The sequence below is a fragment of the Ornithinibacter aureus genome (assembly GCF_009858245.1).
GTDB classification, from domain to species: domain Bacteria; phylum Actinomycetota; class Actinomycetes; order Actinomycetales; family Dermatophilaceae; genus Fodinibacter; species Fodinibacter aureus.
This window is the reverse complement of sequence record NZ_VMSB01000001.1, coordinates 3,302,601-3,359,372: the sequence shown is the minus strand read 5'-3', so window position 1 is coordinate 3,359,372 and position 56,772 is coordinate 3,302,601. Positions and strand designations below refer to the sequence as shown.

Sequence of the window (56,772 nt, the reverse complement as noted above, 5' to 3'; positions counted from 1 at the left end):
TCGACTCGGCGGCCCCGGTCTGCAGGTTCGAGCTCGGCGCCATCTCGAGCGGGATGCGCATGTCGCGCACGTAGGCGGCCAACCGACCGAGAACGGGGATGCCGTCCGCCCCCGTCTCGATGTCGTCGACGATCCGCACGCCGTGCCCGAGCCGATCTGCGCCACACCACTGGATGGCCTCCCAGATCGAGGGCAGCCCGAAGGCCTCACCCGCGTGGATCGTGAAGTGGGCGTTCTCGCGACGCAGGTACTCGAAGGCGTCGAGGTGGCGGGTGGGAGGGAACCCGGCCTCGGCACCGGCGATGTCGAAACCCCCGACGCCCTGATCGCGGTAGCGCACGGCCAGCTCGGCGATCTCGCGGCTGCGGGCGGCGTGGCGCATCGCCGTGAGCAGCGTGACGACCCGGATCGGCGTGCCGGCCGCGGCCGCCTCCTGCTGCCCCTGCGCGAACCCCTCGAGCACCGCCTCGACGACGTGCTCGAGCGAGAGCCCGCCGGCCAGGTGCTGCTCGGGAGCGAACCGCGACTCCGCGTAGACGACACCGTCAGCGGCGAGGTCGAGCGCGCACTCGCGGGCGACCCGCACGAGCTGCTCACGCGTCTGCATCACCGCCACGGTGTGCGAGAACGTCTCGAGGTAGCGCACCAGGGAGCCCGAGTCCGCGGAGTCCAGGAACCATTGCCCCAGCTCGACGGCATCCGTCGTGGGCAACCCGTCGTAACCGCTCTCCGCGGCCAGGTCGACGATGGTCTGCGGCCGCAGCCCGCCGTCGAGGTGGTCGTGCAGCAGCGCCTTCGGGGCGCGGGCGACGATGGAGGGAGTCAGGGCAACCGCGGAGGACATCAAGCGATCCTGTCGATGACGATGGGCGGGCGCTCGACCGAGGTGCCGGCCGGCGCGATGGTGATGCCGCCGTCGAGGGCGGCGACGGCACGCTCGAAGCGCTCGGGAGTGTCGGTGTGCAGCGTGAGCAGCGCGTCACCCTCGCGGACCTCGTCGCCGGGCTTGGCGTGGATCTCGATGCCGGCGCCGGCCTGCACCGGGTCCTCCTTGCGGGCCCGGCCCGCGCCGAGGCGCCACGCGGCGACACCCACGGCGTACGCGTCGAGACCGGACAGCACGCCGGATGCCGTGGCCCGCACCTCCTGCGTCTCCCTGGCCGTCGGCAGCGGGGCGTCCGGGTCACCGCCCTGCGCGGAGATCATCGCCTTCCAGGCGTCCATCGCGCGACCGTCCTTCAGCGCTGCGGCGACGTCCTGACCACCGCGACCCGCGGCATCCAACATCTCCTCCGCCAGGCGCACGGTGAGCTCGACGACGTCGGCGGGCCCGCCACCGGCGAGCACCTCGACCGACTCGCGGACCTCGAGCGCGTTGCCCGCCGTGAGGCCCAGGGGGACCGACATGTCGGTGAGGAGGGCGACGGTGTTCACGCCGGCATCCGTGCCGAGGTCGACCATCGTGCGGGCGAGCTCAGTGGCGTCCTCGCGGTTCTTCATGAAGGCGCCGCTGCCGACCTTGACGTCGAGCACCAGGGCACCCGTGCCCTCGGCGATCTTCTTGCTCATGATCGAGCTCGCGATGAGCGGGATGGCCTCGACGGTGCCAGTGACGTCACGCAGCGCGTACAGCTTCTTGTCGGCGGGAGCCAGGCCCGACCCGGCGGCGCAGATGACCGCACCGACGTCCTCGAGCTGGCGCATCATCGCCTCGTTGGACAGGGCGGCCTGCCATCCAGCGACCGACTCGAGCTTGTCGAGCGTGCCACCGGTGTGGCCGAGGCCGCGCCCCGACAGCTGCGGCACGGCGACGCCGAACACGGCGACCAGTGGTGCCAGCGGCAGGGTGATCTTGTCGCCGACCCCGCCCGTGGAGTGCTTGTCGGCGGTGGGTCGCGACAGGGCGGAGAAGTCCATCCGCTCACCGCTGGCGATCATCGCCGCGGTCCAGGTCGCGATCTCACGTCGGGTCATGCCGTTGAGCAGGACGGCCATGGCGAGGGAGCTCATCTGCTCGTCGGCCACGACGCCGCGCGTGTACGCGTCGATGACCCAACGGATCTGGTCGTCGGACAGCTCGTGGCGGTCCCGCTTGGTGGTGATGACGTCGACGGCATCGAAGGATTCGGTCATCGGGCCATCATGTCAGGGCCGGGCACCCTTCTTCAGGTGCTCGGGGCCGAATGCCTGGGGCAGGACCTGCTCCATCGGCAGCACGCCGAGCGGGGTCATGAGCAGGGTCTGCGGGGTGCCGTTCTCCCAGAGCAGCTGGCGGCAGCGGCCGCACGGCATCAGGGCCTGGCCAGCGCCGTCGACGCAGTAGACCGCGGTCAGCAGGCCGCCGCCGGTGGCGTGCAGCTGCGACACCATGCCGCACTCGGCGCACAGGGTCACCCCGTAGCCGGCGTTCTCGACGTTGCACCCGGAGACCATCCGGCCGTCCTCGACGAAGCCTGCGACCCCGACGCGGTACTGGCTGTAGGGGGCGTAGGCCAGGGTCGTCATCCGCACGGCCTCGGCGTGCAGGGCGTCCCAGTCGACGTCGGCGGTGCTCATGTGGTCTCCAGCGGGTCGAGGGCGCGACGGTTCGCGTCGGTGTGCCAGACGATCGCCACCGATGCCAGGAGGCGGGCGCCGAGCGCGATGGCGTCCTCGTCGACGACGAGGTCACCCTGGTGCAGGTCGAACGTGGGCCCCCCGTGGGTGCGGGTGCCCAGGCGAGCCATCGCGCCGGGTGCCTGCGCGAGGTACCAGGAGAAGTCCTCGCCACCGAGCGACTGGGTCGTGGAGACGGGGACCATGGCGCCGGCGAGGGCAGCGAGGCGGAACGACTGGATGCCGTCGCTGGTGTTGACGACGGGCGGCACCCCCTTGACCCGCTCCACCTTGGCCTGCACCCCGTAAGGAGCGACGACCCCGTGGACGATCTCCTCGAGCAGCGGGCCGACGGTGAGCCAGGCGTGCGCGTCGAGCATGCGCAGCGTGCCGGTGCACTCACCCGTCGACGGGATGACGTTGGGGGCGCGGCCGGCGGTGATCGTGCCCCACACCAGGGCGGCCCCGGCGCGGGGGTCCAGCCGGCGGGAGAGCGCGGCGGGCACGTCGGTGACGACCTTGGCGAGCGCGTAGGTGAGGTCCTCGGTCAGTTGCGGGCGGGAGGTGTGTCCGCCGCGGCCGTGGAGGGAGACCGCCACCTGGTCGCAGGCCGCGGTGATCGGCCCCTCGCGAAGGCCCACCTGTCCGACGTCGAGGCTGGGGTCGCAGTGCACCGCGAAGACCGCGTCGACCCCGTCGAGGGCCCCGGCGAGGATGGCGTCGTGGGCACCGCCGGGGATCATCTCCTCGGCCGCCTGGAAGATGCCACGAACAGCGACACCACGCTCGGTGAGCGCCGACTCGTTGGCGGCCAGTGCCAGCAGAGCCCCGATGAGCGCCGTGACGTGCACGTCGTGCCCGCAGGCGTGGCACACACCGGGCGTGGTGGAGGCGAAGTCGAGGCCGGTGCGCTCGCGAACCGGCAAGGCGTCCATGTCCGCGCGCAGCGCGACCCGGTGCACGGCATCCGAAGGCCCGACGTCGGCGAGCAGACCGGTTCCGGGCAGCAGGCGAACGCGCACCCCGGCGGCGGTGAGGTGGTCGGCCACGGACTGCGTCGTGCGCGTCTCCTCGCGCGACAACTCGGGGTGGGCGTGCAGGTCACGCCGGATGTCGATGAGTGCGGGTGCGAGTGCGGAGATGCGCTCGCCGAGCGCGGCGAGGAGGGCATCGTCGTTCATAGGAAGCCGAGTGTATCCACGTCCGACGAGGGCGGGCGTAGCGTAGGGGGGCATGGCGACGTCCGACGTCGATGTCATCCGCACGACCGGCCTGCGAAAGGCGTTCGGCCGCACGCGGGCCCTCGACGGACTCGACCTCACCGTCGCCAACGGTGAGGTGCACGGCTTCCTCGGGCCGAACGGGTCGGGCAAGTCCACGGCGATCCGTGTCCTGCTCGGGTTGCTGCGCTCCGACGGCGGCACGGCATCCGTCCTCGGCCGGGACCCCTGGCGCGACGCGACCGAGCTGCACCGCTCCATCGCCTACGTTCCCGGGGACGTCGTGCTGTGGCCGACCCTCAGTGGCGGGGAGGTCATCGACCTGCTCGCAAGGCTGCGCGGCGGCATAGACGACGCCCGTCGCCGCCGTCTCGTCGGGCGCTTCGAGCTCGACGAGACGAAGAAGGGGCGCGCCTACTCCAAGGGCAACCGGCAGAAGGTGGCGCTCGTCGCGGCGCTGGCCAGCGATGCCCCGTTGCTCATCCTCGACGAGCCGACATCGGGTCTGGACCCCCTCATGGAGGAGGTCTTCCAGGCAGAGCTCTCGGACCTTCGGGCGCGGGGCCGCACCGTGCTGCTGTCGAGCCACATCCTCAGCGAGGTGGAGCGGGCCTGCGACCGGGTCAGCATCGTGCGCTCGGGCAGGATCGTCGACAGTGGCAGCCTCGCCGACCTGCGTCACCTGACCCGTACGCGGGTGCACGCCGTGCTGCGCGACGCGGTGACGCCGGCCGAGGTCGCGGGGTGGGCCGGCATCCACGACGTCGACCTCGAGAGCAGCGCGTCGGGCGACGACGCCGGCGTCGAGCTGCGCTGCTCGGTGGACTCCGCCCACCTCGGTGACCTCGTGGAGCACCTCGGTCGCCGAGGGGTGCTGACCCTGACCTGCCAGCCGCCGACGCTCGAGGAGCTCTTCCTCGCGCGCTATCGAGAACCGTCGCCATGACCACCCGGCTGGCCGGCGCACCCGAGCTGTTCCGACTCGCGTGGCGGCGCGACCGCATCCTCGTGCCGGCGAGCGTGCTCGGGCTCGTCGCCCTGTCGGTCGGCTCGGCGCAGGCGACGCTGGCCCTCTACCCCGACGACGAGGCAGCGGCGACCGGATTCGCCGGAATCCTCACGAATCCTTCGGTGATCGCGATGTACGGACCGCTGGCGTCGCAGACCGCCGACGCCCTGGCCGTGTTCAAGACGGTCATGATGGGGGCCTTCCTCACGGCCGTGCTCGGCTTCGTCGTCGTGCGGCGACACACCCGCACCGAGGAGGACGAAGGGCGGCACGAGCTCGTGGGTTCCGGTGTCGTCGGCCGCTGGTCGCCGCTCGCTGCAGCCGCGGCCCTGGCCGTCATCGCCGTCGTGGCGGCGAGCGCCCTGTCTGCGGCTGGTCTGGCCGCACTCGGCATGGACGGTGCCGGGAGCACCGCCTTCGCCGTCGCGTGGCTCTCGGCAGGCTTGGCGACCGTGGGGGTCACCGCCGTGGCGGTGCAGCTGGCGTCGACATCGCGCGGCGCGGCCGGCCTGGGGTTCGGATTCCTCGCTGCGGCGTACGCGTTGCGCGCCGTCGCTGACTCGGCGGATGCCGGGACGCTCCTGCACGCTCTCGGTTGGCTGTCGCCCTTGGGCTGGGCGGGGCGCGTGGAGGCCTACGGGGCAAACCGCCAGTGGGTGCTGCTGCTCGGCCTCGGCGCCCTGGCGCTCGGTGTCGGGGTGGGCCTGGCGGTGCTGGACCGGCGCGACCTCGGTGCCGGGCTGATCCCGGCACGCAGCGGCCCGTCAAAGGCCGGTGCGCTGCTGGCCTCTCCGCTGGGGCTCGTCACCCGACTCGCCCGAGGGACCATCATCGGCTGGAGCATCGGCATCACCCTGGGAGCCGTGGCCATCGGGTCACTGCTCGGCTCGGTCGCGGATCTGGCCGATGACGAGGTCATCCAGGAGTTCCTGCGCCAGCTCGGCGGTTCGGCGGGCACCATCGAGGACATCTTCGTCGCGACGGAGGTGCGGTTCGTCGCCGTCGCGGTCGCGGCAGCCGGCGTGGCCCTGCTGCTGCGCCTGGTGGGGGCCGAACGCGGCGGGCTCGGTGAGGTCGTGCTCACCACCCCGGTCAGTCGCACGCGCTGGTATGCCGCTCACGTGGCGGTCTCGCTCGTACTGGTCACCGCGTTGATGGCCCTGTTCGGGCTCGTCCTCGGCGTCGTTGGCTCGGCGGTGACCCCGCTCGCTCCGTCGGTGGGGGCGGCAGTGGGAGCAGCGCTGTCGACGGTTCCGGCGATCTGGGTGGTCGTGGGAGTGGCGGCGCTTTTGTGCGGGGCCCTCCCCCGGGTCGCGCCGCTCGCGTGGGGGGTGCTGCTCGTGGCATTTGTCGTGGGCGAACTGGGCACGACGATGAACCTGCCGTCGTGGGTGATCGACGCGTCCCCATTCGCGCACCTGTCACAGCTGCCGGGTGGCGAGTTCGAGCCCGTTCCAGCGGTGTGGCTCACGCTGATCGCGGCGGCGCTGATCGCCGCCGGATGGGCGGCCTACCGCCGCCGCGACGCGGTGTGAGGTGACTTGCCCGGGCTCGACACCACTGATCACGTGATGCGGTGGGCCGTCAGCCACTGCGTGATCTGCCTGACGTCACGGTGGCCGGCGGCTGCCTCGAGCACCATCGCTTCGGCGTCGTCAACCGTGTACGTCAGGTCAACGTCGTTCAGCAGGCAGAAGACGCGCGTCGCCGACCACGCGAGGCGCTTGTTTCCGTCGACCAGTGCATGGTTGCGCACCAATGAGTGGAGCAGCGCGGCCGCCTTGTCCTCGAAGGTCGGGTACGCGTCCTCGCCGAAGACGCTCATCCGGGGGCGCGCCACGGCTGCAGCCAGCAACCCGGGGTCGCGCACGGCCACCTCGTCCATCACCCCCGACGCGATCTCCAGGACGTCCTCGAGGGAGAGGAAGTCGACCTCGTCGCGGCTCACCTGCTGAGGCGCTCGAGCAGTTCGCGATCCTCGGTACGCACCCGATCGATCGCGTTGAGCAGTCGCTGGGGTCGGTCCGTGACGTACTGGCTGATCGCGGTTCGCGCGACCTCCTGCATCGAGCGGCCTTCCTGCTCCGCCTTGGCGCGCAGGGCATCGCTCTCGGCGTCGGTCAATCTGAGATTCATGGCCATGCCAGAACGGTACCATCGCGGTACCGAAATCGGTGGTGGGCGCGGCATTGGTTGTGGCCCGCCGTCAGGTGAGGTCGGTTCGGCCCTGCGCCTTGAGCGCGTCGACGACGGCCTTGACGTCCTGCGCCCGCGAGCGGGTGGTGACGAGCACGGCATCCGGGGTGTCGATGACGACGACGTCCTCGAGCCCCACCACGGCCACGCGGCGGCCACCGGCTGCTGCGACGACCCCGGAGGCCTCGATCGTCGTCACGTCGTCGACCGAGCCGAGCACCCGCAGGCCGGGCTCCCCCTCGACGGGAGGCAGCAGTTCGGCCAGGCTGGCGAAGTCGCCCACGTCGTCCCAGGAGAACGGGGCCGGGACGACGACGACGTGACCGGCATCCGCGGCCGGCTCGGCGACCGCGTGGTCGATGGCGATCCTCGTCAGCGCCGGCCACAGCTCGTCGAGGCGCTCGGGCGAGGCCGCGATGGCGCGCACCCCAGCGGCCAGCTCGGGATGCCACTGCGCCAACAGGTCGAGCAGCGTCGCGGCCTTGACCACGAACATCCCTGCGTTCCAGCGGAACTCTCCGGAGGCGACGTACTGCGCCGCCCGCACGGCATCCGGCTTCTCGACGAACTCGACGGCCCGAAGCGCGGTGGCGAACCCCGCCAGCGCCTCCCCCGCCCGGATGTAGCCGAAGCCCGTGGCTGGTGACGTCGGCTCGATGCCGATCGTGACGAGGTGACCCTCGCGTGCCACCTCGGCGGCCTCCCGGATCACGCTCTCGAAGGCGGTGGTGTCGGGGATGACGTGGTCGGCCGCGAACGAGCCGATCACGGCCTGCGGGTCCTGGCGCTCGATCACGGCAGCGGCCAGACCGATCGCCGCCATCGAGTCGCGTGGTGACGGCTCGGCGAGCACCTGGTCGCCGGCCAGGGCGGGAAGCTGCGCCCGCACGGCATCCGCATGGGGCGCACCGGTCACGACCACCACCCGGTCGCCGGTCAGCGGCTCGAGCCGCTCAACCGTCGCCTGGAGCAGCGTGCGCCCGCTCCCGGTGAGGTCGAGGAGGAACTTGGGGTGCGCGGCGCGACTGAGCGGCCACAGGCGCGTGCCGGCACCACCTGCGGGCACGACGGCCCAGAAGCCGGGGATGGTGGACATGGGATGCGAGGTTACGCGGCGCGCGCTCAGCCGCGCAGCGGGAAGCTGTCGACGACCCGCCAGACCTCGTCGTCGTCGTGGTGGTAGAGCTCGACCGAGGTGACCGGGAAGCGGCAGCGGAAGTCAGCCAGCTCGTCGAAGGCCCGATCGAGTGCCTCCTCGCCCAGGTGGTGGGCGATCGTCACGTGGGGGTGGTACGGGAAGTCGAGCAGGCGCTCGATCGGCCCGGAGCGCACGGCGAGCTCGAGCGCCTCGCACTCACCGATCCCCCGAGAGACCTGCACGAACACCACGGGCGAGACGGGGCGGAAGGTCCCCGTGCCCGAGAGCACCATCTCGAACGGCGCCACCGACTCGGTGATCGCGCTCAGGTGCTTCAGGAAGGACGGCATCTGCGGAGGGTGGATCGCGGTCGGGGGAAGGAGAGTGACGTGCGGCGGGATGGCAGAGGCCATCGTGTCGCCGACGGCCTCACGGGCGGACTGGAGAGTCGTCGCCCACGGCTCGGGGATGGTGACGGCAACGCCATGGTTCGGCATGGGGCTGGACCCTACTCCGCTGCGACGGCTGCCGAGGACCCGGCCAGGGCGACGGCCGCCCCGGCAGGGTGCAGCAGCCCCACGGCATCCCGGATGCGCGACATCGTCGCGTCGGCGACGACGGCAGCCCGCTCCGCACCGCTGGCGAGGATGCGGTCAAGCTCGGCAGGGTCGTCGAGCAGCTCGGTCATCCGCGTGCGGAACGGGGTCACGGCCTCGACGACGACGTCGGCAACGGCCTTCTTCAGGTCGCCGTAGCCGCGCCCGGCGAACTCGTCCTCGAGCGCCGGGATCGACGTGCCCGACAGCACCGAGTGGATGACGAGCAGGTTCGACACCCCGGGCTTGGTCTCGGGGTCGTAGCGCACGACGGCCTCGGTGTCGGTGACGGCCGAACGGATCTTCTTGGCCAGCCGGCTCGGGTCGTCCATGAGCTCGAGCATGCCCTTGTCGCTCGACGCGGACTTGCTCATCTTCGACGTCGGCTCCTGGAGGTCCATGATCTTGGCCGACTCCTTGAGGATGTACGCCTCGGGCACGGTGAGCACGTCGCCGAACCGGGCGTTCATCCGCTCGGCGAGGTCGCGGGTGATCTCCAGGTGCTGGCGCTGGTCCTCACCGACGGGGACGAACGCCGCGTCGTACATGAGGATGTCCGCGGCCATGAGCACCGGGTAGGTGAACAGCCCGACGTTGGCGTTGTGCCCCTTGGCCGTCTTGTCCTTGAACTGCGTCATGCGGTTCATCTCGCCCATGGCCGTCTGGCAGGCGAGCACCCACGCCAGCTCGGGGTGCGGGCCCACGTGGCTCTGGCAGAACACGGCCGAGGTCTGCGGGTCGACACCGCCGGCGATGAACTGGGCAGCTGTGACCCGCGTGCGGCGGCGCAGCACGTCGGGGTCGGTCGGCACCGTGAGCGCGTGGAGGTCGGCCACGAAGAAGTAGGCGTCGAAGTCCTGCTGCAGCCCGACCCAGTTCACCAGGGCACCGAGGTAGTTGCCGAGGTGCAGGGATTCGCTCGTCGGCTGCATCCCGGAGAGGATGCGCGGGCGTGCGGAAGCGGGCGAAGCAGGAGTAGACATAGGCTCATTGTGTCAGGGGCAGCGCCCCTAGACTCACGCGCATGACGCCAGCTAGCGGCATCCACCTCGAGGTGTTCGGCCGACCCCCGAAGGGTGTCTGGTCGGCCCCCGGCCGGGTCAACCTCATCGGCGAGCACACCGACTACAACGACGGGCTCGTGCTGCCGATGGCCCTGCCACAGCGCACGTATGCCGCATGCTCGCCGCGCGCCGACCGCCTCCTGCGCGTGCACTCGGCCCAGGCCGGCGCCACCGTCGAGGTCGATCTGGCGAGCGTCGGGCCGGGCAGCCCGGCGGGGTGGACGGCCTACGTCGCCGGCGTGCTCTGGGCGCTGGCGCAGGACGGTCACGACGTGCGCGGCCTGGACGTCACCGTCGACAGCGAGGTACCGGTCGGCGCCGGCCTGTCGAGCTCGGCGGCACTGGAGTGCGCGGTGGGGGCGGCGGCCAGCGACCTGTTCGGGCTGGGCCTGCTCGCCGACGACGCCTCGCGCGCCCGCCTCGCCGCGGCCTGCGTGCGCGCCGAGAACGACGTCGCCGGTGCCCCGACCGGCGGCATGGACCAGTCGGCATCCCTGCTCTGCCGCGCCGACCACGCCCTGCTGCTCGACTGCCGCACCGGCGCCACCGAGCACGTCCCGTTCGTCCTCGGCGGCGGGGAGGGGTCGGATGCCGTGGCCGGGCACGTCCTGCTCGTCACCGACACCCGCGCCGAGCACTCGCTCAACGACGGCCAGTACGCGCAGCGCGTCGCCTCGTGCGATGCCGCGTCGGCTGCCCTCGGGGTGAGCTCGCTGCGTGACGTCGACCCGCGGGGCCTCGAGGCGTCACTTGCCGCGTTGCCCGACGACGTCCTGCGCCGGCGGGCCCGGCACGTCGTCACCGAGATCGCTCGGGTGCAGGCCACGGTGGCCGCCCTGCGCGAGGGTGACCTGGCCGAAGTGGGGCGCCTGTTCGACGAGTCGCACACCTCCCTGCGCGACGACTACGAGGTCAGCTGCGCCGAGCTCGACGTCTCGGTCGAGGCGGCCCGCTCGGCGGGTGCCCTCGGGGCGCGGATGACCGGTGGCGGTTTCGGGGGCTCGAGCATCGCGCTCCTGCCCGCGGATGCCGTCGACACCGCCGTCGCTGCGATCGCGCAGGCGTTCGCCGAGCGCGGGTGGCACGCCCCGGCATCCTTCGCCGTGACCGCGGGCGACTCAGCCCACCGCGACGCCTGACCTGTGATCACTCCCGAACGTGGGTGAAGATCGCCGCCCGGACGACGATCTTCACCCACATTCCGCGAAAGGGGGGGTCAGGGACACGGGGTCAGGGCAGGTCGTACTGAACGCTGACCGGCGCGTGGTCGCTCCAGCGTTCGGCATATGACGGTGCCCGGCCGACCTCGGCACGAACGGCCCGCTGCGCGAGCGGCGCCGAGGCCAGGTGGTAGTCGATCCGCCAGCCGGAGTCGTTGTCGAAGGCCTGACCCCGCCACGACCACCACGTGTACGGCCCCGGCCCCGGCCCGTGCAGCCGCCGGTGGACATCAACCACCCCGAGCCCGTCGAACCACGTGTCGAACACCGCCCGCTCCTCGGGCAGGAAGCCGGCCTTGCCCCGGTTGCCCTTCCAGTTCTTCAGGTCATCGGCGGTGTGCGCGACGTTGAGGTCGCCGGTCACCACGGCGTGCCGGCCATCGTCCGTCCACTCCCTCAGCCGCTGGGTCATCGCTGACAGGAAGCGCATCTTCTCGTCCTGCCGCGGCGTGCCCGCTTCACCGGTGTGGACGTAGGCCGACGCCACCGTCACCACCGACTCCCCGACCACGACATCCGCCTCGACCCACCGGCCGGCGCCGTCGAACTCGCCACCCGGCATCCCCACCGATTCGCGCACGGCGACGGGCTCGGTGCGACTGAGCACCGCGACGCCGGCCCGCCCCTTGGCCCCGCTCACGCTGTGCGCGACGTGCCAGCCCTCGAACACCGAACCGGCCAGGGCTGCGCGCAGTTCGGCGTCCGAGGCGCGCACCTCCTGCAGGGTCAGGACGTCGGGGGCGGCGGCTTCGAGCCAGGCCAGGCCACCCCGGCGGACGGCGGCACGGATGCCGTTGACGTTGGCGGAGACGAGGAGCACGGGGACATCGTGGCAAGCGCCCTCAGCGACGGCGGAACCGGGGCAGGCGCACACCCCGCCGATCCGGTAGAATTTGTCTTGACGTCAAGATAACCGGCACCAGCGAGGAGCAACGAGGCACCCATGGCAACGATCTTCTACACCCTCACCGACGAGGCCCCGATGCTGGCCACGTACTCGTTCCTGCCGGTGGTGCAGGCCTTCGCCTCGACCGCAGGTGTCGACGTCGAGACGCGCGACATCTCGCTGGCCGGTCGCATCCTGGCCCTCTTCCCTGAGCACCTGACCGAGGAGCAGCGCGTCGGCGACGCCCTCACCGAGCTCGGTGAGCTCGCGACCACCCCCGAGGCCAACATCATCAAGCTGCCGAACATCTCGGCGTCGATGCCCCAGCTCAAGGCCGCCATCGCCGAGCTGCAGTCCCAGGGCTTCGCCCTGCCCGACTACCCGGACGACCCCCAGAGCGACGAGGAGCGCGACATCCGCGTGCGCTACGACAAGGTCAAGGGCAGCGCCGTCAACCCCGTTCTGCGCGAGGGCAACTCCGACCGGCGCGCACCCGCCGCGGTGAAGAACTACGCCCGCAGCCACCCCCACTCGATGGGCGCCTGGAGCACCGACAGCAAGACCAACGTCGCCACCATGGGCGTCGACGACTTCCGCTCCAACGAGCAGTCGGTGGTGCTCGCCGGCAACGACCGGCTGACCATCCGCCACGTCGCCACCGACGGCACGAGCACCGTGCTCAAGGACGCCCTCGGGGTCCTTGAGGGTGAGGTCGTCGACGCCACCGTCATGCGCGTGGCCGCTCTCGGCGCCTTCCTGCGCGAGCAGGTCGCCCGCGCCAAGGCGCAGGACGTGCTGTTCTCCGTGCACCTCAAGGCCACGATGATGAAGGTCAGCGACCCGATCATCTTCGGCCACGTCGTGCGTGCCTTCCTCCCCGAGGTCTTCGAGCGCTTCGGCGCCGACCTCGACGCGGCCGGCCTGTCCCCCAACAACGGCCTCGGCGGCATCCTCGACGGCCTGGCCGCCCTCCCCAACGGCGACGAGATCAGGGCCGCCATCGAGCAGGGCCTGGCCGACGGCCCGCGCCTGGCGATGGTGAACTCCGACAAGGGCATCACCAACCTGCACGTGCCGAGCGACGTCATCGTCGACGCCTCGATGCCGGCGATGATCCGCACCTCCGGCCACATGTGGGGCCCCGACGGCGCTGAGGCCGACACCCTCGCCGTCATCCCCGACAGTTCCTACGCCGGCGTCTACCAGACCGTCATCGACGACTGCCGCGTCAACGGCGCCTTCGACCCGACCACGATGGGCTCGGTGCCCAACGTCGGCCTCATGGCCCAGAAGGCCGAGGAGTACGGCAGCCACGACAAGACCTTCGAGATCTCGGATGCCGGTCGCGTCGAGGTCGTCGACGGCAGCGGCACGGTGCTCATGTCGCACGACGTCGCACCGGGCGACATCTGGCGCGCCTGCCAGACCAAGGACGCCCCGATCCGCGACTGGGTCAAGCTCGCCGTCACCCGCGCTCGTGCCTCGGCCACCCCGGCCATCTTCTGGCTCGACCCGACCCGCGCCCACGACCGCAACCTCATCGCCAAGGTCGAGACCTACCTGGCCGACCACGACACCGACGGTCTCGACATCAGGATCATGTCCCCGATCGAGGCCACCGCGCTGTCCATCGAGCGCATCCGCCGCGGTGAGGACACCATCTCGGTCACCGGCAACGTGCTGCGCGACTACAACACCGACCTCTTCCCGATCCTCGAGCTGGGCACGAGCGCCAAGATGCTCTCGGTCGTCCCGCTGATGAACGGCGGCGGCCTGTTCGAGACCGGCGCCGGCGGCTCGGCCCCCAAGCACGTGCAGCAGCTGACGGCCGAGAACTACCTGCGCTGGGACAGCCTCGGTGAGTTCCTCGCACTGGCCGAGAGCTTCCGCCACGAGGCGACCGGTGGCAATGCCCGCGCCGGAGTGCTCGGTGAGTCCCTCGACCGCGCCACCGAGCGCCTGCTCAACGAGGACAAGTCACCCGCCCGCCGGGTCGGTCAGATCGACAACCGCGGCAGCCACTTCTGGCTGGCCCGCTACTGGGCGCAGGAGCTCGCCGAGCAGACGCAGGACGCCGAGCTCGCCGCCCGGTTCGCCGACGTCAGCGCGCAACTGATCGCCAACGCCGACGCCATCGACGCAGAGCTCATCGCCGTCCAGGGCTCACCCGCCGACATCGGCGGTTACTACCGGCCCGACGCCGACAAGGCCTCAGCCGTGATGCGCCCCTCGGCGACGTTCAACGGCATCCTCGCCTCGCTCGCCTGACCGACGCGCGACCAAAACGGTCCGCGGATGCCGTGCCACGGCATCCGCGGACCGTTTCGTCGTTCTCGGGTCAGATCTCGCGGGAGACCCGCGGGTGGTCGGTGGCGGAGTGGTGGTGGTCGTGCTCGTCGGCGTCCGCCTCCACCTTCGTGACGTGGATCGTGCCGTGCGGGTGCTCGGCCGGGCCGTACACGGAGTACAGGCGCAGCGGCTCGTCGCCGGTGTTGACCACGTTGTGCCAGGAGCCCGCCGGGACGAGCACGACGTCGTCGTCGGCGACGTCCCGGGTGAAGGACAGGTCCTCGCGCGTGAGGCCCATGACGACCTGCCCGCGGCCGCCCTCGACCCGGATGAACTGGTCGATGTCGTGGTGGACCTCGAGGCCGATCTCCTCCTCGGGCTGTAGGCACATCACGGTGAGCTGGAGGTGCTTGCCCGTCCAGAGCGTGGAGCGGAAGGCGTTGTTGCCGAGCGTCGCGGCCTCGATGTCGGTGACGAACGGGTGGGGGCCGTGGTCGGTCATGGGTGCTCTCCTGGGTCGGTGCGGTCGGGCCGAGAGGCCCACCCCAAACATATCGAGGTGGGGTCCCGCCCGCTCATCATCCGGCGAGTCGCCGGTGGCCCTGCGACGCAGGTGGGAAGATCGTCGCCATGACTTCACCCAGCATGGTTCAGCGCCTCGGCGCGGAGTTCCTCGGAACGTTCTGGCTCGTCTTCGGCGGCTGCGGCTCGGCCATCTTCGCGGCCCTGTTCCTCGTCCCGAACGTCGTGGCCGGTCAGTCGGTCCAGGCCGGCATCGGGTTCCTCGGGGTGGCCCTGGCCTTCGGTCTGACGGTGGTCACGATGGCCTACGCCGTCGGTCACGTGTCCGGCGCGCACTTCAACCCCGCGGTGACGATCGGTGTCGCCGTGGCCAAGCGCTTCGAGTGGAAGGACGTGCCGGCCTACGTCGTCACCCAGGTCGCCGGCGGCCTCCTCGCCGGCCTGGCGCTGTGGGCCATCGCCCGTGACAAGCCCGGCTTCTCGGTGACCGGGGGGATGGCCGCCAACGGCTACGGCGAGAACTCCCCCGGTGGGTACGGCTTGGTCGCCGTGTTCTGCGCGGAGGCGCTGCTCACCGCGTTCTTCCTCTACGTCATCCTCGGGGCGACCGACTCCCGCGCCCCGTCGGGCTTCGCCCCGCTGGCCATCGGTCTGGCACTGACGCTCATCCACCTCATCTCCATCCCGATCTCCAACACCTCGGTCAACCCGGCCCGATCGACCGGCGTCGCCTTCTTCAACGGGGCGGGCGCACCCGGGCAGCTGTGGGTGTTCTGGTTGGCGCCGATCATCGGTGCGGCCATCGCCGGCGCGACGTTCCACCTCGTCACCGGGGTCGACCGTCGTGACCGCGACATCTCCGGCGAGATCGACGCCGACGACGTCACGGTCGCTGAGGGCGTGGACCCCAACGCGGCCCGCTGACCCCTCGCTCGGACCTTGTCGTAGCGTCCGGGATCGTGGCGGTTCGGACCGCCAGGATGCCGGACGCTACTGCGTCGTCGGACTCGAAGTGTGGCGACGCAGGTCGAGTCCTCAGGAAACGAGGTCGATGGCCTTGGCCGCAAAGTCCTCGACCAGCCCACGCGCCTTGACGAGGTCGGCCAACACCTCTTCTGCAGTCACCTCCGGGTTGTCCATGGAGGCGTACTCCGCCTGGTTCCGCCGCATCCTCATCCGATTGAACGGCTTGAACAGGTGACCGAGAGGCGGCTCGAACTGTGCCTCCATGGCGTCCTGGAGTACTACGTGGCCCCCAGTCGCTGTCGCTCGAAGGCCTTGTGCCTCAAGGACGGCCGCCAGCGCCTTTCGAGCGCGCTCTCCCTCGAAGCCGTGACGCGCTGCAACCGTCTCAAGCCGACGAGTTCGTCGATGATGTCCTGCCCCTTCGCCCAGGTCATAGCTCACGACCCAGCGTCAACGCGACGAGCGGGCTCGCCTTCACCTGCACAAGGAAGGGGTCCTTGGGGTTGTGGACCTCCCACACCTCGCGAGACACCCTGCGAATACTCACGGGGCGACCAAGTCGCCGCCTGGCCCGTTCGGCAGCATCGAAAAGATCATCTGAATCTGGAGCGCCCACGATGAGGACGTCGACGTCGTGGGGTTCCGGACCTTCGGCGCCTTGCCTTCTCGCCGCCCACGATCCGTAGATGAAAGCTTGCTCCACCCCGTGCACATCGCTTAGCTCGTCCTCGAGCACCGGGACGGGGCCGTAGGTGCGCAGGACGAGCTCGCGCAATGGCGCGAAGAGGGAGGTGTCAGAGTTGGCGCTGACCTGACGAGTACGGCCCACGCGCTCTTCGGTCACCATGCCCGCGGCGACCATGCGATCAAGCTCGCGCGTCACCGTAGGGACCGAAACCGACGTTGCGGAGGCCAGTGCGGTCACGGTCCAACGCTGGCCCGGGTCGAGGTAGAGACGGGCGAGCACGTCTCCTGTGGCATCCGAACGGAGGATGGGCAGGAGTGCCGACGGTCTTACTTTCATGAAAGCAAGTATATTCACAGTTTATAGAAAGTGTCACTGTCGCTGTGCACCGCGATTCCCGGCATCCGGAATGCCAGCGGCCCGCTCGGCGGCGTAGTGGCGGAAGAGCAGGTAGGCCGCGACCGCACACAGGACGTGCCAGGCGCCGTGCTGCTGGAGCAGGGTGTCGGGGTTGCACCACGCGTGGTCACGCTGGCCGGTGGTCCAGATCACGAAGGCCAGGGTGAGCGTGGCCAGCGACGCGAGACCGAACCAGACGTCCTGGCGGGGTGAGCGACGCCGGATGAGGGCCACCTCGAGCCCCACGGCCACCCAGAGCTGCGCGGCGAAGGCAGCATTGCCGAGGTGGCCGAGCACGGCGACGCTGCCGCCTCGCAGGTGCACGGCCATTCCCAGGACGACGGCGACGACGAACACGGCGGCCATGAGACCCGGGCCACGGTGCAGGAACCGCATCAGGGCGTAGGCCAGGGCGAAACCACTGACGAGGAACATGCTGAGCAGGTCGAGGTGGCCCCCGAGGTCGCTCTGGGTCGCGTGCATGGCCATGCTGCCCGGGCCGAGGAGCACGACGAGGACGGCATAGGCCGTGGCCAGACCCGGGTGGGCACCCAGCGTGAGGCCGAGCCGCACGCGGTCCGCGGCATACCAGGCCACGGCGAGCCCGGCGATCACGAAGGCCAGGTTGCTACACGTGTTGGCGGGTTGACGGATCCAACCCGGGCGGGCCGCTTCGCAGAAACCGTCACCGCGGCCGACGTCGGGGCCCAGCCATCCGAACCGCGCGGCGGCCAGGACGAGGGAGAGCGAGATCACCGCGGTGAGGCCCGCGACGAGGAGCGGCCGGAGGTCGCGCGCGCCGGGTCGACGACGGCCGCTGCCGCCCGTCCGGCGCGGGTCGGTGGCGACCACCGGTCGTGGATCGCGCCCGCCCGGCGCTTGGCTCGTCACGTGGGCCACCCCACCACACGCCCGCGTGTGGCACCAGAGCCGCACGCTGATAGCGTCGAGAACGACAACTTTCCCGCGTACGAAGGGGTACCACCGTGAGCACCACGCCCGTCAAGGTGGCCGTCACCGGCGCTGCCGGCCAGATCGGCTACAGCCTGCTGTTCCGCATCGCCAGTGGCTCGCTGTTCGGCCCCGACACTCCGGTCGAACTGCGCCTGCTCGAGATCACGCCCGCGCTCAAGGCCCTCGAGGGCGTCGTCATGGAGCTCGACGACTGCGCGTTCCCGACGCTGGCCGGCGTGCAGATCGGTGACGACGCGCGCACCGTGTTCGACGGGGTCAACCACGCCCTGCTCGTCGGCGCCCGCCCCCGCGGACCGGGCATGGAGCGCGGCGACCTGCTCGAGGCGAACGGCGGCATCTTCGCTCCCCAGGGCAAGGCACTCAACGACGTCGCCGCCGACGACATCCGCATCACGGTGACCGGCAACCCCGCGAACACCAACGCGCTCATCGCGATGAGCAACGCCCCCGACATCCCGACCGAGCGCTTCTCTGCGCTGACCCGGCTCGACCACAACCGGGCCATCTCGCAGCTCTCGGCCAAGCTCGGCGTGCCGGTCACCGAGATCAAGAAGATGACGATCTGGGGCAACCACTCGGCGACCCAGTACCCCGACCTGTTCAACGCCGAGGTCGGTGGCCGCAACGCCGCCGAGGCCGTGGGCGACCAGGACTGGCTGGCCAACACCTTCATCCCGACCGTCGCCAAGCGCGGCGCCGCCATCATCGAGGCCCGTGGGGCGTCGTCAGCGGCATCCGCCGCCTCGGCCACCGTCGACCACGCCCGCACCTGGGCGCAGGGCACCGCCGAGGGCGACTGGGTCTCCATGGCCGTGCGCTCGGACGGCTCCTACGGCGTGCAGGAGGGCATCATCTCCTCCTTCCCCGTGACGGTGACCGACGGCCAGTGGTCCATCGTGCAGGGACTGGAGATCAACGAGTTCTCGCGGACCCGCATCGACGCGACCGTGGCCGAGCTCGTCGAGGAGCGCGACGCGGTCAAGGCCCTCGGCCTGATCTGATCGATCTGAGGCCCCGGCCACCCGGCTGATCCAGCCTCACCGGCAGCGGTCTGCCGAAAGGTATGGCCCCATAGCTGCTTGCGGCGCTCAAGGGATTCCTTGAGCGCCGCAAGTAGTTCTGCAGATGTTCTTCTGGTCCGGGGCTGCGAGGACTTCAGGTCAGGGGGACATCGCGAGGAAGAGGAACGCCGCGAAGAGCGTCAGGTGCACACTGGCCTGAAGTCGGGTGGCCCTGCCCTGAACGACCGTCAGCACCGCCGTGACCACCGTGATGGCCAGCAGCACCATCTGCGTCGGCCCGAGCCCCAGGTGCAGGGGCGTCGTGATCCAGATCGACGCCACGGCCAGTGTCGGGATGGTCAGGCCGATCGAGGCCATCGCCGACCCCATCGCCAGGTTCAGCGAGGTCTGCAACCGGTCGCGGCGCGCTGCGTTCACGGCGGCCAACGTCTCGGGCAGCAGCACGAGCAGGGCGATGACGACACCGACGAACGACACGGGCAGCCCGGCGGCGATCACCCCGTCCTCGATGGCCGGCGACTCGATCTTCGCCAGCCCGACGACGGCCACGAGGGAGACCAGCAGGAACCCGAGCGAGGTGTAGGCCTCGCGCTCGGTCGGCGGGTCGGCGTGGTCGTCCTCGGTGAGGGTGACGCCCTTGCGCGAGACGGGTAGGAAGAAGTCGCGGTGGCGCACCGTCTGGGTGACGACGAAGGCAAGGTACAGCGCGAGCGAGGCGACCGCGGCGAAGGCCAGCTGGGTCGGGGTGAACTCGGGGCCGGGGGCGCTCTCGGTGACCGTCGGCAGCACGAGGCAGACGGTGGCCAAGGTGGCCACGGTCGCCAGCGCCCCACCGGTGCCCTCGGCGTTGAAGCGCACCGTGCCGAACCGGCGCGACCCGAGCAACAGCGACAGACCGAGGATGCCGTTCACGGTGATCATGACCGCGGCGAAGACCGTGTCCCGCGCCAGCGTGGCCGCCTTGTCCCCACCGGAGAGCATGAGGGTGACGATGAGGGCCACCTCGATGACGGTCACCGCGACGGCGAGCACGAGTGAACCGAAAGGCTCCCCGACCCGGTGGGCGACCACCTCGGCGTGGTGCACCGCCGCGAGCACGCTCCCGGCGAGCAAGAAGGCGATGAGGACGACGACGACCAGGTTGATCGACCGGCCCCACGACGCGGCCAGCGCCGCGAGACCGACGACCGGCATGACCTGCCAGACCCGGTTCATCACCGGGCTGGCGGCTACCGCCATCAGGAACCGCCCGCCAGTGCCTGCTCGGCGGCGAGGACGACGTTGGACAGCAGCATGGCCCGGGTCATCGGCCCGACACCTCCGGGGTTGGGGCTGACGAACCCGGCGACCTCCCACACGCTCGGGTGCACGTCACCGGCGACGATCGACTTGCCGCTCTCGACGTCCTCGATGCGCGAGACCCCGACGTCGAGCACCGCAGCCCCTGGCTTGACCATGTCTCCGGTGATGATGCCGGGCACCCCCGCGGCCGCGACGACGATGTCGGCCTGGCGCACCTCGGCGGCCAGGTCACGGGTCCCGGTGTGGCACAGCGTGACCGTGGCGTTCTCCGAACGGCGGGTGAGGATGAGCCCGAGGGGCCGCCCCACGGTGAGGCCGCGGCCCACGACGACGACCTTGGCTCCGGCGATCGGCACGTCGTAGCGGCGCAGCAGCTCGATGCACCCGACCGGCGTGCACGGCAGCGGCGCCGTCTCGCCGAGCACGAGCCACCCGAGGTTCACCGGGTGCAGGCCGTCGACGTCCTTCGTGGGGTCGACGGCCGACAGGATGGCGTTCTCGTCGAGCCCGGTCGGCTGCTGGACGATGAAGCCGGTGCACTCCGGGTCCTCGTTGAGCCCGCGCACGACCTCGAGCACCTCGTCCTGGGTCGTCCCGGAGGGCAGGTCGCGGCGGATGCTGCGGATGCCGATCTCGGCGCAGTCGCGGTGCTTGGCACCGACGTACCACTGGCTGCCCGGGTCCTCACCGACGAGCACGGTGCCGAGCCCGGGGACGACGCCCTGTTCGGCAAGGGCGGCGACGCGCGCCCGCAGCTCTCCCTTGATCGTCTCGAGGATGGCCTTGCCGTCAAGCGTCGTCGCGGTCACGGGCCAATCCTTTCACGGCCCTTCAGGCACCCGTGCCGCAAGAGCGGCAAGTGCCGCCGGGAAACACTCCGCAGGTGGGGTCACCAACCCGGCCCCGACCTGCCCGGTGCCCGCCACCCGTCCGGCCATCCCCGTGTTGATCTGGGGCAGGATGCCGGTGCGCGCCACCTTCGTCACGTCGATCGCGGTCGGCGTTCCCCGGAACCCCAGGATCGGCACCTGGTACGCCGGGTGCTCCCCCACCGTGATCTCGTACATGGTGCGCGTGGCTCGCAGCGCGAACGGCACGTCACCGCCGACGAACTTGACGATCGCCGGGGCCGCCGCCATCGCGAACCCGCCGATGCCGCCGGTCTCGGTGATCGCCGAGTCGCCGATGTCGGGGTTCGCGTCCTCCGGCCCGAACGCGCCGAGGAACAGCCCCTCCGGGGTGTTGGCCGGCCCGGTGAACCACTCATCGCCCGTCCCCGACACCTGGATGCCGAAGTCGGTGCCGTTGCGCGCCATGACGGTGACGACGCTCGACCCGGGGATCCCGGAGGCCGCCATCGTCGCGAGCTTGCAGGCCGGCATCCCGAGGTTCAGGAAGAAGTGTTCGTTCGCCCCGGAGAACCGCACCGCCTCGGCGACGTCGGACGACGCGGCATCCGCCGTGATCATCCCCGGCAGCAGTTCGCGCAGCAGCATGAGCGACCCGGCGCGGTTGCGGTTGTGCCCCTCGTCGCCCATCTGGAGCATCTGGGTGATGATCGCCCGGATGTCGATCGGCCCCGTCGAGCGCACCGCCTGCGACAGGGTCGGCCCGAGCACCCGTGTCATCCAGTGCAGCCGGTCGATGACCTCGGGCCCGTAGGCGCCGTAGCGCAGCACCTTGCCGAGCCCTTCGTTGAGCGAGCACCACGACGTCGCGTCGTGCACGTCGTCGCGCAGCACGTAGAGCCACATCGACGGGCTGACGACGCCCGCCATCGGGCCGACCCCACCGCGGTGGTGGCACGGCTCGAGGGTGAACTCCCCCGCGGCGAGCCGGTGTTCGGCGTGCTCCGCCGTGTCGGCCAGCCCCTCGAACAGCACCGCCCCGATGAGGGCGCCGCGCATCGGCCCCGACGCGCGCTCCCACGTGATCGGCGGGCCGGCGTGCAGGAAGGTGCCCCGTTCCAACCCCACGACCTCGGATGCCGGTCGCACGTCGACCAGGGTCGCCGTCGCCGAGGTCATCCGCTCCAGCGCCAGTGCGTTGGCGGCTGCCCGGCGCGGGTCACCCATGACGCGGGCGAGGTCTGCCTCGGTGCCGGCCATCGGCGGCTGCCACTGGGTGCGGCTCACCGTGACGGCCTGGTCGCTGAGGGCGTCGGCGAGCAGCGGCACCCCCGCGGTGGCGACGACGGGGTCAGCCTCGAGGAGTCCGTGCAGGGGGCGGGCGGACGTGGTCATGGGGTGCTCCTCAGCAGCGACAGGGCAGCGCGGGTGGCCGCGGCATTGGACAGGTACACGTCGGCTCCGGCCGCGGCCAGCACCTCGGCACACCTCGAGCGGTGCTGCGGGTCGCCGTCAGTTCCGGTGAGCGACACCACGACCGGCAGGGAGCGCCCGGAGGCGAGGGCGGTCGCCCGAGCCGTGCGGACGGCATCCGCCAACTCATCGGCCGGGTCGGGGTGTGCGCCGTGCCCGAGGACGAGGTCGAGCAGCAGCACGCCGCAGGTGGGGTCGAGCGCCTCGGCGGCGATCCGCTCCTGACGCAGGGTCGGGTCGATCATCGGGTGGGCGCGGCCGCGGGTCAGCCCGTCGTCACCGAAGTCGATGACGACGTGGCCGTCGTGGCGCAGGTCGGCGCCGAGCGCCAGGGCCGGGTCGTGCGGGATGTTGCTGTGGATGCCGCCCAGCTCACCCTCGGCGACCGTGATCGCCTCGTCGGCGAGGGTGCCTCCGCAGAACAGGCCACGCAGGGCGGCGCCCCGGGACAGGAGCGGGTCGTCGCCACCGCCGGCGGCAGCCCACGTTGGCCACGTCGGCACCGGCACCCCCTGGGCGACGAGGAAGGACTCGATGGATGCCGTGAGGTCGGGGCGGCCCGGCCCCAGCACCGCCCAGTGCACCTGCAGCCCCAGCTCGTCGGCGAGGGCTTCGAGGTCGGCGAGGACCGTGGCATCCGGTGGTTTGGAGACGACGATGACCCGATCGGTCGCCGGGTCTGCTGCGAGTGCGTGCAGCGCCTGCCGGGTCGAGCGCCCACCGACGGCCGCCGTGAGGTCACGGCCGCCGACGCCGAGGCAGTGCGAGATGCCGACACCGGCCGCGTCGAGCAGGCACATGACCTGTTGGGCGCCGGTCCCCGACGCGGCGACGATGCCGACCGAGCCGGGGCGCACGACGTTGGCGAACCCGAGGGCGACCCCGCCGATGTGGGCGGTGCCGCAGTCGGGCCCCATGACGAGCACGTCAGCGGCGGCGGCGGCATCCTTGAGGTGCACCTCGTCCTCGACGGACACGTTGTCGGAGAAGAGCATCACCGACAGGCCGGAGGTGATGGCGTCGAAGGCCTCGGTGACGGCGTGCTGGCCCGGTACCGAGATGACGGCCAGCGTGGCGTCCACCCTGGCCGCGGCCGAGCCGAGGGTGCGCGGGGCGACCGTGTCGTCGCCACCACCGGAGTCGCTCGTCGCCCGCAGCGCCGCGAGCGCGTCGGCGACGGCCGCGAGACCCGCCGCCACGGCATCCGGGGTGTCGGTGCGCAGGGCGATGACGAGGTCGTTCGGGCCGGCCTCGGCCGGGACGTCGAACCCCATGGAGGTGAGCACGTCGACGTTGAGCTCGGTGGCCATGGCGACCTGCGCGGCCTGCACGCCCGCAGTGCCGGCGACGACCCTCGAGACCTGCATGAGGCTGACCGAGTCGTGGTAGGCGCCGGTTCTCAGTTCGACGTGGGTGCTCATGCGGCGCTCCATCCGGTGGGGGTGGTGTGGGAGGTGCTGGTGGGGGTCTGGCCCAGGTGGCCCAGTTGACGCAGGGGGCGCAGGTGGCGCAGGGCGGCGGAGACACCGATGACCAGGTCGGCGCCGGAGGTGTGGCCGATGGCGAGCACCGCCGGAAGGGCCCGGGCCACAGCGGCTGGGTCACCGGCCACGGCGGCGTCGACGAGGGCGACGACGGTGGCGGCTGCGTAGCCGTCGGCCGCGGCGTGCAGGAGCGCGGCGGACACCGCGGTCGTCGACGTCAGGAGTGCGCGCACGGCCTCAGCCACCTCCCCGGCCACGCCGTGGGCGTGTGCCACGAGCAGGATGCCGGCGAGCGCGTCGTCACCGGCAGGGGTCAGGCCCGGCCCGCGACCGATGAGGGCGGCGACGCAGCGTTCCGCCTGCGCTCGGGTGGGGCGGTCGCTGGAGTGCACGTGGCTGGAGTGCACGTGGCTGGAGTGCAATGAGTGCTGGTCATGGGTGACGGGCCGCACCCGGGCGGGGCGCCAGGTGCGCACGGCCGCGATGTCGCAGCCCGGCAGCCGGATCAGCCCCTCCCCCACGAGCACGGCGTCACCAGCGGCAAGCCCGCGCCACGGGGCGACGGCCGAGGCCACGGCGAGCCGAACGGCGGTCGCGAGCGGCACGGCATCCGCGGTGACGACCGGCACCACGGCGCCGGCGACGTCCAGGTACAGCCCGGGGGCGTGGGACCCCAGCACGGTGGCCCGCACCAACGGACCGCGCACGAGGTCGGCGCTGAGGGCGGAGACCGCCCCGGGCACCCGCTGTCGCGACGGGCCCACGGCGAGGCCCCTGTGACCTGAACCGGCAGAGAACGGCATACGGCGACGCTAGCGACGGGTCTACAGTGGCCGGATGGTCATTGTTGACAACGATCGGCCGCGAGACGCACAGACCTTGCCATCGTCCGCCGACACCCTCCCGCAGGACTCTGCCGCGCGCGTCCGGACCCTCGAGCAGGTCGTCGCCCACCAGGCCGCCCTCCTCGAGCGCGAGGACGAGGTGCACCGCATCCTCGTCCGGGTGGTCCTCGCCGGCGGGTCCCTCCACGACGTGTGTGACGCCGTCGCCGGGTTCTTCGGTGGCGCGGCGCTCGTGACCACCACCGACGGTCGCGTGCTCGCCATCGCCGGCGACGAGAGCGAGGTCGAGCGGGTGCGTGCCCTCCCCTGCTTCGACCGCACCGGGCGCCTGCTCGTCGAGTCCGAACCCGTCGGCGAGCGCGACGGCACCACGACCGGGGCCGAACCCACCCGCGCCCTGGTCAAGATCGTCGCCGGCGGTTCCGACCACGGGTTGCTCGGCGCCTTCTCCCCCGACGCCGCCCTCACCCCCACCGACGTGCACATGCTCGAACGTGCCGCGACCGTCGCCGCCCTGGCCATCACCAAGGAGCAGGCGGTCGCCGCCGTCGAGGGCAAGTACCGGGCCGAGTTCCTGCGCGACGCCCTCGCCGGTCGCGCCGGGGAGTCGGGGGATGCCGTGTCGCACGCCGCGTCCCTGGGCTGGAACCTCGCGCGGCCGGTCGTCGTCGTCGTGGCCGAGACCGACGAGAACGACGAACAGACCACCCGCTCCCCCGAGGAGGTCCGGGGCCTGCAGGAACGCTTCGTGCGGGCGTGGGTGCAGGCCGTGCGCGCGCGCGACGCGAGCGTGCCCGTCGCGGGCTTCAGCCAGGAGGTCGTCGCCCTGCTCCCGGCCGACCCCACGGCATCCGCGGATGCCGTGATGCGGACCGTCGCGGACATCGCCAAGGTGGTGCGCGGCGACGGCGGTGGCGGCCGGCGCAGCTTCTCGACCGGGGTGTCGCGACCGATCACGTCGGTGGGTGACCTGCCGGCCGCCTACGCCGAGGCCCGCAAGGCGGTGCACGTCGGGCGACAGATGCACGGGGAGTCGGCCCTGACCCACTTCGACGCGTTGGGCATCTACCGCCTGCTCGCCCTCATCCCCGACGGGGCCGACCTGCGCCGGTTCGTCGACGAGTCCCTCGGCGAGCTCGCCACCGACGACTCCCCGGAGAACGAGGACCTGCGCCGCACCCTGAGCGTGCTCATCGACACCAACATCAACGTCGCCGAGACCGCCCGGCAGCTGTTCTTCCACTACAACACGCTGCGCTACCGGATCGCCAAGCTCGAGCGGATGCTCGGCCCGTTCACCACCGATGCCCAGCTGCGGCTCACCCTCGCCCTGGCCCTGCGGATCCACCAGATGCGCGGCATCTGAGGGCACCTGCGCACGATTGCCATGCATCACGGCATCCGGCTGTCAATGATTGCCGAGCATGTCGCGCACGGGGGGTCACTACCTTGCCTGTATCACTGCTAGGTGAGCCGCGTCACTGGTGCCGCGGTCAGACAAGGGAGGTCCCCGCTCATGGCACTCGGTCTCGGTTGGAAGGTCAAGGACGCCGCTGAGGTGGCGGCCGGGGGCGTCGTCGCCCCCGACGAACGCCTCTCGTGGGGCAAGACGGTCGGTCTGGGCGCGCAGCACGTCGTCGCCATGTTCGGGGCGACGTTCGTCTTCCCACTCGTCATGGGCCTGAACGCCCAGCTCGCGATCATGATGAGCGGCATCGCGACGATCCTGTTCCTCCTCATCGTGCAGGGCAAGGTCCCCAGCTACCTCGGCACCTCGGCGGCCTTCGTCGGTGCCGTGGCCGCGATCCGGGCCCAGGAGGGCGCGACGAGCGCGGACGTCACCGGCGCCATCCTCGTCGCCGGCCTCGTGCTGGCGGCCGTGGGCCTGCTCATCCACGTCGCCGGCCCCTCGGTCCTGCACAAGGCGCTGCCGCCGGCGGTCACCGGTGCGGTCGTCATGCTCATCGGCTTCAACCTCGCCCCGGTCGTCGCGAACATCTACTGGCCCCAGGACCAGTGGGTCGCCTTCGCGACGATGCTCTTCACGGTGGTCGTCGCGGTCGCGTTCCGCGGCTTCATCGGCCGGATCGCGATCTTCCTCGCGCTGATCTTCGGCACGGCGCTGTCCTGGCTGCTCGACACCGCGACGGGCCCGATCACCTCCGTGCTCGGCGGAGCCACCGAGGCCACCGAGCACCTGCGGTGGAACACCGCCGGGCTCGGTGACGCCGCCTGGTTCGGGCTGCCCGCCAAGACGATGATGGGCGCCGACGGCAAGGAGATCGTCGGGTGGCACCTCCCGAGCTTCTCGATGACGGCCATCATCCTCGTCATCCCCGCGGTCATCGCCCTGGTCGCGGAGAACACCGGCCACGTCAAGGCCGTCGCCGAGATGACCGGCCACGACCTCGACCCCGTCATGGGTCGCGCCATCGCCGGTGACGGCATCGGCACCGCCGTCGCCGCGACCTTCGGTGGCTCCCCGACGACGACCTACGCCGAGAACATCGGTGTCATGGCGGCGACCCGGGTCTACTCCACCGCCGCCTACTACGTGGCCGCGGCGGTCGCGATCCTGTTCGGTCTCTCCCCGAAGTTCGGCGCCCTCGTGGCCTCCATCCCCGGTGGCGTCCTCGGCGGCATCACGGTCGTCCTCTACGGCATGATCGGCCTGCTCGGCGCCAAGATCTGGAAGGAGAACGGGGTCGACTTCGCGAACCCGATCAACCTCGTGCCGCTCGCCGCGGGCATCGTCATCGGCATCGGCGACGTCAAGATGCAGATCAGCGACGACTTCACCCTGAGCGGCATCGCCCTCGGCACCATCGTCGCGATCGCCGGCTACCACCTGGCCCGCTCGATCGCCCCGTCCGAGCTGCGCGAGCACGCGGACGGCACGGCGCTGGCCGTCGGGGACTACGTCTACGGTGACGCGGACCAGATCGACGACCTCTACCAGGACGGCTACCCGGGCTCCACCGACCGGAAGTAGCCCCAACGACCACCCCGCCCGGGTCGACCCCTCGAGCACCCGGGCGGGGTGCCCCTTTTCCCACCACCCCTCGACAGGCAGGATCGACCAGGTGAAACCCGGACCGTTCGTGCACCACGCCCCCACCACCGTCGACGAGGCCGTCGCCGTGCTCGGCGAGGTCGGCCACGACGGCAAGGTCCTCGCCGGCGGCCAGAGCCTCATCCCGGTGCTGTCGATGCGCCTGGCCACCCCGGGCCACCTCGTCGACATCAACGGCGTGGCCGGGTTGGATGCCGTGCACGTCACCGACACCGCGGTGCGCATCGGTGCGCTCGTCCGCCACGCCGGGCTCGAGCAGCACGACGAGGCCGCCACCGCCCTGCCCCTGCTGCGCCAGGCCCTGCGCAACGTCGCCCACCCGGCGATCCGCAACCGCGGCACCACCGTCGGCTCGATCGCCCACGCCGACCCGGCCGGCGAGATGCCCTCCGTGCTCGTGCTGACCGACGGTGTCCTCGAGGCGGTCGGGCCCGGTGGCCGCCGCGAGATCGCCGCGACCGACTTCTTCCTCGGCCCGCTCGAGACGACCCTGGCCGAGGACGAGCTCGTCGAGGCGGTGCGCTTCACCCGGTTCGCCCCCGCCACCCGCACGGCCTTCCTCGAGTCCAGCCGCCGCCACGGCGACTACGCCCTGGCGGGGGTGGCCGTGGCCGTCGACGTCGCGGACGGTGTCGTGGTCGGCGCCCGCGCGGGCTTCGTGTCCGTGACGCCCGTGCCGTCGGTGCTCGACCTGACCCCGGTGCTCGGCGGCTGGGATGCCGGGGCACCGGTGCCCGACGAGGTCACCGACGCCGTGCGCGAGTTCGTCGACCCCGAGGGCGACATCCACGCCACCGCCGACTACCGCCGGATGCTCGCGGCCGAGCTCACCCGCCGCGCCCTGGCGACGGCCACCCAGCCGACACCCGCAGCCGACCCGGCATCCACCACCGCCCACGAGTCCGTCGCATGAGCGAGCAGACGACCGACACGCCCCCCGAGCAGCTGCTGCGCATCAGCCTGCGCGTCAACGGGGTGACGCGCACGGCATCCGCCCCCGCCCGCCGCCTGCTGTCGGACTTCCTGCGCCACGACCTCGGCCTCACCGGCACCCACGTCGGCTGCGAGCACGGCGTGTGCGGGGCGTGCACGGTGCTCGTCGACGGGCAGCCGGTGCGCGCGTGCCTGATGTTCGCCGTCAGCGCGCAACGCCACGAGGTGACGACGATCGAGGGCATCGGCAACGACCCCGAGAACCTCAGCCCGGTGCAGCAGGCCTTCACCGAGTGCCACGCCCTTCAGTGCGGGTTCTGCACCCCCGGGTTCGTCACGACGATCACCGCCTACCTCGAGGACAACCCCGACCCCACCCCCGAGCAGGCCCGCGAGGCGATCTCGGGCAACCTGTGCCGCTGCACGGGGTACCAGAACATCGTGTCGGCGGTCTGCCGCGCCGCCGAGATCCGCCGAGACCGCTCGGACCGTACCGAGATCGACCAATTGGTCGATCTCGGTACGCCCGACGGCGAGGGCGGGAGCCGCGCATGAGCACGCGTCAGTTCGGCGAGCGCGTCCAGCGCCGCGAGGACCCCCGCCTGCTCACCGGCAACGGTCGCTACCTCGACGACCTCGGGCTCGGGGCACTGAGCGCCGCGTTCGTGCGCAGCCCGCACGCCCACGCCCGGATCGTCGACATCGACATCGACGACGCGTGGGAGGTCGACGGCGTCGAGGCGATCTACACGTGGGAGGACCTCACCGGCCGGGTCGCCGAGCCGTTGCCGGTGCTCATCCCCCACCCGGCGCTCACCCACCCGCGCACCGGGTACTGCCTGGCCAAGGACGAGGTCAACCACGTCGGCGAGGCGGTCGTCATGGTCATCGCCCGCGACCGCTACCTCGCCGAGGACGCCGCCCAGCGCATCCGGGTGACCTACGAGAGCCTTCCCGTCGTCGTCGGGGTCGAGGCCGCCCGCGCCGCGCAGACCCTCGTGCACGACGACGCCCCCGGCAACATCGCCGCCCACCTGCTCCAGGAGGTCGGTGACGTCACGGCCGCGATGGAAGCCGCGCCGAACACCCTCACCATCGACCTCGAGATCGAGCGCAGCGCGTGCATGCCGATGGAGGGCAAGGGCGTCTTCGCCCGCTGGGACGCCGACGAGGGCTCACTGCGCATCTACTCCTCGACGCAGACCTCCACCGGCGTGCGGGCGGCCGTGGCCGCCAAGCTGGGGATGCCGCTCGCCAAGGTCGAGTGCATCGCCCCCGACGTGGGCGGCGGGTTCGGCGTGAAGATCATGCACCCGTGGCCCGAGGAGGTCCTCGTCCCGTGGGCGGCCCGGTTGCTCGGCCGCGACGTGAAGTGGACCGAGGACCGCCGCGAGCACTTCATCTCCAGCTCCCACGAGCGCGGGCAGCTTCAGCAGGTCACCGTCGGCTTCGACGACGATGGCCACCTGCTCGCCCTCGACGTGCAGTTCTGGCACGACAACGGTGCCTACACCCCGTACGGCATCATCGTCCCGATCATCACGGCCACCCAGCTGCTCGGCCCGTACAAGCCCGGCGCCTACCGGGTGGAGTTCTGGTCCCTGTTCACCAACACCGTCCTGGTGACGCCGTACCGGGGCGCCGGCCGCCCGCAGGGTTGCTACGCGATGGAACGCACGATGGATGCCGTCGCGGCGCACCTGGGCATCGACCGGGCCGAGGTTCGAGCGCGCAACTTCATCCAGCCCGAGGAGATGCCCTACGACCACGGGCTGATGTTCCAGGACGGGCGGCCGCTGAAGTACGACTCCGGCGACTTCCCGGCATCCCTGGCCAAGCTCAAGGCCCTCGTCGGCTGGGACGACTTCGCGGCCTACCGCGAGGAGGCCGCCGCGCAGGGGCGTCGGGTCGGGCTCGGGATCGGCTGCTACGTCGAGGGCACCGGGGTCGGGCCCTACGAGGGCGGGCACGTGCACGTCGAGACCAGTGGCCGGGTCAATGTCGCCACCGGCCTGACCACCCAGGGCCAAGGCCACCAGACGGTGCTCGCGCAGATCGTCGCCGACGAGCTCGGCGTGCGGATCGAGGACGTGCACGTCACCACCGGTGACACCCGGCGGATGGCCTACGCCGTCGGCACCTTCGCCTCGCGCGGGGCGGTGATGTCCGGCAACGCCGTGGCGCTGGCCGCCAAGGCGGTGCGGGCCAAGGCGCTGCGGATCGCCGCCGACGCCCTCGAGGTGTCGGCCGACGACCTGCAGATCGAGGACGGCGTCATCTCGGTCAAGGGCGCACCCGGCACCTCGATCGCCCTGTCGACCGTGGCCGTGCTCTCCAACCCGCTGCGGTACGCGTTCGACGAGTCGTCCAAGGCGGCGACCCAGTTCGCCGGCACCTTCGACCCCGACAAGCCGCCGGTTGCCGACGACGAGGAACCGGGGCTCGAGGGGCAGGACTTCTACTCCCCCACCCAGGCCACCTTCGCCAACGGCATGCACGCGGCGATCGTCGAGACCGACCCGGTGACCGCCGAGATCCGCATCCTGCGGTACTGCGTCATCCACGACTGCGGGGTCATGATCAACCCGATGATCGTCGAGGGGCAGGTGCACGGCGGCGTCGCCCAGGGCGTCGGTGGTGCCCTCTACGAGCGGATGGCCTACGACGAGTCCGGCCAGCTGCTCAACGCCTCGTTCATGGACTTCCTCATGCCCTACGCCTCCGAGGTCCCGCACGTCGAGACCGACCACCTCGAGACGCCGAGCCCCCTCAACCCGCTCGGCCTGAAGGGCGCCGGGGAGGCGGGCACGATCCCCGTCACCGCGGTCATCGCCTCGGCGATCGAGGACGCCGAGGGGTTCCCCGTGCGGTCCATGCCGATCAGCCCGTCCGAGTTGTGGGAGCTGCGGCGCATGCACGCCCAGTCCCCCGTCCCCGTTCCTGCGCAGGAAGGTTCACGATGAAGATCTCCGGTGGTTCGACCCTCGACGCACCCGTCGAGCAGGTGTGGGAGGCCATCCAGGACCCAGCCGTGCTCGCCCGCTGCATCCCCGGGTGCGAGGCGCTGCGCACCGTCGGTGAGGACCGCTACGCGATGTCGGTCACCGCCGGGGTCGCCGCGATCAAGGGCACCTACGCCGGGGAGGTGTCCCTCCACGACAAGGTCGCGCCGAGCTCGCTGCGGCTGAAGGCCACCGGGGCCGGCGCCCCGGGAACGATCGACGCGACGGTCATGGTGCACTTCGCACCCTCGGCCGGTGGCGGCACCGACCTCACCTACGACGCCGACGCCTCGGTGGGCGGCGCCATCGGTGGCGTCGGGCAGCGGATGCTGGCCGGGGTCACGAAGAAGATGGCCGGACAGTTCTTCACCGCGCTCGACCAGGACATCGCCGGGGTGCTCGTGCCAGCGGAGGCGACGACCGCGCTCGGTGCGCCGGTCGCGGGAGGTGCGCCGACGGCATCCGGTGTGTCGGCAGCAGCCGAGGGAGTCTTCCCGGGGCGCCAGGCGACGGCCAACGCCAACGCCTCCATCTCGATGGACAGCGCCACGACCTTCGGCGCGGGCGCGCTCGTCGGTGGGTTGCTCGTCGCGATCGGCGTGCTCATCGGCAGCAGGCTCGGGCGGCGTCACTGATGCGCGCCTTCACCGCGGCTGCCGTCCAGCTCGCGCCGGCGCCGGGGCCGCTGACGCCCGAGTCGGTGGCGGCCAACCTCGAGCGACTCGTCGACATCACCCGGCGCTGTCATGCCGCCACGGGCGCCGAGCTCATCGTGCTGCCGGAGTCGGCGACGACGGGGTTCACACCCGGGTGCTCGATCGGGCAGCTCTGGGAGCTGATGTCGGACCTGCCCGGGCCGGTCATCGACCCGCTGCGCGCCGTGGCCGCCGAGCTGGGCGTGCACCTCGTGGCGGGCACGTACGAGCGCGGCCCGACGCCCGAGATCGTCTACAACTCCTCGGTGCTGGTCGACCCGGCCGGCGAGCTGCTCGGGGTGTACCGCAAGACGCACCCGTTCTGCTCCGAGGCCGTCAGCGGCGGGGGCTGGGTCACGCCCGGCGACACGGTCACCGTGTGCGACACCGACCTCGGCCGGATCGGCATGATCATCTGCTTCGACGGCGACTACCCCGAGCTGTCGAGGATCCAGGCGGTGAAGGGGGCCGAGGTCATCGCCCGGCCGTCGGCCCTGCTGCGCTCGGCCGACATCTGGGAGCTCACGTCGCGGGCGCGGGCCTACGACAACCACGTCTACGTCATCGGCGCCAACGCCATCGGGGCCGACCCGGCGGGGGTGCTCTACTTCGGCAACTCGCACATCGTCACCCCGGTCGGGCACATCGTCGCCAAGGCGGCGACCCACGAGGGCTGGGTCTCGGCCCGGCTCGACCCCGCCGACGCGTTGGCCTCGCTGACCCCGGGATCGAACATCGGGCAGGGGTTCGACCACCTGCGCGACCGCAACCTCGACCTCATCCGGCGACACCGGGCCGAGCTCGAAGGGCCTGCGGAGACGTCGTTCCCGCACGCCTGAACCCTGGTGGGGTGCTGTGGGCAGTCGTTGCTCCGAGAAAGGGGTTCCTTGCGCGGAGCAACGGTCCCTGCCAGCACCCCAGGACCCCTCTCTCAGAAACCACCACGCATCGGCCAGGGCCGAAGCATCCTCGGCCTCGCACCGTGGCGGGTAGGCTCCCCGGACGAGGCGGCCACCGCGGTCGCCGCCGACCGTCGGCATCCATCCCGCCGGCCACGGAGGGGACCATGCTGACCGCGCTGCTCGTCATCGGAGGCATCGGCATCCTGCTGCTGCTCATCTCGTTCGTCGCGGGCGAGGCCCTCGACGGGATGCTGGAGAGCGTCGGCCCCGACTTCCTCTCCGGCCTGGCGGTGGCGGGCTTCCTCGCGGCGTTCGGCTTCGTCGGCGCCCTGGTGCTCGACCTCACCGACTCCAACGGTGCGGCCCTCGGCGCCGGGCTCGTCGCGGGCGCCCTGGTCGGGGTGGGCGCCGGCAAGGCCAGCCAGGTCCTGATGCGCGGCGGCGACGAGTCGACGGTGCGCTCGTCCGGACTGGTCGGGCTCACCGGATCCGTGATCGACGCCATCCCGGCTGACGGTCTGGGCCAGGTCAGCGTCGTCGCGGCCGGACACATCACCCGGCTCAACGCCCGCGCCGACGAACCGCTGCCCAACGGCACCGCCGTCACCGTGACCGCGGTGCTCAGCCCGACATCGGTGCGGGTGGCCCGCAGCGGGGGGACGTCGGGCCCGGTTGACGCGTAGGGCAGGATCAGGCGAACGACGCGGGGGGAACCGGGTAGGGGCCGTCGACGTCGACTGAGCACACGACCACAAGCAGTGGAGCGCCGCGCCGACGCGACGCACGAAAGGGCAGACAACATGTTCGGACTCGAGATTCCCGTCGCACTCATCTCGGTACTGGGGCTGGTGACCCTGCTCTTCCTCCTGGGGCTGATCATCGCCTCGAGGTACAAGGTCGCAGGCCCCAACGAGGCGTTCATCGTCACCGGCCGCCCGGGCAAGGAGGTCCGCAACCCCGAGACCGGCATCATGTCGACCGACCTGTCGGGCCAGAAGGTCGTCATGGGTGGTGGCGTGTTCGTCGTCCCGTTCGTGCAGCGCCTGCACGTGCTCGACCTGTCCAGCCGTCGCATCATGATCCAGATCCGCAGCGCCGTGTCCGGCCAGGGCGTCAAGCTCAACCTCGACGGCGTCGCGATCGTCAAGGTCGGCGGCAACGAGGACTCGATCCGTGCCGCCGCCCAGCGCTTCCTCACCCAGCAGGGAGAGATCGAGACCTTCACCCAGGAGACCCTCGCCGGTTCGCTGCGATCCATCGTCGGCTCGCTGAGCGTCGAGCAGATCATCCGTGACCGGGCCGCGTTCGCGCAGCGGGTCGCCGACGAGGCCGAGTCCTCGCTCACCGGTCAGGGCCTGATCCTCGACACCTTCCAGATCCAGGACATCACCGACGACGGCTCCTACCTGTCCGACCTCGGTCGCCCCGAGTCCGCCCGGGTGGGCCAGACCGCGGCGATCGCCGAGGCCAACGCCCGCCAGGCCGCCGAGCAGGCCCGCCTCGCCGCCGAGCAGGAGATCGCCGTCGCGAACCGCCAGCTGGCGCTCAAGCAGTCCGAGATCAAGGCCGAGACGGATGCCGCGGCCGCCACCGCTGCCGCCGCCGGGCCGCTGGCCCAGGCCGACCGCGAGCAGGTCATCCTCACCGAGCAGGAGAAGGTGGCCGTTCGTCAGGCGGCCCTGAAGGAGCGCCAGCTCGACACCGAGGTGCGCAAGCCCGCCGACGCCGAGCGCTACAAGGTCGAGCAGGAGGCCGAGGGTGCCCGCAACGCGGCCATCGCCGAGGCCGACGCCCGGCGCCAAGCCTCCATCGCCGCCGCTCAGGCCGAGGCCGAGAAGGCGCGCCTCACCGGTGAGGCCGAGAAGTCACGACGCACCGCGCTGGCCGATGCCGAGGCCATCGAGGGTGAGCGTCGTGGTCAGGCCGACAAGGCGCTGCGTGTCGCTCAGGCCGAGGCCCTGCGCGCCGAGGGTGAGGCCCAGGCCAGCGCCATCCTCGCCACCGGACAGGCTGAGGCCGAGGCGATGAACAAGCGCGCCGACGCCTTCGCCCGCTACAACGAGGCCGCCGTGCTCCAGATGCTCGTCGAGGCCCTGCCGAAGGTCGCCCACGAGCTCGCCGCGCCGATGGCCTCCATCGACCAGCTCACGGTGCTGTCGACCGACGGCGCGGGCGCCCTGCCCAAGCAGGTCACCGACAACCTCACCCAGACGATGGCGATGCTGAAGAACACCACGGGCATCGACATCCAGAGCATCGTGCAGGGCTTCGGTGATGGCTCCCCGACCACGACAACGACCACGACGGAACGCCCCGTCAAGGGTTCGGCCGTGTCGGCGCCGTCAGCCGCTATTGCCTCGACCGACGAGTAGGCCCCGGCAGCGGGCTATTTCTGAGGGGATGTCCCCGGCTCGTTGGCAGACATTGCCAACGAGCCGGGGCTGTATCCAAGATTGACTCTGAGCCATGACGACGGCGCAGACGAGCACTCCGAACCGGCGGATCCGCGTGGGCATCGACACCGGAGGCACTTTCACCGACGTCGTCGCCTTCGACGAGGACACCGGCGAACTCGTGACGACGAAGACCCCGAGCACGCCGGCCAACCCGGCGGACGGCTTCATCGCCGGCATCGAGAAGATCCTCGGGGTGCTCGGTGCGAGCGGCACCGACATCACCGCCGTCAGCCACGGCACGACGGTGGCGACGAACAAGCTGCTCGAGGGCAAGGTCGAGCGCCTCGGGTTCATCACCACGCAGGGCTACGAGTTCATGCTCGAGATCGCCCGTCAGGCCGTGCCCGACGGCTACGGCAACTCCTACTTCTGGGTCAAGCCCCCGCGCATCGTCGAGGCCGACCACGTGCGCACCATCGGCGGTCGGATGGACTTCGAGGGCAACGAGCTGCGCCCGTTCGACGAGGCGGATGCCGTGGCCGCCGCCCGCTGGTTCCGTGAGCGCGGCATCACCACGATCGGCGTGTGCCTCCTGCACTCCTACGCCAACGACACGCACGAGCTGGCGATGCGCGAGGTGCTGCGCCGTGAGCACCCGGAGGCCGTCGTGTCGATCAGCTCGCAGGTGCTGCGCGAGTACCGCGAGTACGAGCGCTCGATGACGACCCTGGTCGACGCGGCGGTCAAGCCGAACGTCAGCCGCTACGTGCGCAACATCAGCTCACGCTTGCGTGAACTGTGGGAACCAGGCGAGCGCAGCGAGCTCGATGCCGTCGGGGGGGGTCACGGGGGGGCGGAGCCCACCCGTGGGATCCCGTTCTACGTCATGAAGTCCAACGGTGGCGTCCTGTCGGCCGACGAGGTCGTGCACCAGCCGATCACCACCGTGCTCTCCGGGCCGGCCGCGGGGGCGCTGGGGGCGGCGCTCATCGCCCGCCGGGCCGGCTTCGACAAGGTGCTGACCTGCGACGGCGGCGGCACCTCGACCGACGTCTCGGTCGTGCTCGACGGCGACCCGACGCTCACCACCGAGGGGACGGTCGGCGCCTACCCGAGCAAGATCCCGATGATCGACGTCGTGACGGTGGGCGCCGGCGGCGGGTCGATCGCGTGGGTCACGCCCGAGGGCACCCTGAAGGTCGGCCCCCAGTCGGCCGGGGCCGACCCCGGCCCGCTCTGCTACGGCAAGGGCGGCACCGAGCCGACGATCACCGACGCCCACGTCGTGCTCGGCCGCATCCCTCCCCACCTGCTCGGTGGGGAGATCCCGCTCGACGTGGATGCCGCTCGCACCGGCATCCGCGACCTCGCCGCCCGCCTCGGGCTCGACGAGGAGCGGTGCGCCACCGGCATCCTGGAGATCTCCGCGTGGAACCAGGCGAACGCCCTGCGCCAGGTGTCGGTCAAGCGCGGACTCGACGTGCGCGACTTCATGCTGACCACCTTCGGCGGGTCGGGGTCGCTGCTCGCGTGCCGGCTGGTCGACATCCTCGACCTCGCCGGGGTCGTCGTGCCGCAGAACCCCGGGAACGTGTCGGCGTTCGGGCTGCTCACCGTCGACGTCAAGAACGACTACGTGCAGACCCACGTGGCCCGCCACGCCGGCCTGGACCGCGCCGCCGTCGAGAAGGTGCTCGACGAGCTCACCGCCCTGGCCACCGCTGCCCTCGACACCGAGGGCTTCCCCCGCGAGCGGCACGAGCACGTGCGCACGGCCGACCTGCGCTACTTCGGCCAGGCCTACGAGGTGCGGGTGCCCATCGGCGCCGGCCCGCTCGACGAGGCAGCGGCCGATGCGGTCGCGCAGCGGTTCCACGACGAGCACCGTCAGCTCTACGGCTACGACTTCCGCGACGACCCCCGCCAGCAGGTGGAGTGGGTCAACCTGCGGGTGACCGGCATCGGCCCGATCACCCGGCCCGAGCTGCGCGAGATCGCCGCACGCGATGATGCCCACGTCCCCGAATCGACCAATAGGTCACCGCAGGTACGCACCCAGCCGGCACTCGCGCCGCGCTCCGCGCGTCCCGTCTGCTTCGAGGCGGATGCCGGGTACGTCACCACCGACGTCTACTGGCGCCCGGACCTGCGGGCCGGCGACACCTTCCACGGCCCGGCCGTCATCGAGGAGTTCGGCTCCACCGTTCCCGTCCACCCCGGCTTCTCCGTGCGCGTCGACGCGTTCGGCAACCTCGTCGTCACCAAGGAGGCCTGACATGTGCGGCCCCATGATCCACACCGCCGTGGCACCGCCGGCGACGTCCGGCAGCGCCGGCGCGCACCCGGCATCCGACCTGCCGGTCAACCCGGCCGGGCTGCCCACCGCCTACGAGCACGGAAACCGGCTCACGCCGCAGGGCAGCACGGTTGACCCGATCCTCGTCGAGATCGTCCAGGGCACCCTGGCCAGCGTCGAGATGGAGGTCGAGACCGCCATCGCACGCACCAGCCGCAGCCCGATGATCCGCGACGCGCACGACTTCCGCGCCGGCATCCACGACCGCCAGCTGCGCAAGCTGACCGGCCGCTCGTACTCCGCGCTCGTGCACCCGATCGCCCGCGACTTCCCGCTGTCCGAGATGAACGAGGGCGACGTCTTCTTCCACAACGACGTCTACGAGTCCGAGGGCGGCATCGGGCACCTGCCCGACCTGTGCGTCACCGTGCCCGTGTTCCACGAGGGCGAGGTCGTCGCGTTCGTGCAGGCCTTCGGTCACCACGACGACATCGGCGGGGCGGTTCCCGGCTCGATGCCGAGCAACGCGCGCACCGTCTTCGAGGAGGGCCTGTCGGTGCCGCCGATCAAGCTCTGGGATGCCGGGGTGCCCAACCAGGCCGCGCTGCGGATCATGACCCGCAACTCCCGGATGCCGGACAGCCTCGCCGCCGACCTCGACGCCGAGTGCTCGGCGTGCCTCATGGGTGCGCGCCGGCTCGGCGAGCTGTTCGCCCGGTACGGCCGCGACAGCATCGAGACCGCGTTCGACGCCATCCTCGACGCGACCACGCAGACGTACCGGCGCGAGATCCTCGGCAAGATCCCCGACGGCACCTACGTGTGGGAGGACTACGCCGAACACGACGGGGTCGACGAGCCGCAGCTGCACACCCAGCGGATCACGCTGACCAAGACCTCGACCGGTGGCCCCGGGCCCGGTGACGGCGGGCCGAAGCTCGTCATCGACTTCACCGGCACGGGCCCGCAGGCCAAGGGTCCGATCAACCACTGCGGCGACTACGTCGGCGGCAACTTCCTCAAGAAGTGGCTCGCGCCGATCCTGCGCAACCTCGCCGACACCCCCGAGCGGATGGCCGAGCTCGACGTCAACGAGGGCATCGTGCCGCTCATCGAGATGCGCTTCCCCGAGAAGGGCACACTGCTCACGCCGATCTACCCGGCCCCGACCAACGCGCGCACGTTCGTCATCCTGCGTCTGCTCGGCGTCCTCGCCGGGGTGGTCGCCAAGGCGGTCGACGGGCGGATGCCGGCCGACCAGGAGACCATCCGCTACACCGGCGTCTACGGCAAGGACCGCGACGGCAACGACTACCTCATGCGCGAGGTGCTCGGCGGCGGCTCGGGTGGGCGGTACTACGCCGACGGCGAGGACACCATCCACGTCGTCCCCGACTCGCGCAACCTGCCGACCGAGTTCACCGAGAGCCGCTTCCCGTTCATCGTCGAGCGGCTCGGGCTCGCGGTCGACTCGGGCGGAGCCGGGCGCTACCGCGGCGGCCTGGGCTACGAGAAGCAGATCCGGATGCTGCGCGACGGGCACTTCATGTCGATCGCCGACCGCTCGATCCTGGCCTGCTGGGGCGTCAAGGGTGGCAAAGCGGGTCGGCCGTTCGAGGTGACCATCGACGTCGGCGGGCCGAACGAGCGGGTCGTCGACGCACTGGCCGACGCCGAGCCGGTGCTGGCCGGGCAGGTGATCCGCATCCGCACCACCGGTGGCGGCGGGTGGGGTGACCCGCTCGACCGCCCGTACGACGAGGTCGAGCGCGACCTGCGCTGGGGCAAGGTCTCGTTCGAGGGGGCGCGGGCCGACTACGGTGTCGTCGCGTCGGGCAGCGCGGACGCGGTCGTCATCGACGTCGCCGCGTCGGATGCCGTGCGCGCCGGGCTGCGGGCCAAGCGCGGCGACCAGCCGTTCTTCGACCGTGGGCCGGGGTACGCGACCCTGTCGGGCGGCGCCACCTCCGCCGAGGTCGACTGGGTGTGAGCCGTACCGAGATCGACCAATTGGTCACTTCAGGTACGCCGACCCGTACCGAGATCGACCAATTGGTCACTCCAGGTACGCCGACCCGTACCGAGATCGACCAATTGGTCACTCCAGGTACGCACGCGCCAGTCCTCGTCATCGGCGCGACCGGCAAGACCGGTCGCGCCGTCGCCGGTGCGCTCGTGGCCCACGGTGTCCCGGTGCGAGCCGCTTGCCGCCCCGGGCGTGAGGATGCCGTGCCTGCCGGCAGTGCCCCGTCGCCGTTGACCTCGCAACGGGAGCGGGGCTGGGTGCCGCCCTCGACGGCATCCGCGCGGTCTACCACCTGGCCCCGAACGTGCACCTGGACGAGGTCGGGATGGCCGTTCGCCTGGCCGACGCAGCTGCTGCAGCGGGAACTCCCCGGGTGGTGTTCCACTCGGTGCTCCATCCCGACGACGCCCGCATGCCGCACCACCTGCGCAAGCGCGATGCCGAGAGGGTGCTGCGCAGCGCGCTCGACGACCGGCTCACGATCCTGCGGCCCGCTGCGTACCACCAGAACCTGCTCGACCAGGCCGGGGCCGGGGTGATCACCGTGCCCTACTCCCCCGACGCGCCGTTCTCGAATGTCGACCTCGGTGACGTCGCGCAGGTCGCGGCGGCAGCCCTGCTGAACCCGGTCATCGGCGGTGGGGTGCACGACCTCGCCGGGCCACAGGTGCTCACCACCGAGGAGATGGGCCGGCAGGCCGCCGCGGCACTGGGGCGCCGGGTCGAGGTCCGCCGGATCAGCATCGAGTCGTGGCTGGCCGGCCCGGGAGCCAGCTTGCCCGCTCCTGCCCGGGAGGCGCTGGTCGCCATGTTCCGGGCGTACGACGACGGCGGCCTGGTGGGCGACCCGGCGTCGCTGCTGAGTGCGCTCGGTGCGCTCGGTGCGCTCGACCGACCTGCCACGACGTGGGTCGAGGCCGTGTCGCGACTGCCCTGACGCCGCCGTCGTGAGGGGCAACCAGGGTGCTCGTTCGGGCCTGTCCCGAGGGTGCGGATGAGACGATCCCGGCATGAACGATGGCCAGATGTGGTTGGACCGCGCCGTTGACCTGGCCGTCGAGAACGTCGCCCTCGACGGCGGGCCCTTCGGGGCCGTGATCGTGCGTGACGGCGTGGTCCTCGGCGAAGGCGCCAACCGGGTCACCGCCGACCTCGACCCCACCGCCCACGCCGAGGTCGTGGCCATCAGGAACGCCTGCTGGCAGGTCGGCGACTTCGCCCTCGTGGGCGCGACGATCTACGCCTCGTGCGAGCCGTGCCCGCTCTGCCTCGCCTCGTCCCTCTGGGCGCGACTCGATGCCGTCGTCTTCGCCGCGGATCGGCACGCTGCGGCCGCCGCAGGGTTCGACGATGCGGTCTTCCACGCCCTGTTCGACGCCGCGCCCGATTCGGGGGCGTGGCCGCTGCGCCGCGAGCACCACCCGACGGCACGGTCCGAGGAGCCGTTCGACGCCTGGCGGGCCAGGCTCGACCGCAATGCCTACTGACCGGCAGACTGACGCGCAGACCCCGACGAGGAGGCACCGTGGACGTCAGCACCTTCTACGCGCTGTTCTCCGCGACGTGCTTCACCCTCGTCGGCCTGTGGTGGACCGTCGTCGAGCGCAACCGCCCCTGGCTGCGCGACCCGGCCACCCGCCGCCGCGTCGGAGCCATCTACCTGTCGTTCCTGCTGCCCGCCCTCATGGGGTTGTTCGCCCAGGTCGGCGGCACCGAGGTCCCGCTGTTCTGGCGCGCGAGCTTCGTCGTCATCGCTGCCGTCGGCGCCCTCGGGACCGTGCGGCTGCTGCGGGCCGGGCGCAATGACCCGGATGCCGGGATCTTCGCTCGGCTGTGGTGGGCCAGCGCCGTGCTCTACGCGGTGATCGCGGTCGTCGGCGTCGCGCCCGAGCTCGCCCGCACGGTGGGCCTGACCCCTCTCCAGGCCGAGGCGACGATGCTCATCCTGCTCGTCGCCATCGCGCACGCCGTGGCCTGGGAGTTCATGACCCGCCATGTCAGCGACGACAGGTACCCCGAGTGACCTATTGGTCGATGTGGGTACGCCAGCCCGCCGCTGCCTGTACCCCGAGTGACCTATTGGTCGATGTGGGTACGCCAGCCCGCCGCTGCCTGTACCCCGAGTGACCTATTGGTCGATGTGGGTTCGGCGGGTCACCCGCCATGTCACCGACGACGCCGCTGGCACAACCTGACAGCCCCTCACGAGCAATGACGGCCCGGCCTGCCGAACGGTGCCGGATGCCGCGTGGCTAGGTTGGCGACATGAGCGGACCCCTCGACGACGTCGTCGTCATCGATCTCACGCGCGCCCTGGCCGGACCCCACTGCGGGATGATGCTCGGCGACATGGGGGCCCGCGTCATCAAGGTCGAGAACCCCGGCACCGGCGACGAGTCGCGCGGCTGGGGCCCACCCTTCGTCGGGCCGGACGACGACCCCGTCTCCACGTACTTCCTGTCGTGCAACCGCAACAAGGAGTCGGTCACCCTCGACCTGAAGACCGACGACGGCCGTGAGACCCTCGCCCGGCTCGTCACCCACGCCGACGTGCTCCTCGAGAACTTCCGCCCCGGCGTGCTCGACCGGCTCGGGTTCACCGTCGAGCACCTCCACGAGCTCAACCCCGGCCTCGTGCTGCTGTCGATCAGCGGCTTCGGCCACGACGGCCCGCAGGGTGGCCGGGCCGGCTACGACCAGATCGCGCAGGGCGAGGGCGGGCTGATGTCCCTCACCGGCGCCGACCCCGAGCACCCCCAGCGGGTCGGGGTGCCGATCGGCGACCTCCTCGCCGGCATGTACGGCGCCTACGGGGTCGTCGCCGCACTCCACGAGCGCAACCGCACCGGCAAGGGTCGCGTGGTGCGCACCTCGTTGCTCGCGTCGATCGTCGGGGTCCACGCGTTCCAGGGCACCCGCTACACCGTGGCCGGCGAGGTCGGGCAGGCCGGGGGCAACCACCATCCGTCGATCTGCCCCTACGGCCTGTTCACCTGCGCCGACGGCATGATCCAGCTCGCGTGCGGCAGCGAGGGCCTGTGGGTCAAGCTCGCCGAGGGGTTCGGCCTCGACCCCTTCGCCCCCGGCTTCGCCACCAACCGCGAGCGCGTCGGCAACCGCGACCTCGTCATCGAGACCCTCAACGCGGCGTTCGCCGACCTCCCCCACGCCACCCTCATGGCGCGGCTGGCCGAGCTCGGCATCCCCGCCGGCGAGGTGCGCACGCTCGACCGCGTCTACGACTGGGACCAGACGCGCAGCCAGGGCCTCGTCATCGACGTCGACCACCCCGTCCTCGGGGAGATCGAGATCCCCGGCCCGCCGATCCGTCTGGACGACAACGCCTTTGCCGGTGGGCGCAGCGAGCACCTGCCCCCACCCCTGCTCGGCGAGCACAACGACAGCGTGCGGGCGTGGCTCGACGAGCGCGACGCCCTCGCAGCACCCACGACCAGCCCGGATGCCGCGGGCTCGCGGTGAGCGAGCGACCGCGCCGCCCGGGCGCCCACGAGCTGCTGGCCGAGGTCCTCGACGAGGGCTCGTTCCTCTCGTGGGACGTGGCCCCGCTCGAGGTGGCCCCACCCGGCAGCACCTACGCCGCCGAGCTGGCTGCAGCCGCTGAGCGGGCCGGCACGGACGAGTCGATCATCACCGGCGAGGGGCGCATCCACGGACACCGGGTCGCCGTCGTCGTCGGCGAGTTCACCTTCCTCGCGGGCTCGATCGGGCGCGCGGCGGCCGAGCGGGTGACGCTGGCGTTCGAGCGGGCCACCCGCGAGCGGGTCCCGCTGTTCGCCGCCCCGGCATCCGGCGGTACCCGCATGCAGGAGGGCACCCCGGCCTTCGTGACGATGGTGAAGATCTCGGGCGCGGTCGCCGCGTTCAAGGCGGCCCAGCTGCCCTACATCACCTACCTGCGCCACCCCACGACCGGCGGGGTGCTCGCCTCGTGGGGGTCGCTCGGCCACGTCACCGTCGCCGAACCGGGCGCGACGATCGGCTTCCTCGGTGCCCGGGTCTACGAGGCCCTCTACGGTGAGCCGTTCCCGGCCGACGTGCAGACCGCCGAGAACCTCTACGAGCACGGGCTGCTCGACGCCGTGCTGCCCGTCGAGGCACTCCCGCCGATCGCGGGTCGGTTCCTCGACCTCGTGCTCGCACCGCACGCCACCGAGCGCGTTCCCGCGGTGCCGCGTGAGCCGCTGCCCGACCTGCCGGCGTGGGAGTCGGTCACCCGCTCGCGGGACCCCGAGCGCCCGGGGGTGCGTGCGCTGCTCAAGCTCGGCGCGACCGACGTGCTGCCGCTGTTCGGCACGGGGGCCGGCGAGTGGGACCGCAGCCTCTTCCTCGCGCTGGCGCGCTTCGGGGGGATGCCGTGTGTCGTCCTCGGGCAGGACCGTCGCGCCGAGCGGGCGGAGGCACCCCTTGGCCCCTCGGGTCTGCGGGTGGCCCGGCGTGGCATGAAGCTCGCGACCGAGCTCGGGCTGCCGCTCGTCAGCGTCATCGACACCGCCGGTGCCGCCCTGTCGAAGGAGGCCGAGGAGGGTGGCATGGCGGGCGAGATCGCCCGCTGCCTGGCCGAGCTCGTCGTGCTCCCGGTGCCGACGGTGTGCGTGCTGCTCGGGCAGGGAACCGGTGGTGGCGCGCTTGCACTGATGCCCGCCGACCGCGTCGTGTGCGCCCAGCACTCATGGCTCTCGCCGCTGCCCCCCGAGGGTGCGTCGGCGATCCTGCACCGCACGCCCGACCGCGCGCCGGAGCTCGCGACGCAGCAACGGGTGCGCTCACTCGACCTGCTCGAGGCCGGCATCGTCGACCGGATCGTCGCCGAGCACCCGGACGCCGCCCAGGAGCCCGAGGCCTACTGCCGACGGATGGCGCAGGCGATCCGGCACGAGCTCGGCGACCTCGTCGCCCTGCCGCCGCACGAACGGCTCGAGGCCCGCCACACGCGGTGGCGGGCGTTGTAGCGCACCGCGCGCCACGGCATCCGGATGCCGGTCAGCGGGCGGCGGTGAGCGCCTCACGGGCGTCGTCGGGCACCGCGACGGACGGGCGGCTGCTGCGCTGCTCGTGCAGCGCGAGCCCGACGACGGAGGCCAGCACCAGTGCGAAGCCGACCCACTGCGAGCCGGTGAGGCTCGCGTCGAAGGCCACGATGCCGACGACGGCCGCAGTGAGCGGGAAGGCCAGCTCGGCCAGGGTCGCCCGCGAGGCCGGGGTGTGTCCGAGCGCGCGGTAGTAGAGCACCAGCGCCAGCAGGCCGGGGAACAGGGCGAGCAGGAGGATCCGCGGCGCCGCGTCGACCCCAATGGCGAGCGGGGTCGACGTGACACCGCTGATGGCGAGCAGTGTCACCAGGCCGACGGTGAAGCGCAGCGCGGTGAGGTCGGAGAAGCGCAGCTCGGCACTGGCGGCCCGGCCGAGCACGGTGCCGGCGGCCCAGAGCGCGGCGGCGCCGACGGCGAGGAGCGCAGCCTGGGCACTGGACACGCTGACCCCCAGCGGGTCGGCGAACGCCAGCAGCCAGGCCCCGATGACGGCCGGCAGGGCGAAGGCGGCGTAGCTGCGGCGCAGCCGCTCCCCCAGCACCAGGGCTGCGAGGGCGATGGCGATGAGGGGCTGGAGCTTCTGGAGCACCTGCGGCGTGATGGGGTCGCCGAGCCGGAACGCCGCGGTGAACAACGTCGTGGCCAGGGCCGAGGAGCCCGCGCCGATGACGAGCACGCTCACCTTGGTGCGCGTGCTGGCGGCGAGGACCCGGCGCACGGCCGGCACGACCCACGGGCTGACGAGCACGACGAGGACGAGGTGCTCCCAGAAGACGATGGCCAGGGCCGGGTACTCCTTGGCGAGCGGGCCCCGCCACAGGGCCGACAGACCCCAGAGCGAGGCCGCGAGCGCGACGAGCCAGGTGCGGTCAGCAGCACGGCGAGAAGTCATGCCGCATAGCATCCCTCATCCACCGCCGTGAGCGCGGAAGTGGTTGCCGGGGCAGCCACTTCCGCACTCATGGCCGAGTGTGCGGTCAACAACTTGCCAACCGATGGAGCCCCATTGGGCAGTTCCTGACAACGCCTGCCTGTGCGGCGGCTTCTAGTGTCGAGACCCGGGACCCCCGGAACCACGAGCAGAGTCAGCCAAGGAGGGCGTGTCATGCGGGTAGTCCTCGCGCTGGGCGGCAACGCGATGACCGCGCCCGACGGCAGCGCGACGCCGGCAGCCCAGATCGCTGCCGTCGAGGTCGCCATGACCGCGGCGGCCCGTCTCGTCGCTGCCGGTCACGAGCTCGTCATCACCCACGGCAACGGCCCCCAGGTGGGCAACCTGCTGGTCAAGAACGAGCTCGCCGCCCACGTCGTCCCGCCGGTGCCGCTCGACTGGTGCGGTGCCCAGACCCAGGGCACCCTCGGCTTCACGATCCTCGATGCCCTCGACGACGCCCTCGCTGCCACTGGCGCGCGTCGCCCTGTGGCAGCCATCGTCACCCGCACCCTCGTCGACCGTGACGACCCCGGGTTCACCCACCCGACGAAGCCCATCGGTCGCTACCTCAGCCACGCGCAGGCCCAGCCGATGATCGAGCACGGCCAGGTCTGGCAGGACCGCGGCGAGAAGGGCTGGCGCCGGGTCGTCGCCTCCCCCGAACCCCTCGAGGTGCTCGACGTGCCGGCCCTGCTCACCCTGCTCGAGGCCGGCCACGTCGTCGTCGCGGCGGGTGGGGGCGGCATCCCCGTCGTGCGCGATGCCGCTGGTCGGCTGCGCGGTGTCGAGGCCGTCATCGACAAGGACCTCACCGCTGGCCTGCTCGCCCGCACCATCGGCGCCGACGTCCTCGTCATCGCCACCGACGTCGACCACGCCGCCGTCGACTGGGGCACCCCCAGCCAGCGCGACCTCGGCCGCGTCACGGTCTCGCAGCTTCGGGCCCACGCCGCCGACGGCCAGTTCGCGTCGGGGTCGATGGGCCCCAAGGTGGACGCCGCCCTCCGCTTCGTCGTCGGCGGCGGGCCGCGCAGCGTCATCACGTCCCTCACCCACATCACCGACGCCGTCGAGGGCAGCTTCGGCACCGTCGTCGACCCCGACTGACCACCGACCGCACCAGACCCACCGAGCCGCCCCCCGGCATCCACGAAAGGAACCCGCAAAGTGCCTGACGCCATCGAGGTCCGCAAGGTCCCGCTGCACACCGTGTCCGACGCCTCCGAGCTGGGCAAGCTCATCGACGAGGGCGTGTTCGAGGCCAGCCGCGTCATCGCGGTCATCGGCAAGACCGAGGGCAACGGCGGGGTCAACGACTACACCCGCATCATCGCCGACCGGGCCTTCCGCGAGATCCTCGTCGAGAAGGGCGCCGACCCGGCCGCCGTCAAGGAGATCCCGATCGTGTGGTCGGGTGGCACCGACGGCGTGATCAGCCCCCACGCGACGATCTTTGCGACCGTGCCCGCCGACAAGGCCGAGCAGACCGACGAGCCGCGCCTGACCGTCGGGTTCGCGATGTCCGAGCACCTGCTGCCCGAGGAGATCGGGTACACCTCGATGGTCTCCAAGGTCGCGGATGCCGTGAGGGTCGCCATGGAGCGCGCCGGCATCACCGACCCCGCCGACGTGCACTACGTGCAGACCAAGACCCCGCTGCTGACCATCCACACGATCCGGGACGCGAAGGCCCGCGGCAAGCAGGTGTGGACCGAGCACACCCACGAGTCGATGGACCTGTCCAACGGCTGCACCGCGCTCGGAATCGCCGTCGCCCTCGGTGAGATCGAGATGCCGACCGATGCCGACGTCATGCACAACCGCGAGCTGTTCTCGTCGGTGGCCTCGTGCTCCTCGGGCGTCGAGCTCGACCAGGCGCAGGTCGTCGTCGTCGGCAATGCCCGCGGTGTCGGTGGCCGCTACCGCATCGGCCACTCGGTGATGAACGACGCCCTCGACCAGGACGGCATCTGGGCGGCGATCAAGGATGCCGGCCTCGACCTCCCCGAGCGCCCGCACCGCAGTGACATCGACGGCCGCCTGGTCAACGTCTTCCTCAAGTGCGAGGCCAGCCTCGACGGGCAGGTCGCCGGCCGTCGCAACGCGATGCTCGACGACTCCGACGTGCACTGGCACCGCCAGATCAAGTCGTGCGTCGGTGGCGTCACGGCCTCGGCAACGGGCGACCCGGCAGTGTTCGTGTCGGTGTCGGCCGCGCACCAGGGCCCCGAGGGTGGCGGCCCGGTCGCGGCGATCGTCGACCTGGGCTCGGGTGAGCCGACGGGGTACCGCCCCCCGACGCGCTGACCACCTCGGTCGAGAGTAAGCAACACGCCGTCTGCATGCTGGTGCAGGCGGCGTGTTGCTTACTCTCGACCGGCAGACTGCCTCATGTCGACGACCGCGAGCGTGACCGCGCCCCGGCCCAGCAGGCTGGACGGGTTGGATGCCGCCCGAGGCCTCGCGGTCGTGTCGATGCTCATCGCCCACCTCAGCCCCGTCGGTGGCCCGGCCAACATCACCCAGTACCTCACGGCCCCGCTCTTCGCCGTCATCATCGGCACCTCGATGGGCATCGACCTGCACGACCGCTCGCCTCACCCCGGTCGGTTCCACGGCGACAACCTCCAGCGCGGGCTCATCCTCATCGTGCTCGGCGTGCTCCTGCAGCGGATGTACGACCAGATCATCGTCGTGCTGCCCTACCTCGGGGTGCTCGTCATCGTGCTGGCCCCGCTGGCCCTGCTCCTGCACCGGATGCCGGTGCTCACCGTCGGTCTCGCGGCCGGCCTCGCCGTCGTGGCACCGGTGATCGTCGACCGGGCCAGACTCGTCGCGAACGAGAACGTCGCGACGTGGCCGGGCTGGCTGAGTGACCTCATGGGGTGGGTGGCACGGGGGGCGCCTATCGGCTGGCCACCCTGCTGCCCATGGCGCTCGGGGGCCTGGCCCTGGCGGCTGTCCTGCGTCAGGTGACGCGCCTGCCGCAGGCGTGGGTCGTGGCAGGGGCGCTGTTCGCAGCGAGCCTGGCGGCCTACCGCATCGGCGCGGGCACGGCATCCGGCTCGGCCGCGTACAGCGGCACCACTGCCGAGGTCATCGGCGCGACGCTGCTCGCAACGGGGAGCGTGGTCGCGTCGTTCATCATGCTGGCCCTGGCCGAGCGGATCTCGCTGCGCCGGGTGCTCGCCCCGCTGCTCGCGGCAGGGCGCCTGGCGCTCACCGCCTACACCCTGCAGATCCTGTGGCTCGCGCTGCTGTCAGCGCTGCGCGACGGTGCGCCGGACGACCAGTGGTGGATCCTCGGGTCGAGCCTCGTCGTCGTCGGTGGGTCGTGGCTGCTGGAGCGACTCATGGGAACGGGGCCGCTGGAGTGGCTGATCCACGTCCTGCGGCCCCGTCCTCTGGGGAGTTCGGTCAGTGCGCGAAGTGACGGGTCCCGGTGAAGTACATGGTCACGCCGGCGCCCTGAGCAGCCTCGATCACCTCGGCGTCGCGCATCGACCCACCGGGGGCGACGACGGCGCGAACACCGGCGTCGAGCAGCACCTGGAGCCCGTCGGCGAACGGGAAGAACGCGTCGGATGCCGCCACGGCACCTCGTGCGCGGTCCTCACCGGCGCGTGAGACGGCGAGGTGGCAGGAGTCGACCCGGTTGACCTGGCCCATGCCGATGCCGACCGATCCCCCCTCGCGGGCGAGCAGGATGGCGTTGGACTTCACCGCGCGCACCGCCCGCCAGGCGAACTGGAGGTCTGCCAGGGTCGCGTCGTCGGCCGGGTCGCCGGAGACCAGGCGCCAGTTCGCCACGTCGTCGCCGCCGGTGACCGTGTCGTCGTCGCCGCGCACCACGGCGTCGACACCATCGCGCTGCTGCATGAGCAGGCCGCCGCTGATCGGGCGCGTCTCCACGCCACCGCGGCCGGGAGCCGCGCACTGCAGGAGGCGGACGTTCTTCTTCGCCGTGAGCACCTCGAGGGCATCGTCGTCGAACCCGGGGGCGACGACGACCTCGGTGAAGATGTCGGCGACGGTGCGCGCCATCTCGAGCGTGACGGGGCGGTTGGTGGCGATGATGCCGCCGAACGCCGACACCGGGTCACACTCGTGGGCCTTGCGGTGGGCCTGCGCGATGTCGGTGCCGACGGCGATGCCGCAGGGGTTGCCGTGCTTGATCACGGCCACCGTGGGCTGGTCACCGTGGTCGTAGGCGGCCCGCACGGCGGCGTCTGCGTCGATGTAGTTGTTGTACGACATCTCCTTGCCGTGGAGCTGGATCGCCTGCGCAAGGCCGGGCTGGGGCTGGAAACCATTGGTGTACAGGGCTGCCTGCTGGTGCGGGTTCTCGCCGTAACGCAGCACCGCAGCCTTGTCCCAGGTCGCGCCGGCCCAGGCCGGGAAGCCGGTCCCGTCCGAGGTGTCTGTGTAGGCGTTGCCCATCCACGAGGCGACGGCCACGTCATAGGTCGCGGTGTGCACGAACGCCTGCGCCGCGAGGCGCTGGCGCTGGGCGAACGTGAAGCCGCCGGCGCGCACGGCATCCAGCACGTCGCCGTAGGTCGACGGGTCGGTGACGACGGCGACGCTGGGGTGGTTCTTGGCTGCGGCGCGCACCATCGACGGGCCGCCGATGTCGATGTTCTCGACGATCTGGTCGGCCGCAGCGCCCGACGCCACGGTGTCGGCGAACGGGTAGAGGTTGACGACGACCAGGTCGAAGGCCTCCACACCGAGCTCGCCCAGCTGGGCGACGTGGTCGGGCTTGCGGGTGTCGGCGAGGATGCCGGCGTGCACGAGCGGGTGCAGCGTCTTGACCCGGCCCTCGAGGCACTCGGGGAAGCCGGTGAGCTGCTCGACCTTGGTGACGGGCAGGCCGAGCGACTCGATGAGGGCGGCCGAACCACCGGTGGAGACCAGGGCGACACCGGCCTCGTGCAGGCCGCGGACGAGGTCCTCCAGCCCTGCCTTGTCGAACACCGAGATCAGGGCGCGGCGCACCGGCCGGACGTCCTGCGTGGGGCCGGGGGTGGACACTTCGACAGCCATGGTGGGCTCCTTGCGGGGTCGGGTCGGTCACGCTGCGGGGCACCCAGGCGGGCGATGCGTCCCGACGTGTGACTTCCCGGTGGTGCCCCACCCTCGCCAGTCGTCTGGGGCCAGTCTACCGACGCGGCGGCACGGGCCGTGCCAAGGCGAGTCGAGGGGGTGCCAAGGGCGCGACCCACCGCGCGATTGGCACCCCAGCCCGTGCGCGACATCTCCAGTAGGGATGCCAAGGGCGCGACCCACCGCGCGATTGGCACCCCTCGTGCCCGCCTAGCGGGCCGGGTGTTCGCGCAGGTCGTCGAGGTTGAGGCTGTGCGACTCGTCGCGGTAGATCTTCAAGGCTTCGGCCTGCCGCTCGACGTGGTCGCTGAGGTCGGTGAGGTGTCGTTCGCGGTCGGCGATCTCGGTCTGCAGCAAGGTCTGCCGCGCCAGGTAGCTGGTCTCGATGAGCTTCGCGACCTGGGGCCGCAGCGCCTCCAGGGCCGCGCGCTGCTGAGCGGCATCCGAGTAGTTCTGGACGCTGGCCATGTTGGCATCGAGCGATGCGGCGCCGACCTTCAGGTCGTCGAGCAGGGTCTGCGCGTCGGCGACGAACACCCTGCCGTTCTTGGCGCGAGACAGAATCAGCTCGGCCGCCGACACCTCGTCGCTCAGTTCTCGACGCAGCTTGGCGACGTCACGCGCGGGCCCGGGCTTGCGCACCATCCGCGGTTGCGCGGCAGCCACTCCCCGTCGCCGGGCCACCCAGCGGCGCACACCCCGAACCAGCCGCCACACGATGAACGTCACGGTCAGGCCGAACCCCAGGACGACAGCCAGCAGCACCAGGAGCCCGATCACCAGCAGATCACTCACGAACAGGCCGCCATCACCAGCGAACGTCGTCATCGTGGCCTCCTGACCCGGCGGCATCCCCGCCGTCACCCCCAATGATACGGGGCGAGTTCGCGCCGCCCGTCATGACGGCCGGGGCGGGCGGGCTCACCGACCGGCAAAGGCCGTCGCGCCCGCCCCGCCTCACGCTCAGCCAACCGGGGAGTTGGCACTCTTGCCGGTTGGCAGGCCCGCCCCGGCGGCCCCGGCGGCCGGGGCCGCAACGCGCGGCCAGGCCCAGGCCGACCACGCGATGTAGGCCAGCAGCAGCACCTCGAGACCGATGGACAGGGCGTAGAAGAAGGCGTACGACATCGGTTCGCCCGCGACGTTGTACACGGTGATCGGCAGGTAGAGCGATGCGACGACGAGGTTGGCCACGCGGTTCACCCGGGCCGGCAGGGTCATCGAGCACACGATCATGAGGATCGGGACGGCCACGAGCGTGAGCCCCATGGCGACGAAGGTCGGGCCGGTGTCGAACTCGTGCACCCGCCCGGCCAGCAGCTCGTCGAGGACTCCGGGCTTGTACAGCGAGAGGTGGTCGACGTAGACGTAGAGGAACATGAAGCTCGTCCAGGCTGCGGCGAGCCTGGCCTCCACGGGCATTCGCAGGTCCTCCAGGGCGGCGGTGGGGCTGGACGTGCTCATCAGGTGCTCCGTTGTCGTGGGGTTTGGTGACCTTTACGACCCTCACGGATGCCGTGCGCGGCCGCATCCGCCCGTGGACCTGACGTGACCTGTTCGTTGGCCCAAGGGCCCGGTTGGCCTTTCGGCGGATACCCCGGCGACGCGCGATGCCTACGCTGACCGGGTGGCCACTGACGCACTGCGCTCGCTGTGGGTCGAACCTCGACCCGCGAACCCGCCGGAGACCGGTGCGGGCGACTGGGCCCTCGTCGCGGCCTTCGTCGGCTGGGCCCTCAACGAGGCAGTCCTTCGCGACGGCATGGCGCCCGTTCCCCTGCTCCTCATCGCGACGCTCGCAGCGGTCGCACCCCTTCCCTGGCGGCGGTCCCACCCGCTCCCCGCAGTCCTCGTGGCCTTCGGCACGCTGATCGTTGTCGACCTCGTCCGGATGGCCACGGGCACCCAGGGCGTCCTGCCGTCGAGCGTGTCGGCCACGTTGGTCCTCACCTATGCGTTGTTCCGGTGGGGGTCGGGTCGGGATGCCGTTCGCGGGCTGCTCGTGATCCTCACCTGGCTGGCCATCACCTTCGTCGCCGACGTGACCACCCTGACCGACACGATCACCGGGTACGCGTTCTTCTTCTTCGCGGCAGCGCTCGGCGCCGCCGTCCGCTACCGGGCCCGGATCCGCGTCCGCGACATCGAGGAGGCCAAGGCCCGCGAACGCGAGCAGCTCGCCCGCGAGCTGCACGACGTCGTCGCCCACCACGTGTCGGGCATCGCGATCCAGGCCCAGGCGGGTCGCGCCATCGCCGCCAGCAACCCCGGGCGGGCCGTCGAGGCCCTGGCCACCATCGAGGACGCCGCCACCCAGACCCTCACCGAGCTGCGCGCCATCGTCGGCGTCCTGCGCGACGCCCAGCACACCGCGTTCACTCCCCAGCCGGGCATGGCCGACATCGAACAGCTCGCCACCACGGGCCCCGTGCAGCCCCTCGTCGAGGTGACACTCACCGGCGAGCTCCAGGACCTCAGCCCGAGCGTCGAGGCAGCCATCTACCGCCTGGCCCAGGAGTCCGTCACCAACGCCAGGCGCCACGCCCGCCACGCCACCCGCGTCTGCGTGCGGGTTGCCGGCGAGGCAGACCGCGTGCTGCTGACCGTCGACGACGACGGCTCCACCGGCTCACCCCACCGCTCCCCCGACGGCTACGGGCTGGTCGGCATGCGCGAGCGCGCGACCCTGCTCGGCGGCACCTTCGCCGCCGGTCCCACCGCCGACCGCGGTTGGCGGGTCGAGGCGAACCTGCCCCGGGCGGGGGTGGCCCGATGAGCATCAGGGTCCTCGTCGCCGACGACCAGCCCATCGTGCGGAGCGGGCTGACGATGCTGCTCGACGCCCAGCCCGACATCGACGTGGTCGGTGCGGCCGCCGACGGTCGCGAAGCCGTCCGACTGGCACGACAGTTACGGCCCGACGTCGGGCTGTTCGACGTCCGGATGCCGGTGATGGACGGCATCGAGGCCACCCGCCAGCTCGCCGGCCCCGACGTCGAGGACCCGCTGCCCATCATCGTCATCACCACCTTCGACCTCGACGAGTACGTCCACGGCGCCCTGAAGGCCGGCGCCCGCGGCTTCCTGCTGAAGGACGCCGGCCCCGACCTGCTGACCCGGGCGATCCACGCGGCCGCCGAGGGTGATGCGCTCATCGCACCGAGTGTCACCGTGCGGCTGCTCGCCACCTTCGCCACCTCGCGAGCGGAAGCGGCCCGACAGCCCCTGGAGCCGCTCACCGCGAGGGAGGAGGAGGTGCTCGTCACCGTCGCCAGGGGCCGGACCAACGACGAGATCGCGAGCGAGCTCTTCATCACCACGAGCACCGTCAAGGCCCACCTGGCCAGCCTCATGCGCAAGCTCGGCGCCCGGAACCGCGTCGAGGTCGCGATGTGGGCCCACGAGACCGGCCGCGTCTGAAACGAGAGGGTGGCCAGAAGTTCTTGATTGGTTTCCCCCCGCAACCAACTCACCGCTGTTAGGTTCCGAACGCCGAGGCTCCGCGCCATCCCTGCGGGGCTCCGCCCTTCCCAGGAGGTCCACTGTGCGACCCGCTGCATTCCTGACCGCGTCCATGGGGCTGATCGCCCCCCTCCTGGTGGTCTCGGGAGGTGTCAGCCAGGCGGCGGATGATCCGCCACCAGCCCCGACGATCGTCGACGGCGTCACCGCCCCGGTCTTCGAGTACGCGGACGCGATCCGCGAGACGGTCTGGGTCACCGCCCCCGACCTGGACGGTGACGGCGCGCAGGAGCGCATCGCCACCGACATCGTCCGCCCGCGCGAGCTCGACGGCACCGCGCGGATCCCGGTCGTCATGGACGCCAGCCCGTACTACCTCAGCCTCGGACGCGGCAACGACGCCGAGTACAAGACCTACGACGCCAACGGCAACCCGGCGAAGATGCCGCTGTTCTATGACAACTACTTCGTGCCGCGCGGCTACGCGTTCGTCGCCCCCGACATGGCCGGCACCGGCCGCTCGACCGGCTGCGCCGACCAGGGTGGTCGCTCGGACATCGAGTCGATCAAGGTCGTCGTCGAATGGCTCAACGGCAACGCGGTCGCCCGCAACGCCGCCGGTGAGGTCGTCGAGGCGACGTGGAGCAACGGACGCACCGGCATGATCGGCAAGTCCTACGACGGCACCCTCGCCAACGGGGTCGCGGCCACCGGGGTCGAGGGCCTGGAGACCATCGTCCCGATCAGCGCGATCAGCTCGTGGTACGACTACAACCGCTACCAGAACGCGGTGAAGTCGACCAATTACCCGAGCAGCCTGTCCACGACGATCGCCCAGCGCCGCACGGTCCCCACGAACTGCGTGGCGACCAACGCCTTCATGAACGCCAACGACGGCGACGAGACCGGTGCGTACACCGACTTCTGGGCCGAGCGGGACTACCGCGAGGGCTCGTTCTACGACGTCTCCAAGGTCAAGGCCAGCGTGTTCATCATGCACGGGCTGCAGGACAACAACGTCCGCATGCGCAACGCGTCGACGTGGTGGCAGGACCTCGGCGAGGCCGGCGTCGACCGCAAGATGTGGCTGACCCGGCTCGGGCACGTCGACCCGTTCGACTCCGACCGTGACCGGTGGGTCGACACGCTGCACCGCTGGTTCGACCACGAGCTGATGCAGGTGGACAACGGCATCCTGAACGAGCCTGCCGTCGACGTCGAGGTCGCCCCCGACCGCTGGGTCCAGTCGGACGCCTGGCCCAGCAAGGGCTCCCGGATGATGAAGCTGGCCCTGCGCTCCGACGGCACCATGCGCCTGGGCACCAAGGACGACACCACGCTCAGCTACGTCAACTCGGCCGGGCTCAGCGAGGCCAACGCCGTGCGGATCGGGGCCAGCCCGAACAAGCTGCAGTTCCTGACCGGCACCACCAGGAGCGAGGTCCGGATCTCGGGCACCCCCACCGTCGACCTCGAGGTCACCCAGGGCCGCCCGGTCGGGCAGCTCTCGGTGCAGCTCGTCGACTACGGCGCGATGGACCGTGTGCTCACGACCAACGACGGCGCCCTGACCCTCACGACCGAGAGCTGCTGGGGCGCCTCGACCGCCGTCGACGACGCCTGCTACCGCGACGTGACCCGCCGGGTCGGGCCCACCGAGCTGCAGGTCCTCGCCCGCGGCTGGATCCGCCTCGACGGTGAGGGCACGAAGAACGTCACGGTGGAGCTCCAGGCCAACGACGTCGTCGTCCCCGCCGGCCACCAGCTCGGCCTCGTGATCAGCGGCAACCGCTCGGGCGTCACCGCCATCGACACCTCGGCGCAGACGTACAGCGTCAACCTCGCCACCTCACGGTTGAACCTGCCGATCGATGGCCCGATGGCCAGCTTCGCCCCGGGCCAGATCAAGCCGGAGAAGACCGCCGACCTGCGCGAGGGCACCCTGCCCCTGCTCGACGAGTTCATCGTCCCGCACCCGTAAGGCACCAGGGCACAACAGCACGCCAAGAGGCGGCTCGGACCACGTGGTCCGAGCCGCCTCTGGCGTGTGGGCCCGAGCGCTCAGCGCCGGGTCTGGCGGGCGGTCAGCAGAAGGTCTTGGCGGTGGCGTTCTTGTTCTGGCCGCCACCGAGGGCGCCGACGAGCTGCCCGACGTTGTCGAT

The 56,772-nt window shown here is 71.4% G+C and carries 53 protein-coding genes and 1 riboswitch (2 of these 54 running past the window's edge); of the genes, 29 read left to right on the top strand and 24 right to left on the bottom strand.

From position 1 onward, the window contains the following. The 4 genes in view from C8E84_RS16050 to C8E84_RS16035 are tightly spaced (at most 12 nt apart) and all read right to left on the bottom strand, a layout consistent with a single transcriptional unit that may run on beyond the window. Window positions 1–844, bottom strand: partial view of an adenosine deaminase gene (locus C8E84_RS16050; protein ID WP_159903724.1) — the 5' portion only. 257 nt of this gene lie to the left of the window's left edge; the window shows 844 of its 1,101 coding nt (coding positions 1–844); the start codon lies at window positions 842–844; the stop codon falls past the left edge of the window. Further along, window positions 844–2,133: a thymidine phosphorylase gene (locus tag C8E84_RS16045; RefSeq protein ID WP_159903722.1), complete on the bottom strand. Its 1,290-nt coding sequence runs from the start codon at window positions 2,131–2,133 to the stop codon at window positions 844–846. The genes C8E84_RS16050 and C8E84_RS16045 overlap by 1 nt, the downstream gene beginning before the upstream one ends. A gap of 12 nt (window positions 2,134–2,145) precedes the next feature. Further along, the gene (locus C8E84_RS16040) at window positions 2,146–2,556 is read right to left on the bottom strand and encodes a cytidine deaminase (RefSeq protein ID WP_159903720.1); all 411 of its coding nucleotides are present in this window, start codon (window positions 2,554–2,556) and stop codon (window positions 2,146–2,148) included. Beyond that, entirely contained in the window at window positions 2,553–3,776 is a 1,224-nt protein-coding gene (locus C8E84_RS16035) for an amidohydrolase (protein ID WP_159903718.1), read from the bottom strand. Before C8E84_RS16035 ends, C8E84_RS16040 begins: the two co-directional genes overlap by 4 nt. Before the next feature lie 52 nt (window positions 3,777–3,828). Between C8E84_RS16035 and C8E84_RS16030 the strand changes: the two genes are divergently transcribed. After that, window positions 3,829–4,761, top strand: a complete 933-nt coding sequence (locus C8E84_RS16030) for an ABC transporter ATP-binding protein (protein ID WP_159903716.1) — start codon at window positions 3,829–3,831, stop codon at window positions 4,759–4,761. After that, the gene (locus tag C8E84_RS16025; protein WP_159903714.1) at window positions 4,758–6,359 is read left to right on the top strand and encodes an ABC transporter permease; all 1,602 of its coding nucleotides are present in this window, start codon (window positions 4,758–4,760) and stop codon (window positions 6,357–6,359) included. The genes C8E84_RS16030 and C8E84_RS16025 overlap by 4 nt, the downstream gene beginning before the upstream one ends. Window positions 6,360–6,388: 29 nt before the next feature. Here the strand turns inward: C8E84_RS16025 and C8E84_RS16020 are convergent, their stop codons facing one another. From C8E84_RS16020 to trpS, 5 genes are all read right to left on the bottom strand, one after another. After that, complete coding sequence (locus C8E84_RS16020; protein WP_159903712.1) at window positions 6,389–6,772, bottom strand: type II toxin-antitoxin system death-on-curing family toxin; 384 nt, start codon at window positions 6,770–6,772, stop codon at window positions 6,389–6,391. Then, window positions 6,769–6,966, bottom strand: coding sequence for a ribbon-helix-helix protein, CopG family (locus tag C8E84_RS16015; protein ID WP_159903710.1), 198 nt, complete (start codon window positions 6,964–6,966; stop codon window positions 6,769–6,771). Before C8E84_RS16015 ends, C8E84_RS16020 begins: the two co-directional genes overlap by 4 nt. 64 nt (window positions 6,967–7,030) lie before the next feature. After that, window positions 7,031–8,116, bottom strand: coding sequence for a mannose-1-phosphate guanylyltransferase (locus C8E84_RS16010; RefSeq protein WP_159903708.1), 1,086 nt, complete (start codon window positions 8,114–8,116; stop codon window positions 7,031–7,033). Between the two features lie 26 nt (window positions 8,117–8,142). Next, window positions 8,143–8,655: a 2'-5' RNA ligase family protein gene (locus tag C8E84_RS16005; RefSeq protein WP_159903706.1), complete on the bottom strand. Its 513-nt coding sequence runs from the start codon at window positions 8,653–8,655 to the stop codon at window positions 8,143–8,145. Window positions 8,656–8,666: 11 nt separating this feature from the next. Beyond that, window positions 8,667–9,737 (bottom strand): tryptophan--tRNA ligase, encoded by a 1,071-nt coding sequence (gene trpS / locus C8E84_RS16000; RefSeq protein ID WP_159903704.1) that lies wholly within the window; start codon window positions 9,735–9,737, stop codon window positions 8,667–8,669. 41 nt (window positions 9,738–9,778) lie between these two features. Here trpS and galK point away from each other — a divergent pair, with 41 nt between their 5' ends. Further along, window positions 9,779–10,957 (top strand): galactokinase, encoded by a 1,179-nt coding sequence (galK, locus tag C8E84_RS15995; protein ID WP_159903702.1) that lies wholly within the window; start codon window positions 9,779–9,781, stop codon window positions 10,955–10,957. A 91-nt stretch (window positions 10,958–11,048) separates the two neighbouring features. On the opposite strand, the gene C8E84_RS15990 is transcribed toward galK, so the two are convergent. Continuing rightward, window positions 11,049–11,858: an exodeoxyribonuclease III gene (locus C8E84_RS15990; protein WP_159903700.1), complete on the bottom strand. Its 810-nt coding sequence runs from the start codon at window positions 11,856–11,858 to the stop codon at window positions 11,049–11,051. 123 nt (window positions 11,859–11,981) lie between these two features. On the opposite strand from C8E84_RS15990, the gene C8E84_RS15985 reads away from it, so the two are divergent. Then, on the top strand, window positions 11,982–14,192 hold the full coding sequence (locus C8E84_RS15985; protein ID WP_159903698.1) for an NADP-dependent isocitrate dehydrogenase: 2,211 nt from the start codon (window positions 11,982–11,984) through the stop codon (window positions 14,190–14,192). A gap of 70 nt (window positions 14,193–14,262) precedes the next feature. Here C8E84_RS15985 and C8E84_RS15980 read toward each other — a convergent pair whose 3' ends face one another. Continuing rightward, window positions 14,263–14,715, bottom strand: a complete 453-nt coding sequence (locus tag C8E84_RS15980) for a cupin domain-containing protein (protein ID WP_159903696.1) — start codon at window positions 14,713–14,715, stop codon at window positions 14,263–14,265. Between the two features lie 128 nt (window positions 14,716–14,843). Here C8E84_RS15980 and aqpZ point away from each other — a divergent pair, with 128 nt between their 5' ends. Then, on the top strand, window positions 14,844–15,659 hold the full coding sequence (aqpZ, locus tag C8E84_RS15975) for an aquaporin Z (protein ID WP_159903694.1): 816 nt from the start codon (window positions 14,844–14,846) through the stop codon (window positions 15,657–15,659). A 111-nt stretch (window positions 15,660–15,770) separates the two neighbouring features. Here aqpZ and C8E84_RS15970 read toward each other — a convergent pair whose 3' ends face one another. The 3 genes from C8E84_RS15970 to C8E84_RS15960 form a co-directional block, all read right to left on the bottom strand. Next, entirely contained in the window at window positions 15,771–16,142 is a 372-nt protein-coding gene (locus tag C8E84_RS15970) for a hypothetical protein (protein ID WP_211675632.1), read from the bottom strand. After that, window positions 16,132–16,626 carry an ArsR family transcriptional regulator gene (locus C8E84_RS15965; RefSeq protein WP_246196985.1) on the bottom strand — a complete coding sequence of 165 codons (495 nt, stop codon included), beginning with the start codon at window positions 16,624–16,626 and terminating at the stop codon, window positions 16,132–16,134. Before C8E84_RS15965 ends, C8E84_RS15970 begins: the two co-directional genes overlap by 11 nt. A 132-nt stretch (window positions 16,627–16,758) precedes the next feature. Next, a complete protein-coding gene (locus tag C8E84_RS15960; protein WP_246196984.1) occupies window positions 16,759–17,676 on the bottom strand; it encodes a ceramidase domain-containing protein in 918 nt (305 codons plus the stop codon). Window positions 17,677–17,771: 95 nt separating this feature from the next. Here C8E84_RS15960 and C8E84_RS15955 point away from each other — a divergent pair, with 95 nt between their 5' ends. Continuing rightward, window positions 17,772–18,761, top strand: coding sequence for a malate dehydrogenase (locus C8E84_RS15955; protein WP_159903690.1), 990 nt, complete (start codon window positions 17,772–17,774; stop codon window positions 18,759–18,761). A 159-nt stretch (window positions 18,762–18,920) separates the two neighbouring features. Here the strand turns inward: C8E84_RS15955 and C8E84_RS15950 are convergent, their stop codons facing one another. Genes C8E84_RS15950 through C8E84_RS15930 form a run of 5 tightly spaced genes read right to left on the bottom strand, consistent with a single transcriptional unit; the run spans window position 18,921 to window position 24,653 of the window. Continuing rightward, window positions 18,921–20,021, bottom strand: coding sequence for a calcium:cation antiporter (locus C8E84_RS15950; RefSeq protein WP_246196983.1), 1,101 nt, complete (start codon window positions 20,019–20,021; stop codon window positions 18,921–18,923). Next, window positions 20,021–20,893, bottom strand: a complete 873-nt coding sequence (locus C8E84_RS15945; protein WP_159903688.1) for a bifunctional methylenetetrahydrofolate dehydrogenase/methenyltetrahydrofolate cyclohydrolase — start codon at window positions 20,891–20,893, stop codon at window positions 20,021–20,023. The genes C8E84_RS15950 and C8E84_RS15945 overlap by 1 nt, the downstream gene beginning before the upstream one ends. Before the next feature lie 12 nt (window positions 20,894–20,905). Beyond that, window positions 20,906–22,327, bottom strand: coding sequence for a YlbE family protein (locus tag C8E84_RS18255; protein ID WP_159903686.1), 1,422 nt, complete (start codon window positions 22,325–22,327; stop codon window positions 20,906–20,908). Beyond that, entirely contained in the window at window positions 22,324–23,826 is a 1,503-nt protein-coding gene (locus C8E84_RS18250) for an AllF/FdrA family protein (RefSeq protein ID WP_159903684.1), read from the bottom strand. Before C8E84_RS18250 ends, C8E84_RS18255 begins: the two co-directional genes overlap by 4 nt. Next, window positions 23,823–24,653, bottom strand: a complete 831-nt coding sequence (locus C8E84_RS15930; protein WP_159903682.1) for an oxamate carbamoyltransferase subunit AllH family protein — start codon at window positions 24,651–24,653, stop codon at window positions 23,823–23,825. The genes C8E84_RS18250 and C8E84_RS15930 overlap by 4 nt, the downstream gene beginning before the upstream one ends. A gap of 73 nt (window positions 24,654–24,726) precedes the next feature. Between C8E84_RS15930 and C8E84_RS15925 the strand changes: the two genes are divergently transcribed. The 16 genes from C8E84_RS15925 to C8E84_RS15850 all read left to right on the top strand — a co-directional run bounded on the left by C8E84_RS15925 (window position 24,727) and on the right by C8E84_RS15850 (window position 45,027). After that, the gene (locus tag C8E84_RS15925) at window positions 24,727–26,100 is read left to right on the top strand and encodes a PucR family transcriptional regulator (protein WP_159903680.1); all 1,374 of its coding nucleotides are present in this window, start codon (window positions 24,727–24,729) and stop codon (window positions 26,098–26,100) included. 150 nt (window positions 26,101–26,250) lie between these two features. Further along, window positions 26,251–27,726 carry a uracil-xanthine permease family protein gene (locus C8E84_RS15920; protein WP_159903678.1) on the top strand — a complete coding sequence of 492 codons (1,476 nt, stop codon included), beginning with the start codon at window positions 26,251–26,253 and terminating at the stop codon, window positions 27,724–27,726. Between the two features lie 91 nt (window positions 27,727–27,817). Beyond that, window positions 27,818–28,720, top strand: coding sequence for an FAD binding domain-containing protein (locus tag C8E84_RS15915; protein WP_159903676.1), 903 nt, complete (start codon window positions 27,818–27,820; stop codon window positions 28,718–28,720). Further along, the gene (locus C8E84_RS15910) at window positions 28,717–29,295 is read left to right on the top strand and encodes a (2Fe-2S)-binding protein (RefSeq protein ID WP_159903674.1); all 579 of its coding nucleotides are present in this window, start codon (window positions 28,717–28,719) and stop codon (window positions 29,293–29,295) included. Before C8E84_RS15915 ends, C8E84_RS15910 begins: the two co-directional genes overlap by 4 nt. Continuing rightward, window positions 29,292–31,703, top strand: a complete 2,412-nt coding sequence (cutA, locus tag C8E84_RS15905) for an aerobic carbon-monoxide dehydrogenase large subunit (protein ID WP_159903672.1) — start codon at window positions 29,292–29,294, stop codon at window positions 31,701–31,703. The genes C8E84_RS15910 and cutA overlap by 4 nt, the downstream gene beginning before the upstream one ends. Then, complete coding sequence (locus C8E84_RS15900) at window positions 31,700–32,377, top strand: SRPBCC family protein (RefSeq protein WP_159903670.1); 678 nt, start codon at window positions 31,700–31,702, stop codon at window positions 32,375–32,377. The genes cutA and C8E84_RS15900 overlap by 4 nt, the downstream gene beginning before the upstream one ends. Further along, window positions 32,377–33,276, top strand: coding sequence for a carbon-nitrogen hydrolase family protein (locus C8E84_RS15895; RefSeq protein WP_159903668.1), 900 nt, complete (start codon window positions 32,377–32,379; stop codon window positions 33,274–33,276). Before C8E84_RS15900 ends, C8E84_RS15895 begins: the two co-directional genes overlap by 1 nt. 227 nt (window positions 33,277–33,503) lie before the next feature. Continuing rightward, window positions 33,504–34,022 (top strand): hypothetical protein, encoded by a 519-nt coding sequence (locus C8E84_RS15890; RefSeq protein ID WP_211675629.1) that lies wholly within the window; start codon window positions 33,504–33,506, stop codon window positions 34,020–34,022. 117 nt (window positions 34,023–34,139) lie between these two features. Then, entirely contained in the window at window positions 34,140–35,711 is a 1,572-nt protein-coding gene (locus C8E84_RS15885; protein ID WP_159903666.1) for a flotillin family protein, read from the top strand. Between the two features lie 94 nt (window positions 35,712–35,805). Then, window positions 35,806–38,010, top strand: coding sequence for a hydantoinase/oxoprolinase family protein (locus C8E84_RS15880; RefSeq protein ID WP_159903664.1), 2,205 nt, complete (start codon window positions 35,806–35,808; stop codon window positions 38,008–38,010). 1 nt (window position 38,011) lies between these two features. Further along, window positions 38,012–40,021 carry a hydantoinase B/oxoprolinase family protein gene (locus C8E84_RS15875; RefSeq protein ID WP_246196982.1) on the top strand — a complete coding sequence of 670 codons (2,010 nt, stop codon included), beginning with the start codon at window positions 38,012–38,014 and terminating at the stop codon, window positions 40,019–40,021. A gap of 289 nt (window positions 40,022–40,310) precedes the next feature. Next, window positions 40,311–40,994 carry an NmrA family NAD(P)-binding protein gene (locus C8E84_RS15870; protein WP_159905038.1) on the top strand — a complete coding sequence of 228 codons (684 nt, stop codon included), beginning with the start codon at window positions 40,311–40,313 and terminating at the stop codon, window positions 40,992–40,994. A gap of 73 nt (window positions 40,995–41,067) precedes the next feature. Next, window positions 41,068–41,544 carry a nucleoside deaminase gene (locus tag C8E84_RS15865; protein ID WP_159903662.1) on the top strand — a complete coding sequence of 159 codons (477 nt, stop codon included), beginning with the start codon at window positions 41,068–41,070 and terminating at the stop codon, window positions 41,542–41,544. Between the two features lie 38 nt (window positions 41,545–41,582). Further along, on the top strand, window positions 41,583–42,080 hold the full coding sequence (locus C8E84_RS15860) for a hypothetical protein (RefSeq protein WP_159903661.1): 498 nt from the start codon (window positions 41,583–41,585) through the stop codon (window positions 42,078–42,080). Window positions 42,081–42,322: 242 nt separating this feature from the next. After that, window positions 42,323–43,537 carry a CaiB/BaiF CoA transferase family protein gene (locus tag C8E84_RS15855; protein WP_159903659.1) on the top strand — a complete coding sequence of 405 codons (1,215 nt, stop codon included), beginning with the start codon at window positions 42,323–42,325 and terminating at the stop codon, window positions 43,535–43,537. Then, a complete protein-coding gene (locus C8E84_RS15850; protein ID WP_159905036.1) occupies window positions 43,534–45,027 on the top strand; it encodes an acetyl-coenzyme A carboxylase carboxyl transferase subunits beta/alpha in 1,494 nt (497 codons plus the stop codon). Before C8E84_RS15855 ends, C8E84_RS15850 begins: the two co-directional genes overlap by 4 nt. A 31-nt stretch (window positions 45,028–45,058) precedes the next feature. On the opposite strand, the gene C8E84_RS15845 is transcribed toward C8E84_RS15850, so the two are convergent. Next, window positions 45,059–46,000, bottom strand: coding sequence for a DMT family transporter (locus C8E84_RS15845; RefSeq protein WP_159903657.1), 942 nt, complete (start codon window positions 45,998–46,000; stop codon window positions 45,059–45,061). Window positions 46,001–46,213: 213 nt separating this feature from the next. Here C8E84_RS15845 and C8E84_RS15840 point away from each other — a divergent pair, with 213 nt between their 5' ends. From C8E84_RS15840 to C8E84_RS15825, 4 genes are all read left to right on the top strand, one after another. Then, the gene (locus C8E84_RS15840) at window positions 46,214–47,149 is read left to right on the top strand and encodes a carbamate kinase (RefSeq protein WP_159903655.1); all 936 of its coding nucleotides are present in this window, start codon (window positions 46,214–46,216) and stop codon (window positions 47,147–47,149) included. Between the two features lie 60 nt (window positions 47,150–47,209). Then, complete coding sequence (gene bar / locus C8E84_RS15835; RefSeq protein ID WP_159903653.1) at window positions 47,210–48,349, top strand: barbiturase; 1,140 nt, start codon at window positions 47,210–47,212, stop codon at window positions 48,347–48,349. Between the two features lie 84 nt (window positions 48,350–48,433). Beyond that, window positions 48,434–49,018 (top strand): acyltransferase family protein, encoded by a 585-nt coding sequence (locus C8E84_RS15830; RefSeq protein ID WP_159903651.1) that lies wholly within the window; start codon window positions 48,434–48,436, stop codon window positions 49,016–49,018. Beyond that, window positions 48,973–49,488 (top strand): DUF418 domain-containing protein, encoded by a 516-nt coding sequence (locus C8E84_RS15825; protein WP_159903649.1) that lies wholly within the window; start codon window positions 48,973–48,975, stop codon window positions 49,486–49,488. Before C8E84_RS15830 ends, C8E84_RS15825 begins: the two co-directional genes overlap by 46 nt. Here the strand turns inward: C8E84_RS15825 and purH are convergent. The 3 genes from purH to C8E84_RS15810 form a co-directional block, all read right to left on the bottom strand. Next, window positions 49,460–51,088, bottom strand: coding sequence for a bifunctional phosphoribosylaminoimidazolecarboxamide formyltransferase/IMP cyclohydrolase (gene purH / locus C8E84_RS15820; RefSeq protein WP_159903647.1), 1,629 nt, complete (start codon window positions 51,086–51,088; stop codon window positions 49,460–49,462). The genes C8E84_RS15825 and purH overlap by 29 nt on opposite strands. Before the next feature lie 34 nt (window positions 51,089–51,122). Next, window positions 51,123–51,202: riboswitch (ZMP/ZTP riboswitch) on the bottom strand. A gap of 156 nt (window positions 51,203–51,358) precedes the next feature. After that, window positions 51,359–51,976 carry a hypothetical protein gene (locus C8E84_RS15815; RefSeq protein ID WP_159903645.1) on the bottom strand — a complete coding sequence of 206 codons (618 nt, stop codon included), beginning with the start codon at window positions 51,974–51,976 and terminating at the stop codon, window positions 51,359–51,361. A gap of 135 nt (window positions 51,977–52,111) precedes the next feature. Next, entirely contained in the window at window positions 52,112–52,612 is a 501-nt protein-coding gene (locus C8E84_RS15810) for a DUF6326 family protein (RefSeq protein ID WP_159903643.1), read from the bottom strand. 163 nt (window positions 52,613–52,775) lie between these two features. On the opposite strand from C8E84_RS15810, the gene C8E84_RS15805 reads away from it, so the two are divergent. The 3 genes from C8E84_RS15805 to C8E84_RS15795 all read left to right on the top strand — a co-directional run bounded on the left by C8E84_RS15805 (window position 52,776) and on the right by C8E84_RS15795 (window position 56,591). Then, the gene (locus tag C8E84_RS15805; RefSeq protein WP_159903641.1) at window positions 52,776–53,924 is read left to right on the top strand and encodes a sensor histidine kinase; all 1,149 of its coding nucleotides are present in this window, start codon (window positions 52,776–52,778) and stop codon (window positions 53,922–53,924) included. Beyond that, entirely contained in the window at window positions 53,921–54,568 is a 648-nt protein-coding gene (locus tag C8E84_RS15800; RefSeq protein WP_159903639.1) for a response regulator, read from the top strand. Before C8E84_RS15805 ends, C8E84_RS15800 begins: the two co-directional genes overlap by 4 nt. A gap of 124 nt (window positions 54,569–54,692) precedes the next feature. After that, window positions 54,693–56,591, top strand: a complete 1,899-nt coding sequence (locus C8E84_RS15795; RefSeq protein WP_159903637.1) for a CocE/NonD family hydrolase — start codon at window positions 54,693–54,695, stop codon at window positions 56,589–56,591. 103 nt (window positions 56,592–56,694) lie between these two features. Here C8E84_RS15795 and C8E84_RS15790 read toward each other — a convergent pair whose 3' ends face one another. Continuing rightward, on the bottom strand, window positions 56,695–56,772 hold the final stretch of the coding sequence (locus C8E84_RS15790) for a hypothetical protein (RefSeq protein WP_159903635.1). The gene runs 138 nt beyond the window's last position; 78 of the gene's 216 nt are visible here — the last part of the coding sequence; the start codon falls outside the window, past its right edge — the gene reads right to left on this strand; it ends in the stop codon at window positions 56,695–56,697.

Excerpts from the sequence above, each read along its gene's own strand:
- C8E84_RS16010 (WP_159903708.1), bottom strand. The coding sequence starts at position 8,116 with ATGTCCACCATCCCCGGCTTCTGGGCCGTCGTGCCCGCAGGTGGTGCC.
- C8E84_RS15865 (WP_159903662.1), top strand. The coding sequence starts at position 41,068 with ATGAACGATGGCCAGATGTGGTTGGACCGCGCCGTTGACCTGGCCGTC.
- trpS (WP_159903704.1), bottom strand. The coding sequence starts at position 9,737 with ATGTCTACTCCTGCTTCGCCCGCTTCCGCACGCCCGCGCATCCTCTCC.
- C8E84_RS15845 (WP_159903657.1), bottom strand. The coding sequence starts at position 46,000 with ATGACTTCTCGCCGTGCTGCTGACCGCACCTGGCTCGTCGCGCTCGCG.
- purH (WP_159903647.1), bottom strand. The coding sequence starts at position 51,088 with ATGGCTGTCGAAGTGTCCACCCCCGGCCCCACGCAGGACGTCCGGCCG.
- C8E84_RS15890 (WP_211675629.1), top strand. The coding sequence starts at position 33,504 with ATGCTGACCGCGCTGCTCGTCATCGGAGGCATCGGCATCCTGCTGCTG.
- C8E84_RS16045 (WP_159903722.1), bottom strand. The coding sequence starts at position 2,133 with ATGACCGAATCCTTCGATGCCGTCGACGTCATCACCACCAAGCGGGAC.
- C8E84_RS15880 (WP_159903664.1), top strand. The coding sequence starts at position 35,806 with ATGACGACGGCGCAGACGAGCACTCCGAACCGGCGGATCCGCGTGGGC.
- C8E84_RS15830 (WP_159903651.1), top strand. The coding sequence starts at position 48,434 with ATGTCGACGACCGCGAGCGTGACCGCGCCCCGGCCCAGCAGGCTGGAC.
- C8E84_RS16035 (WP_159903718.1), bottom strand. The coding sequence starts at position 3,776 with ATGAACGACGATGCCCTCCTCGCCGCGCTCGGCGAGCGCATCTCCGCA.
- C8E84_RS15840 (WP_159903655.1), top strand. The coding sequence starts at position 46,214 with ATGCGGGTAGTCCTCGCGCTGGGCGGCAACGCGATGACCGCGCCCGAC.
- C8E84_RS15980 (WP_159903696.1), bottom strand. The coding sequence starts at position 14,715 with ATGACCGACCACGGCCCCCACCCGTTCGTCACCGACATCGAGGCCGCG.
- C8E84_RS15985 (WP_159903698.1), top strand. The coding sequence starts at position 11,982 with ATGGCAACGATCTTCTACACCCTCACCGACGAGGCCCCGATGCTGGCC.
- C8E84_RS15875 (WP_246196982.1), top strand. The coding sequence starts at position 38,012 with ATGTGCGGCCCCATGATCCACACCGCCGTGGCACCGCCGGCGACGTCC.
- cutA (WP_159903672.1), top strand. The coding sequence starts at position 29,292 with ATGAGCACGCGTCAGTTCGGCGAGCGCGTCCAGCGCCGCGAGGACCCC.
- C8E84_RS15800 (WP_159903639.1), top strand. The coding sequence starts at position 53,921 with ATGAGCATCAGGGTCCTCGTCGCCGACGACCAGCCCATCGTGCGGAGC.
- aqpZ (WP_159903694.1), top strand. The coding sequence starts at position 14,844 with ATGACTTCACCCAGCATGGTTCAGCGCCTCGGCGCGGAGTTCCTCGGA.
- C8E84_RS15925 (WP_159903680.1), top strand. The coding sequence starts at position 24,727 with ATGGTCATTGTTGACAACGATCGGCCGCGAGACGCACAGACCTTGCCA.
- C8E84_RS15900 (WP_159903670.1), top strand. The coding sequence starts at position 31,700 with ATGAAGATCTCCGGTGGTTCGACCCTCGACGCACCCGTCGAGCAGGTG.
- C8E84_RS16030 (WP_159903716.1), top strand. The coding sequence starts at position 3,829 with ATGGCGACGTCCGACGTCGATGTCATCCGCACGACCGGCCTGCGAAAG.
- C8E84_RS16005 (WP_159903706.1), bottom strand. The coding sequence starts at position 8,655 with ATGCCGAACCATGGCGTTGCCGTCACCATCCCCGAGCCGTGGGCGACG.
- C8E84_RS15885 (WP_159903666.1), top strand. The coding sequence starts at position 34,140 with ATGTTCGGACTCGAGATTCCCGTCGCACTCATCTCGGTACTGGGGCTG.
- C8E84_RS18255 (WP_159903686.1), bottom strand. The coding sequence starts at position 22,327 with ATGACCACGTCCGCCCGCCCCCTGCACGGACTCCTCGAGGCTGACCCC.
- C8E84_RS15815 (WP_159903645.1), bottom strand. The coding sequence starts at position 51,976 with ATGACGACGTTCGCTGGTGATGGCGGCCTGTTCGTGAGTGATCTGCTG.
- C8E84_RS15895 (WP_159903668.1), top strand. The coding sequence starts at position 32,377 with ATGCGCGCCTTCACCGCGGCTGCCGTCCAGCTCGCGCCGGCGCCGGGG.
- C8E84_RS16025 (WP_159903714.1), top strand. The coding sequence starts at position 4,758 with ATGACCACCCGGCTGGCCGGCGCACCCGAGCTGTTCCGACTCGCGTGG.
- C8E84_RS16015 (WP_159903710.1), bottom strand. The coding sequence starts at position 6,966 with ATGGCCATGAATCTCAGATTGACCGACGCCGAGAGCGATGCCCTGCGC.
- C8E84_RS15810 (WP_159903643.1), bottom strand. The coding sequence starts at position 52,612 with ATGAGCACGTCCAGCCCCACCGCCGCCCTGGAGGACCTGCGAATGCCC.
- C8E84_RS16040 (WP_159903720.1), bottom strand. The coding sequence starts at position 2,556 with ATGAGCACCGCCGACGTCGACTGGGACGCCCTGCACGCCGAGGCCGTG.
- C8E84_RS15920 (WP_159903678.1), top strand. The coding sequence starts at position 26,251 with ATGGCACTCGGTCTCGGTTGGAAGGTCAAGGACGCCGCTGAGGTGGCG.
- galK (WP_159903702.1), top strand. The coding sequence starts at position 9,779 with ATGACGCCAGCTAGCGGCATCCACCTCGAGGTGTTCGGCCGACCCCCG.
- C8E84_RS15825 (WP_159903649.1), top strand. The coding sequence starts at position 48,973 with ATGGCGCTCGGGGGCCTGGCCCTGGCGGCTGTCCTGCGTCAGGTGACG.
- C8E84_RS15910 (WP_159903674.1), top strand. The coding sequence starts at position 28,717 with ATGAGCGAGCAGACGACCGACACGCCCCCCGAGCAGCTGCTGCGCATC.
- C8E84_RS18250 (WP_159903684.1), bottom strand. The coding sequence starts at position 23,826 with ATGAGCACCCACGTCGAACTGAGAACCGGCGCCTACCACGACTCGGTC.
- C8E84_RS15855 (WP_159903659.1), top strand. The coding sequence starts at position 42,323 with ATGAGCGGACCCCTCGACGACGTCGTCGTCATCGATCTCACGCGCGCC.
- C8E84_RS15950 (WP_246196983.1), bottom strand. The coding sequence starts at position 20,021 with ATGGCGGTAGCCGCCAGCCCGGTGATGAACCGGGTCTGGCAGGTCATG.